Origin of the sequence: Mycolicibacterium austroafricanum (assembly GCF_000612725.1) — a bacterium.
GTDB classification, from domain to species: Bacteria; Actinomycetota; Actinomycetes; order Mycobacteriales; family Mycobacteriaceae; genus Mycobacterium; species Mycobacterium austroafricanum.
In genome coordinates this window covers 652,792-709,978 of the sequence record NZ_HG964453.1, presented here as the reverse complement: position 1 = coordinate 709,978, position 57,187 = coordinate 652,792, and the positions used below count along the sequence as shown (strand labels likewise).

51 protein-coding genes, 1 tRNA gene and 1 pseudogene (2 of these 53 running past the window's edge) are annotated in these 57,187 nt (G+C 68.5%); 24 read left to right on the top strand and 29 right to left on the bottom strand.

The genetic code is table 11. The features are described 5' to 3' along the window. Positions 1-416, bottom strand: partial view of a TetR/AcrR family transcriptional regulator gene (locus tag BN976_RS17040; protein ID WP_011780929.1) — the 5' portion only. 163 nt of this gene lie to the left of the window's left edge; 416 of the gene's 579 nt are visible here — the first part of the coding sequence; the start codon lies at positions 414-416; its stop codon lies off the left edge, out of view. A 20-nt stretch (positions 417-436) separates the two neighbouring features. On the opposite strand from BN976_RS17040, the gene BN976_RS17035 reads away from it, so the two are divergent. Further along, the gene (locus BN976_RS17035) at positions 437-2,017 is read left to right on the top strand and encodes an FAD-binding oxidoreductase (RefSeq protein WP_036372369.1); all 1,581 of its coding nucleotides are present in this window, start codon (positions 437-439) and stop codon (positions 2,015-2,017) included. Then, positions 2,014-2,916, top strand: coding sequence for a diacylglycerol kinase (locus BN976_RS17030; RefSeq protein ID WP_036372183.1), 903 nt, complete (start codon positions 2,014-2,016; stop codon positions 2,914-2,916). The genes BN976_RS17035 and BN976_RS17030 overlap by 4 nt, the downstream gene beginning before the upstream one ends. Before the next feature lie 7 nt (positions 2,917-2,923). Here BN976_RS17030 and BN976_RS17025 read toward each other — a convergent pair whose 3' ends face one another. The 4 genes from BN976_RS17025 to BN976_RS17010 form a co-directional block, all read right to left on the bottom strand. Then, complete coding sequence (locus BN976_RS17025; RefSeq protein ID WP_036372367.1) at positions 2,924-3,436, bottom strand: DUF3145 domain-containing protein; 513 nt, start codon at positions 3,434-3,436, stop codon at positions 2,924-2,926. Positions 3,437-3,569: 133 nt separating this feature from the next. Continuing rightward, complete coding sequence (locus BN976_RS17020; protein ID WP_011780933.1) at positions 3,570-4,394, bottom strand: serine hydrolase domain-containing protein; 825 nt, start codon at positions 4,392-4,394, stop codon at positions 3,570-3,572. Positions 4,395-4,428: 34 nt separating this feature from the next. Next, positions 4,429-5,511: a class I SAM-dependent methyltransferase gene (locus BN976_RS17015; RefSeq protein ID WP_036372181.1), complete on the bottom strand. Its 1,083-nt coding sequence runs from the start codon at positions 5,509-5,511 to the stop codon at positions 4,429-4,431. 87 nt (positions 5,512-5,598) lie between these two features. Continuing rightward, positions 5,599-7,218: a helix-turn-helix transcriptional regulator gene (locus tag BN976_RS17010; RefSeq protein WP_011780935.1), complete on the bottom strand. Its 1,620-nt coding sequence runs from the start codon at positions 7,216-7,218 to the stop codon at positions 5,599-5,601. A 146-nt stretch (positions 7,219-7,364) separates the two neighbouring features. Between BN976_RS17010 and BN976_RS17005 the strand changes: the two genes are divergently transcribed. Both BN976_RS17005 and BN976_RS17000 read left to right on the top strand, forming a co-directional pair. Continuing rightward, entirely contained in the window at positions 7,365-8,450 is a 1,086-nt protein-coding gene (locus BN976_RS17005) for an S-(hydroxymethyl)mycothiol dehydrogenase (RefSeq protein WP_036372179.1), read from the top strand. Beyond that, positions 8,447-9,070 (top strand): MBL fold metallo-hydrolase, encoded by a 624-nt coding sequence (locus BN976_RS17000; protein WP_036372176.1) that lies wholly within the window; start codon positions 8,447-8,449, stop codon positions 9,068-9,070. The genes BN976_RS17005 and BN976_RS17000 overlap by 4 nt, the downstream gene beginning before the upstream one ends. A 15-nt stretch (positions 9,071-9,085) precedes the next feature. Here the strand turns inward: BN976_RS17000 and BN976_RS16995 are convergent, their stop codons facing one another. Continuing rightward, the gene (locus BN976_RS16995; protein WP_011780938.1) at positions 9,086-9,823 is read right to left on the bottom strand and encodes an SHOCT domain-containing protein; all 738 of its coding nucleotides are present in this window, start codon (positions 9,821-9,823) and stop codon (positions 9,086-9,088) included. 66 nt (positions 9,824-9,889) lie between these two features. On the opposite strand from BN976_RS16995, the gene BN976_RS16990 reads away from it, so the two are divergent. Next, on the top strand, positions 9,890-10,975 hold the full coding sequence (locus tag BN976_RS16990; protein ID WP_036372173.1) for a class I SAM-dependent methyltransferase: 1,086 nt from the start codon (positions 9,890-9,892) through the stop codon (positions 10,973-10,975). Here the strand turns inward: BN976_RS16990 and BN976_RS16985 are convergent. Both BN976_RS16985 and BN976_RS16980 read right to left on the bottom strand, forming a co-directional pair. After that, complete coding sequence (locus BN976_RS16985; RefSeq protein ID WP_036372171.1) at positions 10,972-12,051, bottom strand: NAD(P)H-dependent amine dehydrogenase family protein; 1,080 nt, start codon at positions 12,049-12,051, stop codon at positions 10,972-10,974. The genes BN976_RS16990 and BN976_RS16985 overlap by 4 nt on opposite strands. A 1-nt stretch (position 12,052) precedes the next feature. After that, positions 12,053-12,571: a hypothetical protein gene (locus BN976_RS16980; RefSeq protein WP_011780941.1), complete on the bottom strand. Its 519-nt coding sequence runs from the start codon at positions 12,569-12,571 to the stop codon at positions 12,053-12,055. Positions 12,572-12,700: 129 nt separating this feature from the next. Between BN976_RS16980 and BN976_RS16975 the strand changes: the two genes are divergently transcribed. From BN976_RS16975 to BN976_RS16955, 5 genes are read left to right on the top strand one after another with little or no spacing between them, the layout of a single operon-like run. Further along, complete coding sequence (locus BN976_RS16975) at positions 12,701-14,248, top strand: ABC transporter substrate-binding protein (RefSeq protein ID WP_036372169.1); 1,548 nt, start codon at positions 12,701-12,703, stop codon at positions 14,246-14,248. A gap of 14 nt (positions 14,249-14,262) precedes the next feature. Next, positions 14,263-15,213, top strand: a complete 951-nt coding sequence (locus BN976_RS16970; protein ID WP_036372364.1) for an ABC transporter permease — start codon at positions 14,263-14,265, stop codon at positions 15,211-15,213. Then, positions 15,210-16,094 carry an ABC transporter permease gene (locus BN976_RS16965; RefSeq protein WP_011780944.1) on the top strand — a complete coding sequence of 295 codons (885 nt, stop codon included), beginning with the start codon at positions 15,210-15,212 and terminating at the stop codon, positions 16,092-16,094. The genes BN976_RS16970 and BN976_RS16965 overlap by 4 nt, the downstream gene beginning before the upstream one ends. Continuing rightward, positions 16,091-17,704 (top strand): dipeptide ABC transporter ATP-binding protein, encoded by a 1,614-nt coding sequence (locus BN976_RS16960; RefSeq protein ID WP_036372167.1) that lies wholly within the window; start codon positions 16,091-16,093, stop codon positions 17,702-17,704. The genes BN976_RS16965 and BN976_RS16960 overlap by 4 nt, the downstream gene beginning before the upstream one ends. A gap of 31 nt (positions 17,705-17,735) precedes the next feature. Then, entirely contained in the window at positions 17,736-18,476 is a 741-nt protein-coding gene (locus BN976_RS16955) for an SDR family NAD(P)-dependent oxidoreductase (RefSeq protein WP_036372166.1), read from the top strand. Positions 18,477-18,511: 35 nt separating this feature from the next. On the opposite strand, the gene BN976_RS16950 is transcribed toward BN976_RS16955, so the two are convergent. Further along, the gene (locus BN976_RS16950; protein ID WP_011780947.1) at positions 18,512-19,933 is read right to left on the bottom strand and encodes an HNH endonuclease signature motif containing protein; all 1,422 of its coding nucleotides are present in this window, start codon (positions 19,931-19,933) and stop codon (positions 18,512-18,514) included. Between the two features lie 143 nt (positions 19,934-20,076). Next, positions 20,077-20,613: a TetR/AcrR family transcriptional regulator gene (locus tag BN976_RS16945; RefSeq protein WP_011780949.1), complete on the bottom strand. Its 537-nt coding sequence runs from the start codon at positions 20,611-20,613 to the stop codon at positions 20,077-20,079. Positions 20,614-20,798: 185 nt separating this feature from the next. Between BN976_RS16945 and BN976_RS16940 the strand changes: the two genes are divergently transcribed. Further along, the gene (locus BN976_RS16940) at positions 20,799-22,019 is read left to right on the top strand and encodes a cytochrome P450 (protein ID WP_036372163.1); all 1,221 of its coding nucleotides are present in this window, start codon (positions 20,799-20,801) and stop codon (positions 22,017-22,019) included. A gap of 216 nt (positions 22,020-22,235) precedes the next feature. Next, on the top strand, positions 22,236-23,129 hold the full coding sequence (locus BN976_RS16935; RefSeq protein WP_051558452.1) for an ICP22 family protein: 894 nt from the start codon (positions 22,236-22,238) through the stop codon (positions 23,127-23,129). Between the two features lie 9 nt (positions 23,130-23,138). Here the strand turns inward: BN976_RS16935 and BN976_RS16930 are convergent, their stop codons facing one another. After that, positions 23,139-24,212, bottom strand: coding sequence for an NAD(P)H-dependent amine dehydrogenase family protein (locus tag BN976_RS16930; RefSeq protein WP_036372160.1), 1,074 nt, complete (start codon positions 24,210-24,212; stop codon positions 23,139-23,141). 16 nt (positions 24,213-24,228) lie between these two features. Next, positions 24,229-25,257 carry an aromatic ring-hydroxylating dioxygenase subunit alpha gene (locus tag BN976_RS16925; RefSeq protein WP_036372158.1) on the bottom strand — a complete coding sequence of 343 codons (1,029 nt, stop codon included), beginning with the start codon at positions 25,255-25,257 and terminating at the stop codon, positions 24,229-24,231. Positions 25,258-25,327: 70 nt separating this feature from the next. Between BN976_RS16925 and BN976_RS16920 the strand changes: the two genes are divergently transcribed. Then, complete coding sequence (locus BN976_RS16920) at positions 25,328-25,951, top strand: TetR/AcrR family transcriptional regulator (protein WP_036372155.1); 624 nt, start codon at positions 25,328-25,330, stop codon at positions 25,949-25,951. A gap of 1 nt (position 25,952) precedes the next feature. Here the strand turns inward: BN976_RS16920 and BN976_RS16915 are convergent, their stop codons facing one another. Together BN976_RS16915 and BN976_RS16910 are read right to left on the bottom strand one after the other, a co-directional pair. After that, a complete protein-coding gene (locus BN976_RS16915; protein ID WP_011780955.1) occupies positions 25,953-26,279 on the bottom strand; it encodes a branched-chain amino acid transport AzlD family protein in 327 nt (108 codons plus the stop codon). Further along, entirely contained in the window at positions 26,272-26,973 is a 702-nt protein-coding gene (locus tag BN976_RS16910) for an AzlC family ABC transporter permease (RefSeq protein ID WP_051558451.1), read from the bottom strand. The genes BN976_RS16915 and BN976_RS16910 overlap by 8 nt, the downstream gene beginning before the upstream one ends. A 44-nt stretch (positions 26,974-27,017) precedes the next feature. Here BN976_RS16910 and BN976_RS16905 point away from each other — a divergent pair, with 44 nt between their 5' ends. Continuing rightward, positions 27,018-28,010 carry an alpha/beta fold hydrolase gene (locus BN976_RS16905; protein WP_036372153.1) on the top strand — a complete coding sequence of 331 codons (993 nt, stop codon included), beginning with the start codon at positions 27,018-27,020 and terminating at the stop codon, positions 28,008-28,010. On the opposite strand, the gene BN976_RS16900 is transcribed toward BN976_RS16905, so the two are convergent. Beyond that, positions 27,990-30,722, bottom strand: a complete 2,733-nt coding sequence (locus BN976_RS16900) for a M4 family metallopeptidase (protein WP_235622059.1) — start codon at positions 30,720-30,722, stop codon at positions 27,990-27,992. The two genes, BN976_RS16905 and BN976_RS16900, sit on opposite strands and share 21 nt — an antisense overlap. 75 nt (positions 30,723-30,797) lie before the next feature. Then, entirely contained in the window at positions 30,798-32,999 is a 2,202-nt protein-coding gene (locus tag BN976_RS16895; protein ID WP_036372152.1) for a molybdopterin-dependent oxidoreductase, read from the bottom strand. 113 nt (positions 33,000-33,112) lie between these two features. Here BN976_RS16895 and BN976_RS16890 point away from each other — a divergent pair, with 113 nt between their 5' ends. Next, positions 33,113-34,735: an alkaline phosphatase D family protein gene (locus tag BN976_RS16890; RefSeq protein ID WP_036372150.1), complete on the top strand. Its 1,623-nt coding sequence runs from the start codon at positions 33,113-33,115 to the stop codon at positions 34,733-34,735. A 3-nt stretch (positions 34,736-34,738) separates the two neighbouring features. Here the strand turns inward: BN976_RS16890 and BN976_RS16885 are convergent. Further along, a pseudogene (locus BN976_RS16885) lies at positions 34,739-36,189 on the bottom strand (peptide MFS transporter). 72 nt (positions 36,190-36,261) lie between these two features. On the opposite strand from BN976_RS16885, the gene BN976_RS16880 reads away from it, so the two are divergent. Then, the gene (locus BN976_RS16880; RefSeq protein ID WP_036372148.1) at positions 36,262-36,753 is read left to right on the top strand and encodes a DUF427 domain-containing protein; all 492 of its coding nucleotides are present in this window, start codon (positions 36,262-36,264) and stop codon (positions 36,751-36,753) included. A gap of 105 nt (positions 36,754-36,858) precedes the next feature. Further along, positions 36,859-38,016, top strand: a complete 1,158-nt coding sequence (locus BN976_RS16875) for a hypothetical protein (RefSeq protein WP_036372145.1) — start codon at positions 36,859-36,861, stop codon at positions 38,014-38,016. 7 nt (positions 38,017-38,023) lie between these two features. Here BN976_RS16875 and BN976_RS16870 read toward each other — a convergent pair whose 3' ends face one another. Continuing rightward, a complete protein-coding gene (locus BN976_RS16870) occupies positions 38,024-38,965 on the bottom strand; it encodes a mechanosensitive ion channel family protein (protein WP_036372143.1) in 942 nt (313 codons plus the stop codon). Positions 38,966-39,018: 53 nt separating this feature from the next. Here BN976_RS16870 and BN976_RS16865 point away from each other — a divergent pair, with 53 nt between their 5' ends. Beyond that, positions 39,019-39,723, top strand: coding sequence for an Ntn hydrolase family protein (locus BN976_RS16865; RefSeq protein ID WP_036372141.1), 705 nt, complete (start codon positions 39,019-39,021; stop codon positions 39,721-39,723). On the opposite strand, the gene BN976_RS16860 is transcribed toward BN976_RS16865, so the two are convergent. Further along, complete coding sequence (locus BN976_RS16860; protein ID WP_036372139.1) at positions 39,699-40,046, bottom strand: STAS domain-containing protein; 348 nt, start codon at positions 40,044-40,046, stop codon at positions 39,699-39,701. The genes BN976_RS16865 and BN976_RS16860 overlap by 25 nt on opposite strands. After that, a complete protein-coding gene (locus BN976_RS16855) occupies positions 40,046-42,532 on the bottom strand; it encodes a SpoIIE family protein phosphatase (RefSeq protein ID WP_036372137.1) in 2,487 nt (828 codons plus the stop codon). The genes BN976_RS16860 and BN976_RS16855 overlap by 1 nt, the downstream gene beginning before the upstream one ends. Positions 42,533-43,133: 601 nt before the next feature. Here BN976_RS16855 and BN976_RS16850 point away from each other — a divergent pair. From BN976_RS16850 to BN976_RS34695, 4 genes are all read left to right on the top strand, one after another. Continuing rightward, entirely contained in the window at positions 43,134-43,433 is a 300-nt protein-coding gene (locus BN976_RS16850; protein WP_109489610.1) for an excalibur domain-containing protein, read from the top strand. A 188-nt stretch (positions 43,434-43,621) separates the two neighbouring features. Beyond that, on the top strand, positions 43,622-44,275 hold the full coding sequence (locus BN976_RS16845) for a type IV toxin-antitoxin system AbiEi family antitoxin domain-containing protein (protein WP_036372133.1): 654 nt from the start codon (positions 43,622-43,624) through the stop codon (positions 44,273-44,275). Then, positions 44,265-44,435, top strand: a complete 171-nt coding sequence (locus BN976_RS34700; RefSeq protein WP_310830450.1) for a nucleotidyl transferase AbiEii/AbiGii toxin family protein — start codon at positions 44,265-44,267, stop codon at positions 44,433-44,435. The genes BN976_RS16845 and BN976_RS34700 overlap by 11 nt, the downstream gene beginning before the upstream one ends. Positions 44,436-44,586: 151 nt before the next feature. Then, positions 44,587-45,042 (top strand): nucleotidyl transferase AbiEii/AbiGii toxin family protein, encoded by a 456-nt coding sequence (locus tag BN976_RS34695; RefSeq protein WP_310830452.1) that lies wholly within the window; start codon positions 44,587-44,589, stop codon positions 45,040-45,042. Positions 45,043-45,086: 44 nt separating this feature from the next. On the opposite strand, the gene BN976_RS16835 is transcribed toward BN976_RS34695, so the two are convergent. The 6 genes from BN976_RS16835 to BN976_RS16810 all read right to left on the bottom strand — a co-directional run bounded on the left by BN976_RS16835 (position 45,087) and on the right by BN976_RS16810 (position 51,851). Further along, positions 45,087-45,160 (bottom strand) — tRNA-Ile (locus BN976_RS16835). A 39-nt stretch (positions 45,161-45,199) separates the two neighbouring features. After that, positions 45,200-46,042 (bottom strand): carboxymuconolactone decarboxylase family protein, encoded by an 843-nt coding sequence (locus tag BN976_RS16830; RefSeq protein WP_036372131.1) that lies wholly within the window; start codon positions 46,040-46,042, stop codon positions 45,200-45,202. Positions 46,043-46,049: 7 nt separating this feature from the next. Further along, on the bottom strand, positions 46,050-47,423 hold the full coding sequence (locus BN976_RS16825) for a metallopeptidase TldD-related protein (RefSeq protein ID WP_036372129.1): 1,374 nt from the start codon (positions 47,421-47,423) through the stop codon (positions 46,050-46,052). A 3-nt stretch (positions 47,424-47,426) separates the two neighbouring features. Continuing rightward, positions 47,427-48,941, bottom strand: coding sequence for a TldD/PmbA family protein (locus BN976_RS16820; protein WP_036372126.1), 1,515 nt, complete (start codon positions 48,939-48,941; stop codon positions 47,427-47,429). A gap of 19 nt (positions 48,942-48,960) precedes the next feature. After that, a complete protein-coding gene (locus tag BN976_RS16815; RefSeq protein WP_036372123.1) occupies positions 48,961-49,809 on the bottom strand; it encodes an energy-coupling factor transporter transmembrane component T family protein in 849 nt (282 codons plus the stop codon). Then, positions 49,806-51,851, bottom strand: coding sequence for an ABC transporter ATP-binding protein (locus tag BN976_RS16810; protein ID WP_011780974.1), 2,046 nt, complete (start codon positions 51,849-51,851; stop codon positions 49,806-49,808). The genes BN976_RS16815 and BN976_RS16810 overlap by 4 nt, the downstream gene beginning before the upstream one ends. A 105-nt stretch (positions 51,852-51,956) precedes the next feature. Between BN976_RS16810 and BN976_RS16805 the strand changes: the two genes are divergently transcribed. Next, positions 51,957-52,388: a MarR family winged helix-turn-helix transcriptional regulator gene (locus BN976_RS16805; RefSeq protein ID WP_011780975.1), complete on the top strand. Its 432-nt coding sequence runs from the start codon at positions 51,957-51,959 to the stop codon at positions 52,386-52,388. On the opposite strand, the gene BN976_RS16800 is transcribed toward BN976_RS16805, so the two are convergent. Further along, positions 52,357-52,569: a hypothetical protein gene (locus BN976_RS16800; protein WP_036372120.1), complete on the bottom strand. Its 213-nt coding sequence runs from the start codon at positions 52,567-52,569 to the stop codon at positions 52,357-52,359. The two genes, BN976_RS16805 and BN976_RS16800, sit on opposite strands and share 32 nt — an antisense overlap. Positions 52,570-52,608: 39 nt before the next feature. On the opposite strand from BN976_RS16800, the gene BN976_RS16795 reads away from it, so the two are divergent. Further along, positions 52,609-54,570 (top strand): acyl-CoA dehydrogenase family protein, encoded by a 1,962-nt coding sequence (locus tag BN976_RS16795; RefSeq protein WP_036372117.1) that lies wholly within the window; start codon positions 52,609-52,611, stop codon positions 54,568-54,570. A 4-nt stretch (positions 54,571-54,574) separates the two neighbouring features. On the opposite strand, the gene BN976_RS16790 is transcribed toward BN976_RS16795, so the two are convergent. Next, positions 54,575-55,042, bottom strand: coding sequence for an LppP/LprE family lipoprotein (locus BN976_RS16790; protein ID WP_036372358.1), 468 nt, complete (start codon positions 55,040-55,042; stop codon positions 54,575-54,577). A 72-nt stretch (positions 55,043-55,114) separates the two neighbouring features. Further along, positions 55,115-57,187: the 3' portion of a cation-translocating P-type ATPase gene (locus BN976_RS16785; protein WP_036372114.1), read on the bottom strand. The gene runs 747 nt beyond the window's last position; only the last 2,073 of its 2,820 coding nucleotides appear in the window; its start codon lies off the right edge, out of view; its stop codon occupies positions 55,115-55,117.

The following is a 57,187-nucleotide window of genomic DNA, read 5'->3' as shown; positions in this document are numbered from 1 at the left end:
TCCTGCCCTGCCTTTATCGCCTCGGCCAGCGCGTCGATGAGGATCTGCTGGCTGGTGCCGAGCCGGTCGGTGATGTAGGTCATCGCAAGGCCCGGCGCGTTGCGGATGACCGATTGGACGATCTCGTCGGCACGCAGGTGATCGGCCACGGCGACGACGCGCCCCACCACCGACTCCCGGCCGGCGCCGCGGTCGGGAACCGCCTCCAGCACACCGGTGATCCGCACCGTGAGCAGCTCGGCGATCACCCAGCGGATGTCGGGCCACCGGCGGTAGATGGTCGGGCGGCTCACCCGCGCCCGGCGCGCGATCTCGGTCATGGTCGTCCGCTCGACGCCGTACGCGAGGATGCACGCCGCCGCGGCGTCGAGAATGCGCTGCTCGACGCTCCGCTCAGGATTACGGATTGACACCATCTGTAATACTGTAACGCATGATGCAGTGGAACGCGTGGGGCGACCCCGCCGCGGCCAAGCCGTTGTCGCCCGCGATCAGGGCCCTGCTGGGCCAGGCGCTCGGCATCGACGGCGCCGATATCGACGAACCCACCCTCGAACAGGTGCGGCTGCGTCCGTCCGCGCTGTCCCCGGCCGACCTCGACGGTCTGAGCGCGGTGGTGGGCGCGGCGAACGTGACCACCGACGACCAGGCCCGGCTGCTTCGGGCCGGCGGCAAGTCGACGCTGGACCTGTTGCGCCGCAGAGATTTCGGAGTCCAGGACGCTCCGGACGCGATCGTGCTGCCCGGTGGCGACCGGGACGTCGCCGAGGTTCTGCGGTTCTGCGGAGAACGCAGCATCGCCGTCGTCCCGTTCGGCGGCGGCACCAGCGTGGTCGGTGGGCTCGACCCCACCCGCGGCGACTTCAAGGCCGTGGTGTCGCTGGATCTGCGCCGGCTCGACGAACTGCACTCCCTGGACGAGGTGTCCTGGGAGGCCGAGCTGGGTGCCGGGCTGACCGGCCCGGACGCCGAGCGACTGCTGGGTGAGCGGGGCTTCTCGCTGGGCCATTTCCCGCAGAGCTTCTGCTTCGCGACCATCGGCGGGTTCGCCGCCACCCGCTCGTCGGGCCAGGATTCCGCAGGTTACGGCCGATTCGACGACATGGTCCGCGGACTTCGCGCCGTCACGCCGGCCGGTGTGCTGGACCTGGGACGGGCACCGGCCTCGGCGGCCGGCCCCGACCTGCGTCAGCTGCTGCTCGGCTCCGAGGGCACGTTCGGGATCATCACCCGGGTCCGGGTGCGCGTCCATCCCGTGCCGGAGGCCACCCGGTACGAGGCGTGGTCGTTTCCCGACTTCGCCACCGGCGCCGACGCATTGCGGGCGGTGGCGCAGACCGGCACCGGCCCCACCGTGATCCGGCTGTCCGACGAAGCCGAGACCGGGGTCAACCTGGCCACCACCGAGAGCATCGGCGAACAGCAGGTCACCGGCGGGTGCCTGGCCATCACCGCGTTCGAGGGCACCGAGGCCCACGTCGCGAGCCGGCACGCCGAGACCCGGGACCTGTTGGCCGCCAGCGGCGGAACCTCGCTGGGCGAAGGTCCCGCGCGGGCCTGGGAGCACGGCCGGTTCAACGCGCCCTACCTGCGCGACGCGCTGCTGTCGGCCGGGGCGCTGTGCGAGACGCTGGAGACGGCGACCAACTGGTCGAACGTGGCGGCGCTCAAGGCCGCCGTCACCGAGGCGCTGACGGGTTCACTGGCCGAATCGGGTACGCCCGCCCTGGTGTTGTGCCACATTTCGCATGTGTATCCCACCGGCGCATCGCTGTACTTCACCGTGGTCGCCGCCCAGCGCGGCAACCCGATCGAGCAGTGGCGCAACGCCAAGGCCGCCGCATCCGAGGCGATGCTGCGCAGCGGCGCCACCATCACCCACCATCACGCCGTCGGCGCCGATCACCGCCCGTGGATGCGCGACGAGATCGGCGACCTCGGCGTCACGGTGCTGCGGGCCGTCAAGGAGGCCCTCGACCCCGCCGGGATTCTCAACCCGGGCAAGCTGATTCCGTGAGCCCACCGGCGCGGGTCACGGTGCTGACCAACCCGACATCCGGGCACGGGAACGCACCGCACGCCGCCGAGCGAGCGATCACCCAACTGCACCACCGCGGGGTCGATGTCGTCGCCATCGCCGGCAGAGACTCGTCCCACGCCCGGCAGCTGGTGGAGGGCGCCCTGGAGCGCGGCATGGACGCACTCGTCGTCGTCGGCGGGGACGGCATCATCTCGCTGGCCCTGCAGGTGCTCGCACAGACCGACATTCCGCTCGGCCTCGTCCCGGCGGGCACCGGTAACGACCACGCCCGTGAGTTCGGCATCCCCACCAGGGACCCCGAAGCCGCGGCCGACGTGATCGTCGACGGCGTCGCCGACACCGTGGACCTCGGCCGCATCAAGGGGGCGGACGGCACCGACAGATGGTTCGGCACCGTGATGGCCGCCGGCTTCGACTCGCTGGTGACCGACCGCACCAACCGGATGCGCTGGCCGCACGGGCGGATGCGCTACAACCTCGCGATGGTGGCCGAGCTGTCCAAGCTGCGGCTGTTGCCGTTCCGGCTGTCCTTCGACGGCGACGCCGAGTTCGACACCGAGCTCACGCTCGCCGCGTTCGGCAACACCAAGAGCTACGGCGGCGGGATGAAGATCTGCCCGGACGCCGACCCGCGTGACGGCCTGCTCGACGCGACGATGGTCGCGTCGGCGTCACGGACGCGGCTGATCCGGTTGTTCCCCACGGTGTTCAAGGGCACGCACGTGAACCTCGACGAGGTACGTACGGCGCGGGCACGCACCATCACGGTGGACTCACCGGGCATCAATGCCTACGCCGACGGCGAGTACGTGTGCCCGCTGCCGGTCGAGGTGTCCGCCGTCCCGGGCGCACTGAAGATCCTGCGCCCGTCCTAGATCCGGCCTAGCCCACTCCCCTGCTCAGCCAGCTGACCTCGGCGCCCTCGCCGCCGTCACGGTAGGCCTCCAGGGCCTCGTCCCATGCGGTGCCCAGCACCGAGTCCAGCTCGGCGGCCAGCACGTCGGCTCCGGACGCCATCAGCGTGCGCAGCCTCATCTCGCCGACCATCACGTCGCCGTTGGCGCTCATCGCTCCGCTCCACAGACCGAGCTGCGGGGTGTGGCACCAGCGGTGTCCGTCGACGCCGTGGCTGGGGTCCTCGGTCACCTCGAAACGCAGCACCGACCAGGAGCGCAGCGCGTTCGCCAGCGCGGCGCCGGTGCCGACCGGGCCGACCCAGTTGGTGACGGCGCGCAGCTGACCGGGCATGGCCGGCTGCGGGGTCCACTTCAGATTCGCCCTCGCGTTGAGGGTCGACGACAACGCCCACTCGACATGCGGGCACACCGCCGCGGGCGACGCGTGGATGTAGACCACGCCCGTCGTCGCGTCGGCGAATTGGTTCGCTGCACGCATCTGTTGCTCCTTCGGTTCCACGAGGGACGTCTTCCCCAACGACCTGGTGGTTTCCGAACGGCGCAGATGATGCGATGAAGCTGATTAAGTTGTGGCTTGCGTGTCTATTGTGCCTCGTGAGACGGGTGTTGCGCTAGTCCGCCCCGAACTCTCTTAGGACTTCATCAGACAGGGCCGGCATGACGGTGTGCGCCCAGTCCCCGAACTTGCGGTCGGTCAGCACGACCAGCGCCAGGGCGGCGTCCGGATCGACCCACAGAAACGTCCCGGACTGCCCGAAATGGCCGAACGTCCGGGTCGAGTTCGCAGACCCGGTCCAGTGCGGAGATTTGCCACCCCGGATCTCGAAGCCCAGCCCCCAGTCGTTGGGGCGCTGCACGCCGAATCCGGGCAGCACGCCGTCGAGACCCGGGAACTGGACGCTGATCGCCTCGCGGTGCATCTGCTCCGACACCGTCACCGGCTCCAGCAGGTCACGGGCGAACGCCACGAGGTCCTCGACCGTCGAGGTCACGCCGTAGCCGGCCGCCTCGGCCCCGCCGTCGAGGGCGGTGCCGGACATCGCCAGCGGTTCGAACACCGACTCGGCCAGGTAGGTGGCGAACGGAATCGACGACTCCGCCTCGATCTTCTCGGCCAGAACGGTGAATCCGTAATTGGAGTAGATCCGCCTGGTGCCCGGTGCCGCCAACACCTTCGACGAGCTCATCTCGTAACCGGCGGCGTGGGCCAGCAGGTGACGCACCGTCGCACCGGGCGGCCCGGCCTCCGAATCCAGGTCGACGGCCCCCTCCTCGACGGCCACCTGTGCGGCGCGGGCGACCAACGGCTTGGTGACCGACGCCAGCGGGAACCGGCGCCCGGTGTCCCCGTGACGGGCCAGCACACCGGACGGCCCCACCACCGCGGCCGCGGCAGTGGGGACCGGCCAGTCGTTCAGGGCATCGAGTGCGCTCATCGGGCCCGAGCCTAGCGAGGGTCCGGGAGCGGACTCACTTCGTGGCGATGTAATACAGGTTGAGCGGGTCGGAGTCGATCTCCCGCACCTGCACGTCGCGGAATCCGGCGTCGGCCAGCATCGAGGTGGCCAGGTCGCGTCCCCAGCAGGTGCCGAGCCCGTCACCGCCGAGTCCCAGCGAGACACTCATGCAGTGCATGGTAGAGACCGTGTAGAGGTACGGGGCCAACGGCGCACCGACGTTGTCCTCGACCCGGCTGGAGGACTTGATGTCGACCATCAGGAAGGTTCCACCCGGCCGCAGCGCGCGCTGGATGTTGGCCAGCACCCGACCCGGGTGGGCCTGGTCGTGGATGGAGTCGAACGCCGTGATGAGGTCGAAGGCGTCGACCGCGTCGTAGTCGGCGACGTCGGTCGCCGCGAACGTCGCGTTCGTCAGTCCGAGATCGCGCGACTCGGCGACGCCGGCGGCCAACCCCTCCTCGGAGAAGTCCAGACCGACGAACCGGCTGGCGGGGAACGCACTCGCCATGACGTTGACGGCGTGGCCGCTGCCGCAACCGAAGTCGGCAACGTCGACACCGCTGCGCAGGCGCGCGGGCAGCCCGTCGACCATCGGCAGGATCACGTCGACGAGGGCGGCGTCGAAGACCTCGCCGCTCTCCTCCGCCATCAGCGTGTGGAAGCGCGGATATTCGGCGTAGGACAGCCCTCCCCCGTTGTGGAAGCAGCCGATCACCTTCTGCTCGACCTCGCCGAGCAGCGGGATGAACTGGGCGACCCGGGCGAAGTTGTCCGGGCCCGCGGCGCGGGTCAGCACGGCGGCGCGGTGCGGCGGAAGCGAGTACGCCTGCGCGGCCGCGTCGTAGTCGACGATCCGCCCGGCTACCATTCCGCCGAGCCACTCCCGCACATACCGCTCGTCGAGCCCGGCGGCGTCGGCGATCTGCGTGCTCGTCGCCGGCGGCAGCTGGGCCAGCGTGTCGAACAGTCCGGTCTGGTGGCCGATGGACAGGAGTATCGCGATGCTCGCTCCGTCGATGGTGCCGACGATGCGTTCGGCGAACTCCTCGGTGGTCTCGGGGGCGACCGCCGTATTCCCGATCAGTGTTGTCATGCCGGAAACGCTAGACCGCCCGGCGCCCACCGTCATCGGGCAATTCATGCGTTTTCGGCGCTGCGTCCATGGTGCAGATGATGTAGTTCAGCGTTCGTCGGTCAGCACACCCTGCTGGAACGCCCAGTTGGCCGCCGCGGTCCGGGTGGACACTCCGAGCTTGGCGTAGATGTTGGCCAAATGCCTGCTCACCGTCTTGTCGGACAGGTGCAGTTGCTCGGCCACCTGCCGGTTGGTGGCGCCGCGGGCGATGCGGGTCAGCACGTCGAGTTCCCGACGGGTCAGGCCTCCGGGTGTCGGCGCCCCGCAGATCCCGGCGGGCTCCACGCCCAATTGGACGTAGATGGCGTCGGCGGTGGCCGCGTCGGCGACGGCACCTTCGCGGTCGCCGAGTCCCCGCTTCGCCAACGCCATCCACTCGTAGACTTCCGCCGTCTCGTACCGAGACTGCTGAACCCGGTACTCGCGCAACGCGCTCTGCAGCGATTCCAGCGCGACCCCGAAATCCCCGCGTCGCACCGCCACGGCTCCGCGGGCGTGGGCCGCCCAGGCCCGGAAGCCCGGCGTGCCGAACGCCTTGGCGTCGGCTTCCAGCTCCCGGCAATAGTTTTCGGCTTCCGACAGCGCGTCACGGCCCAGCGCGATCTCGACAGCGGCACGCAGCAGCCGCACCCGGGCCAGCCGGTCGCCACCGGCGAGCGCAAGCCGGATCGACGTCCACGCCGCCGCGTTGTCGCCCCGCCGACACGCCAGTAGCGCCTCACCGGGTTGCGGATCCAGACCGAGCGCCCGCGCCTGCTCGAAAGCTGTTGCGGCTCCGTCCAAGTCACCCTTGAGCCGGCGCACCTCGCCGAGCTGGTAGTAGCCCTCGGCGGCCGCCCAGGCGTTCACCTCGACCAGCGCCCGGCTGGCTGTGCCGAGCCTGTCCTCCAGACCCCGGAGGTCGGTTGAGGCGACCTGCACCTGAAGGCGGTGCACGTCGCACACCCCGCCGTAGGGCACCGACCCGGAGAGCCCGCACCACTGCTCCATCGACTGCGTCCACGACCGCATCCGCGGCAGGTCGGCGAGTTTGTGGCAGTGATGCAGGACCATGCAGTAGATGTCACCGGCCCACTCGATCGGCACCTGGTCGGCCATCAGCGGCAGGATGGCCTCGTCGATCAACGCGTATCCCTCGGCCGTGCGGGCGTGCAGGATCGCTTCGATGCCGGCGGCGATCAGCCCGAGCGCGGTCACCGCGGGCACATCGAGACGCTCGCTGGTCTCGCGCAGCGACCGCACGTGGCCGGCGAGCGCGTCGAGGTCCTGCGAGATGGCGGCCACGACGGCGTCGAGGTAGATCAGGTAGCCGTGGGCCTGGCTCTCCTCGGCGGCGGCGAGCAGCCTGCGGGCCCGGCTCATCCACCCCTGTCCGATGTTGATGTCGCCGCGCACGAGCCACGCCAGGGCCAGCTCGTTGGCTTTCATCGCTGCGGCGTTCGGGTCGGTCCGGGTCAGCTCGGCGAACACCCGCTCCGCGGCGCGGCTGGACTCCTTGATGTGGCCGAGCCGCCAGGACGCGAACGCGAACGCCTCCAGATCGTCGGTGCGCAGCGGCGCGTACCGGCTCGCGAGTTCGAACGCCTCGTAGCTGGCAGCCCAGTCACGCCGCTGATGCGCTGTGCGGGCGGCGGAGAGGAGGTCGATCTGGGTGTCGGTGAGCATCGCAGCATCCACGGTATCCCCGATCAGACCATTTCGACCGAGCGTTTCGCCAGGCCCATCCAATATCCGTCGAGCGCCACGAACAGCGGGGCGAATGCTCGATGGTCGGACACGTCTCGAGTCTGCCCGCCCATTAGGGTTACGGCATGACTCAGACGGTGCGAGGTGTGGTCTCCAGGGCAAAAGGTCAACCGGTCGAGGTGGTGGAGATCGTGATCCCCGACCCAGGGCCGGGCGAGGTCGTTGTCGACATCCAGGCCTGCGGCGTCTGCCACACCGATCTGCACTACCGCGAGGGCGGGATCAACGACGAGTTCCCGTTCCTGTTGGGGCATGAGGCCGCGGGCACCGTGGAGTCGGTCGGTGCCGGCGTCACCAACGTGGCACCCGGTGATTTCGTGGTTCTGAACTGGCGTGCGGTGTGCGGCCAGTGCCGCGCGTGCAAGCGCGGCCGCCCGCATCTGTGCTTCGACACCTTCAACGCCGAACAGAAGATGACGTTGACCGACGGCACCGAGCTGACCCCGGCGCTGGGCATCGGCGCGTTCGCCGACAAGACGCTGGTGCACGAAGGTCAGTGCACGAAGGTCGATCCCGCGGCCGACCCGGCCGCGGCGGGTCTGCTGGGCTGCGGTGTGATGGCCGGCCTGGGCGCGGCGATCAACACCGGTGCGGTCAACCGCGATGACACCGTCGCGGTGATCGGTTGCGGCGGGGTGGGTGACGCGGCGATCGCGGGTGCCCGGCTGGTCGGGGCGAAGCGGATCATCGCCGTCGACATGGACAACCGCAAGCTGGACTGGGCCCGCGAGTTCGGTGCGACGCACACGATCAACGCCGGCGAGCTGGATGCGGTGAAGACCATCCAGGACCTCACCGACGGCTTCGGCGCCGACGTCGTGATCGACGCGGTGGGCCGGCCCGAGACGTGGAAGCAGGCGTTCTACGCGCGTGACCTGGCGGGCACCGTGGTCCTGGTCGGGGTGCCGACTCCGGACATGACGCTGGAGATGCCGCTGATCGACTTCTTCTCTCGCGGTGGGTCGTTGAAGTCCTCGTGGTACGGCGACTGTCTGCCCGAGCGGGACTTCCCGACCCTGATCTCGCTCTACCTGCAGGGCCGGTTCCCGCTGGACAAGTTCGTCTCCGAGCGCATCGGTCTGGACCAGATCGAGGACGCATTCCACAAGATGCACGCCGGAGAGGTGCTGCGGTCGGTGGTGGTGCTGTGAGCACGATTCAGCGGCTGGTGACCAGTGGCACATTCGAGCTCGACGGCGGCAGCTGGGACGTCGACAACAACATCTGGATCGTCGGCGACGACAACGAGGTGGTGGTGTTCGACGCCGCCCACACCGCCGACCCGATCATCGACGCCGTCGGCGGCCGGCACGTGGTGGCGGTGGTGTGCACCCACGGCCACAACGACCACGTGACCGTCGCGCCACAGCTCGGGCAGGCGCTCGACGCACCAGTGCTGCTGCACCCGGCCGACGAGGTGCTGTGGCGAATGACCCACCCCGACAGCGACTTCCGCTCGGTATCCGACGGCGAGACGCTGCGCGTCGCCGGCACCGAGCTGCGGGCACTGCACACCCCCGGGCACTCTCCCGGCTCGGTGTGCTGGCACGCCCCGGAGTTGAACGCGGTGTTCAGCGGCGACACCCTGTTTCAGGGTGGCCCCGGCGCCACAGGCCGGTCGTTCTCGGACTTCCCGACCATCCTGGAGTCGATCTCGGGCCGGCTCGGCAAGCTGCCCGGTGCGACGGTGGTCTACACCGGTCACGGCGACTCCACGACGGTGGGCGACGAGATCGTGCACTACGACGAATGGGTGGCCAGGGGGCACTGATCCGCCCCGCGGGCATCAACCGTCGAGGATGCGGCGCTTCTCGGCTTCGAACTCGGCGGCGGTGAGCGCTCCGGAATCGCGCAGCGCCGCCAGCGTCTTCAACTGCTCCAGCCGCACCCCCTGATCGGTGGGCTGATAGGAGGCCACCGGCGGCGGCAACGGCCCCGGCCAACTCGGCTCGTCGAGGCTGACCGGCCCCCGCAGGGGTTGCGGTCGCCTGCCCGCGCGTGACGACCACACCAACGCCGGCGCGAGCCCGGCAAGACCGGCGACGAACAGTCCACCGAGCGCCCACGGCAGCCAGCCGGACGACGTGTCGCGGCCGAAGGCCAGCCGCGGGTCGATGTAGCCGCGGACGTTGCCCCCGGTTTCGATGTCGTAGGTGCCGTCCGCGGGGATCTGCGCGACCCAGATGCGCACCCGGACGTCGTTGTTGACCGAAGTGGTCGACCCCATGGTCTCGGTGACGACGGGGTCGGGCCCACCCGCGGACGGTGAGATGGCCAACTGCAGCGCAGGCACCGGAAAGCCGCCGCCGGTGCCCCCGGTCACCGCGGTGTGGAAGCTGATGGTCACCTCCCCGGCGGGCAGGTGCAGCCGGCCGGACCCGGGGACGGGCACCTCGCCGTAGGCGTCGAACTCGTCGAACACGAACGCGTTCAGCATCAACGTGACGAAGAACCCGGCCGCCCCGACCACCATCGTGAGGATCGCGGCGATGACGGCGATCCGCGGGCCGACCCGTCCCTTCATGGGCAGAGCATGTCATGACCCGGCTTCCTACGACGTGACGTCGGCGCGAGGACTACCGTTCGGGGCATGGCGGAGTCCAGCATCGTGGTGCGCCCCGAGCCGAAGGACAGCGGTTCCTACAGTGCCGCTTCGCGGTTGCAGGCCGCCGGCCTGGTACCCGCGATCGCCGTCTTCGAGCGCGCGGCGGCCGCGGTGCCCCTGCCGCAGCCACCCCAGCCGATCGTGATCGCCGATTACGGCGCGGGCAACGGGCTCAATTCGCTGCTGCCGATCGGTGCGGCGATCGCGGTGCTGCGCAAGCGAACCCGGCCCGAGCATTCGGTGCTGGTGGCGCACACCGACCGGCCGGACAATGACTTCACCGCACTGTTCCACACCGTCGAGAACGACCCGGACACTTACCTGCACAAGGACAAAGCCACGTTCGTCTCGGCGATCGGCCGGTCGTTCTACTCCCAGATCCTGCCGTCGAACAGCGTCCACCTGGGCTGGAGTGCGTGGGCGATCCACTGGTTGACCCGGGTCCCGTGTGGCATCGAGGGCCACATCCAGGTCGACTTCTGCTCAGACGAGGGGGTGCGCGCCGCCTACGCCAGGCAGGCGGCCCACGACTGGCACGAGTTCATCGCGTTCCGTGGCCGCGAGTTGTGCCCGGGTGGGCGGCTGGTGGTGATGACGACGGCGGTCGGCGACGACGGCGATTCCGGATTCCGGCCGCTGATGTCGGTGCTGCTCGACACGCTCGACGAACTGGCCGGCGCCGGACTGCTGACCGCCGACGAAGTGGCGCGGATGTGCCTTCCCACGATGGCCCGCCGTGCCGCCGACTTCGTGGCCCCGTTCGCGCCGTCCGGCCGCTTCGAACGGCTTGAGATCGAGCACCTGGAGATCTTCGACGCCACCGACCGGTTCTGGGAGCGCTACCGGGTCGACAGCGACGCAAGCACTTTCGGAGCGCGCTGGGCCGGGTTCGCACGCGCGTCGCTGTTTCCGGCGCTTGCGCGGGCGCTCGACGACGGTGGCGCCGATCAACGCACCGCGGAGTTCTTCGACCGGCTGGAGAAGGGCATCGCCGAGCGGCTGGCCGCCTCGCCCGAGCCGACCCGGATCCCGCTCGCCCACGTGGTCCTGGTCAAGAGGCCCAGGCCCTAGCGGATCGTTCCCAGACCTGGGATCAGCGGCAGGTCCAGCGCGGTCACCCAGCCCGGTGAGAGATCGTTGACGGCGGGCACCGCGTTGAGTGCGCGCAGCCCGGTGGCCAGGCAGCCGGCCGCCGCGGCGTCGCGCCCGGAGCCATCGGTGAACCGGAACGCGGTCTCCTGGAAGATGCTCGGCGTGCCCTCGATGTCGACGCGGTAGACGTCGTTCTCGTTGCCCGACGGCCAGTCGGGTGCGGCGTCGCTGCCGATCCGGTTGACATGCTCGAGCTGGATGCGGGTCTCACCGCGGTACACCCCGTTGACGGTGAAACGGACGGCTGCGACGTGACCGGGCGCGATGACGCCCTTGGCGGTCTTGCGTTCCGTGGGTGTCACCCACTTGTCCCAGGTGGTGGTGATTTCGTCGAGCATGATCCCCGCGGCATGCGCGATCATCGGAACCGTTGCACCCCAAGCGAATACCAGGATGTCGGGATTCTCCAGCATCGGCCGGTATTCCGGTGGCCGTCCGATGCCCATCTCGCGGTCGTAGTCACCCTCGTAATTGGTGTAGTCCAGCAGTTCGGAGGCGCGCACCCGGCGGACCTCCGAGCACAGTCCCATCAACGTCATCGGGAACAGGTCGTTGGCGAACCCGGGATCGATTCCGGTGGTGAAGCACGACGACTCCCCGAGTTCGCACGCCACCGTGATCGGTTCGATCCAGTTGGGCGGGTTGAGGTGCATCGTCGGCCAGATCCACGGCGTCATCGCCGTCGAACACACGTCGATCCCCGCGCGCAGGAAGCGGGTGATCAGCTCGATGTTGGCCTCGGCGTGCGCGGCCGTCGGGCCGTAGTGCACCAGCGCGTCGGGCTTCAGGTCGATCAGGGCGTCGACGTCATCGGTGGCGATCAGGCCGATGTCGCGGCCCATCCCGCAGATCTCGCCGACGTCGCGGCCGGCCTTGTCCGGGTTGCTGACCCCGACCCCGACGAGCTCGAATTGGGGATGGCGGACGACCTCGGGGATCACCATCCTGCCGACGAAACCGGTCCCCCAGATCACCACGCGTTTCACGTCGGTCATCTCAGAAGCAGCGCCGCAGGCCACCGGGCTCGCAGATCAGCGGGTACTGGTCCACGGGAATCGGCAGCGGCTCCTTGAAGGACAGCGTGAACGGGATCTCGATGATGCCCGGCGCGGTGCCGCAGTTGCCGTTGTGGGTGATCTTGCGGGTCCCCGACATCGTCACGTCGTCGAACCTGATGACCTCCACGGTCGGCTCCCAGCTGCCGTCCGGGCACTGCATGCCCTCCGTCTTGGGTACGGAGAAGCCCCACACCCCGCCGACCAGCGCGGCGTCGCCTCCGGTCAGCCCGCGCGACGGGTTGACGTGCAGCCTGCATCCCACCGGTAGGTACAGGGGTTCGCGCAGGTCACCGACGACGGGCACGCACGTCGGATAGATGGTCCAGGTGCCGGTCTGCCCCTCCGACGTGTAGTTGTAGACACCCTGCATGACGTTGGCCGCCTGGGCCGGCGCCGAGAATCCCACAGCGGCACCGGCAAGAACGACGATCGCGGCCAGACCGCGCAGCAACTTCATGCCCGCAGTATTTCAGCCGCCGGTGGACAAAGTCACGGGTTTGTCGGGTGCCGGGTTTTGCCCGCCGGACCTTCGGGTAGAGCACTCTGCGCAGACTCAAGTGCAGGGTGGTTCCCTTTGGCCTTCCATATGGTGACGACGGCGGTGCGGACCGTTGTTCTCGCCACATGCGTCTTTCTGGCCGCTCTCACCGGCTGCTCGCCCGGCGATCGGGTCGATCTGGGTGCGGGCGCCGCCGACGCCCTGATCGCGGCCATCGCGGGAGAACCCGACCAACTCGATCCGCACAAGACCACGTCGTACTTCTCGTTCGAGGTACTGGAGAACGTGTTCGACACCCTGGTCGAGCCCGACGGGAATCTGCAGATACAGCCGGCGCTGGCCCGGGCCTGGGAGGTCAGCCCCGACCAGCTGACCTGGACGTTTCATCTGCGGCCCGGCGTGACGTTCCACGACGGCACCCCGCTGACGGCCGACGACGTCGTGTTCTCCTACCGCCGCATCATCGACGAGCAGCTGGCCAACTCCGACAAGTTCAGCTCCGTGGCCGCGGTCGACGCGCCCGATCCGAACACCGTGGTCATCCGCGTCGACCGCCCCACCCCGAACATGCTGACCAATCTCGGTGGGTTCAAGGGCATGGCGATCGTGTCGCGCGCCAACGTCGAGAGCGGACGGATCGCCACCCAACCGGTCGGCACCGGGCCGTTTCGCTTCCTCGGCCAGAAGAGCGGTGACTCGATCTCGTTGGCGGCGAATCCGAACTACTGGGACGGGCCGCCCGGCGTGTCGGGCGTGACGTACCGGTTCATCTCCGAACCGTCGACGGCGTTGTCGGCACTGCAGGCCGGCGAGATCGACTGGACGGATTCTGTTCCGCCACAACGGGTGACGCAGTTGCGCGACGACGAATCGCTGGAACTGGCGGTCACCCCGAGCAACGACTACTGGTACCTGGCGCTCAACGAGGCGCGCGAGCCGTGGAATGACGTGCGGGTGCGGCAGGCCGTCGCCTACGCCGTCGACCGGGACGCGATCGTGCAGGCCACCAGTTACGGCACGGCGGCCGTCAATCAATTGGCGATACCACAGGGCAATCCGTGGTTCACGCCCTACGACAGATACCGCGACGACGGCGAGCAGGGCCTGGAGACGGCGCGGACGCTGCTGCGGGAAGCGGGCGCCCAGCCACGAGAGCTGGACATGCTCGTCACCACCGAGTATCCCGAGACCGTCACCGCGGCCCAGATCATCGCCGACAACCTTGCGCCCCTGGGTATCTCGGTGAAGATCCGCACCGTCGACTTCGCCACCTGGCTCGACGAACAGAATTCCGGCAACTTCGACATGTTGATGATGGGCTGGCTGGGCAACATCGATCCGGACGACTTCTACTACGCCCAGCATCACACCGACGGCACCAGCAACGCGCAGAAGTTCTCCGATCCCGAGGTGGACCGGCTGCTCGACGCCAGCCGGGTCGAGACCGACGAAGCCGCCCGCAAGGAGCAGTATGCCGGCGCCGCGACGCTGATCGCCGACAAGGTCAGCTACATCTACCTGTACAACCCGTCGGTGATCCAGGCCTGGAACCCGGCTCTGTCCGGATACGAGGCGCGCCGCGACGGTGCGGTCCGTTTTCGGAGCGCGACGTTCGGCGCGGACGGGGGTGCGTAGTCATGTCCACGGCCATGCCGGTCCTCCGGTTCGTCGCGCGCAGGCTGCTGTTCTCGGCGGTCGTGATGATCGGTGTGCTGGTCGTGGTGTTCGCGTTGGTGCACCTTGTGCCCGGCGACCCGGTGCGCATCGCGCTGGGCACCCGCTACACCCCCGAGGCCTACGAGGCCCTGCGCGCCGCGAGCGGTCTGGACCGTCCGATCGTCTCGCAGTTCTTCGGCTACCTCGGGTCGGCGCTGACCGGTGATCTCGGGGTCAGCTTCCGTAACGGCGACCCGGTGACGCTGACGTTGCTGGAGCGTCTGCCCGCCACGCTCTCGCTCGGACTCGTCGGCATCGTCATCGCGTTGGCGATCGCACTGCCTGCCGGCATCTACGCCGCGCTGAGGGAGGGCCGGCTCAGTGACGCGCTGGTCCGTATCAGCAGCCAGTTCGGGGTGTCGATCCCGGATTTCTGGATGGGCATCCTGTTGATCGCGCTTTTCTCGACGGTGCTGGGGTGGCTGCCGACCTCCGGGTACCGGCCGTTGACCGAGGACCCCGCCGGGTGGCTCCGGCATGTCGTCCTGCCCGGGCTCACCGTCGGGGTGGTGGCCGCGGCGATCATGACCCGCTATGTGCGGTCGGCGGTGTTGGAGGTCGCCGCCATGGGTTACGTGCGCACGGCCCGGTCCAAAGGGCTCTCGCCGCGGATCGTCACGTTCCGGCACACGGTGCGCAACGCGCTGGTGCCGATCCTGACCATCACCGGCATTCAGCTGGCCACGCTGCTCGGCGGGGTGATCGTGGTCGAGGTGGTGTTCGCGTGGCCCGGACTGGGGCGGTTGGTGTTCAACGCGGTGGCGGCCCGCGACTATCCGCTGATCCAGGGCGCGGTACTCCTGATCGCCGCGCTGTTCCTGGTGATCAACCTGCTCGTCGACGTGTTGTACGCCGTCGTGGACCCGAGGATCCGGTTGGGATGACGACGACCGACCCGAACGACACGCGCCTCTCGTCGTGGCGGCTGCTGGCGGGCAACCCGGTCACGCTGGTGAGCGCGCTGGTGCTCGTCGCCGTGACCGTCGTTGCGGTGACGGCGAATTGGCTGGCACCGTACGGCGTCAACGACGTCGACGTGCCGAATGCGCTTGCGCCGCCCAGCGCTTCGCACTGGTTCGGTACCGACGAACTGGGCCGCGACGTGTTGTCCCGGGTGTTGGTGGCGGTTCAGGCGTCCATGCGGATCGCCGCGGTGAGCGTGGCACTCGCCATGGTCGTCGGTGTCGCGGTGGGGGTGGTCGCCGGCTATCGCGGTGGCTGGCTGGACACGGTGCTGATGCGGGTGGTGGACGTGATGTTCGCGTTCCCGGTGCTTCTGCTCGCGCTCGCCGTCGTCGCCATCCTCGGCCCCGGGGTGACGACCACCATCCTGGCGATCGCCATCGTCTACACGCCGATCTTCGCGCGCGTGGCGCGTGCGAGCACGCTCGGGGTGCGCACAGAACCGTACGTGTCGGCGTCACGCGCCATGGGCACCGGCGACCTGTACATCCTGCGGCGACACATCCTCCCGAACATCGCGGGCCCGCTGATCGTGCAGACGTCGCTGTCGCTTGCGTTCGCCATCCTGTCCGAGGCCGCATTGTCGTTCCTGGGCTTGGGAATTCAGCCGCCGCAGCCATCGCTGGGCCGGATGATCTTCGACTCGCAGGGGTTCGTGACGATGGCGTGGTGGATGGCGGTGTTCCCCGGCGCCGCGATCTTCGTGATCGTGCTGGCGTTCAACCTGCTCGGCGACGGGCTGCGCGACGTGCTGGATCCCAAGCAGCGCACCACGGTCGAGGCCCGCAGGAGGGAACGATGACGGTCCTGAGTGTGGACAACCTCCGGGTCCGCATCGGCGCCCGCACCATCGTCGACGGAGTGTCGTTCGACGTCGCCCGCGAGAAGACGGTCGGCATCGTCGGCGAATCGGGTTCCGGCAAGACGATGACGGTGCTCGCGGCCACCGGTCTGCTGGACGCGCCCGGCGCCCGCGTGTCGGGGTCGAGCACGCTGACCGGCGCCGACGAGCCCGTGCAGCTGGTGGGCGCGTCACCCCGGGTGCTGCGCGTTGTGCACGGCGCGCGGATCGGATTCGTGTTCCAGGACCCCGGCACGTCGCTGAACCCGCTGCTGACGTTGGAACGTCAGATCACCGAATCGCTTGAGAAACACCGACACCTGACCCGACGCGCGGCGAAGGACCGGGCGCTGGAGCTGCTGGAGGCGGTGGGATTACCCGAGCCGCAGATGCGGCTGCACGCCTATCCGCACCAACTCTCGGGTGGGCAACGCCAACGGGTGATGATCGCGATCGCGCTGGCCTGCGACCCGGAGCTGCTGGTCGCCGACGAGCCCACCACCGCGCTCGACGTCACGACCCAGTCCCAGATCATCGAGCTGGTGCGCGAACTGCAGCGCGACTTCGGCACCGCGGTCGTGTGGATCAGCCACGACCTCGGGGTGATCGGCCAGGTGGCCGACGAGGTGACGGTGATGCGCAACGGGGTGACCGTCGAGCAGGCGCCGATCATGGAGGTGTTCGACCGGCCCCGCGAGGAGTACACCCGCGACCTGCTGGCGGCCCGGCCCGTGCTCGACCGGGCGGGCCCGCCGGCCGTCGCCGACGCCGACGCGGAGAGGCTGCTTGAGGTCGACGGCCTCGACGTCCGGTTCGCGGTGACGACCCCGGTCGGCCGCTCGACGGTGCATGCGGTCAGGGGCGTGTCGTTCACGGTACGCCGCGGCACCACCTTGGGGCTGGTCGGAGAGTCGGGCTCGGGCAAGTCCACGGTCGCGGCCTGCCTGACCGGCCTGGTGAAACCGGATGCCGGCACCGCAAATCTGGCCGGCGTCGATGTGGTGCACGTGAAAGGTGCTGCCGCCAAGGGGATCAGACGACGGATCGGGCTCATCCTCCAGGACCCGTTCTCTTCACTGAACCCCCGTGGCCGCATCGGCGATTCGATCGCCGAGCCGCTTGTGGTGCATAAGCTGGTCGACGGCCGGGAGACACGGCGTCGGCGCGTCGAGGAACTGCTCGACCTCGTCGGTCTGCCCACCGAGTTCGCCGACCGGTATCCCCACGAGCTGTCCGGAGGACAACGGCAGCGGGTGAGCATCGCCCGCGCGCTGGCGGCCGAACCGGATCTGCTGATCCTCGACGAGGCGACGGCGTCGCTCGATGTGTCGGCGCAGGCCCGCGTGCTGGACCTGCTGTCCCGCTTGCAGCGCGAGCTTGGGTTGACCTATCTGCTGATCGGACACGACCTCGCGGTGATCCGCCAGGTCAGTCACGAGATTCTGGTGATGCGCGGCGGCCAGGTGGTGGAGAACCGTCCCGCCGACAAACTGTTCACCTCGCCGCAGCAGGAGTACACGCGGGCGCTGCTGGCGGCGGTCCCGCCGGTGAAACCGCGTTCCGCCGTGTGACGTTCGCCGCGGCCGTGAGAAGGTCGTGGGCATGAGTCAACTCAGCGGCAAGGTCGCGTTGGTCACCGGTGCGTCGGCGGGTCTGGGAGCGGCGACGGCGAAGCTGTTCGCCGAGCGCGGCGCGACGGTGTTCGGGGTGGCCCGAGACGGCTTGCGGATGGCCGAGGTGTTCGCCGACATTCCCGGCGGCAGCTTCTCGTCGGTGGACATCACTTCCCCCGCAGCGTGCGCGCAGGCGGTCAGCGAGTGTGTGGCCCGCTTCGGGCGGCTCGACGTGCTGGCCAACATCGCCGGCTTCCACAAGATGCGCCACACCGTGTCCATGACCGACGCCGACTGGGAGGCCGACCTCTCGGTGAATCTGAACGGGCCGTTCTACCTGTGCCGTGCCGCGCTGCCCCATCTGCTGGAGTCCGGCGGCAACATCGTCAACGTCGCGTCGATCGCCGGCGTCGAGGGCGAGGTGTATTCGGCCGGTTACTGCGCAGCCAAGCACGGGCTGATCGGCTTGACCCGCGCTCTGGCCGTGGAGTTCACCAAGGAGCGGCTGCGGGTCAACGCGATCTGCCCGGGTGGCATGCCGACCGCGCAGACCACCGAGTTCGAGGCGCCGGAGAACGCCGACTGGGATCTGATCATGCGGATCGCCTCCCCGCGTGGCTTCATGGCGACCGACGATGTGGCGAAGACGATCGCGTTCCTGGCCAGCGACGACGCCGCCGCGATCCACGGCGCGGTGTACCGGGTCGACAACGGCAAGGGCGCCGGCTGACTGGCGCGCCGGTAAGCAGCTGAGTCCACGACCCGTCAGAACGGCGGTGGTTCATACGTTGCGGCGAGCCAGGCCTGGTGTTGCCGTTCGCGTTCGGCGTTGATCTCGATGCGTTGTCGGCGTTCGCGCGCGATCCGAGCCCGCCGTTCCTGCTCACGGGTACGCCGCCGCGGCATCATCGCCGCCTTGTCCGGGTCATCTTCGGGCACTTCGACGTCGGGCAGTGGCGCGGTCGGTGTCGCCAGTGTCGGGAATAGCAGTCCGCCAAGCGGTTCGGTGGTGTACACGTGCCCGGTCGGCGCGGTCAGCACGACCGTGCCGTCGCGACGCTGCTCGTCGCGCCAGCCGTACACCCCCGTGAGGAACGTCTTGATCACATGATGGGTACGGCAGTAATGCTTGAGCCCCGAGGCATGCGTGACCCCGAATGGCCACCGCGTCGTATGGTCGACATCGCAGCGCTCCACCGGGGCGTCGCAGCCCGGGAAGCGGCAGGTCAGATCACGCCACTGCAGAAAATCCTTCAATCCGGCCGACGGGCGGTAGCCCTTCTCCGGTTCGGCGCCGGGCAATCGCACCGGCTTGAGCTTCGCCGTCTTGGCCGCGGCACGGACCTCCTCGGCCGGCAGCACCCCGAACCCCGGCAGGTATCCCGCCTTGTCACCGTCTCCGTCCACCGTGGCCTGCTCGGCCAGGATGTGAATCACCACCTGCGCCGCGGACTCCCGTAGCACCGCGGCCGGGCAATCCTCGGCGCCGCACTCACAGGTCAGGGTCGACTCCCCCCGCCCGAGCGCCCCCGCCGCGTCGGCCCGCAGATTATTGTGCGAGCGTGGATCGTTGCTGCACACCGTCGCCGCGATCGCCTCCAGACGCTGATCCAACGCCGCGGCATCACGGGCGTTGAGCAGTCCTCCGGCGAAGGCCATCCCCGGTACATCGGGTGTCACATCGAAGTAGCGGTTGTCCTTCGCTTCCGGCGGCACCCGCACCGCGGCCGGATCGAAATCCGCCACCCACAGATCCACCCGATCCCGAAGATCGTTCTTGGACAACCGCATCCACCGCGACAATTTGGGCGCGATGGCCTTGTCCAGGCCGCCGATCACGTCATCCTCAACGTTCTTGGTGCGGGCCAGAACTATCTGCACCATCCGCAAATCGATATCGCCCCGCGCGAACGCTTCGGCCACTTTCGGTAACCGGGTGTACAGCGACACTGCCATCTCCACCTGGTAACCGGCCCGCGACCGGCTGATGTTCTGCGCGGCCGACACCTCAGCCGCCACCGCCTCATACACATCAGTGTGCAAGAACCCTGCCTCGGCGTAATCGCACTTACGGGAACGAAACAACGCCGCGACCGCTTCCAGCCGCCGCGCGATCGCCGCCGACTCCGCACGCGCCGCCGAACTCATCGCGTCGATGAGTTCCGCAGGCTCCGCGTATGCGAACATACGTTCGATTCTAGCGGGTCCCACCGACGCGGACGACCACGAAATCGCCGGCTGTGGACAACCCGCGCTGCCAGGTTCGGGTCAGCGATCCCAGCGAGCCTTACGTCGGCGAATCCGCTGCCGTGTGCGCCCCGCCGACTTCGTCAAGGTCGCTGAATCAAGAATCGCTGCAGCATCTCTCGTTCGGCTGCCGGATCCTCCACCGGCCAGAACAACAGCGCCAGCACCACACGCACGATCCACTGCGCGGCCTGCGGATCGTCGTCGTCGATACCGGTCAACTCGGCTGCCAGCGCAGGCGGGACCGCGGACCGGCCGATCCACGTCAACTCATCCTTGCGCATTGCGCTGAGCAGCGTCTGTCCTATCGGGTCGGCCCGGATCCGTTCCAGCGCAACCACAACCGCGGTCACGGTGCGCTCGGCGCCGCTCAACCCGACCACGGCGGAGCGAACCGTCGCGATGATCCTCTCCGCCTGGCGCAACAGGACGGCCTCGCGGATCTGGGCCTTACCCCCGACATGCCGGTAGATGGTGGCCCGCGAGCAGTGCACTGCGGCCTGCAACGCGGCCATGTCGAAGCCGTCCAGACCGTCGCGCACGATGAGGTCCGTCGCCGCCGAAAAGATGCGGTCGGCCGCTTCGGCACGCCGATCCCCGACGAGCCAGTCGTCTCGCACCGCTCTCCCTCCGTGAGATCCTTGCAGTTCAGTTTCGCAGCATGAGACATCACATGGTCGAAATCTCAGCATTTCGGCAGGTCGGTGGTGCCCGCTGAGACTTCCTGGCCCATATCCCCTCACCTGGAATTTCAACTTTCGCACGAGCATTGACGTGCCTGTCGGCCACCGCATTTCCTGGATCGGTGACCGTAGGACACACCGATCTGGGCCTGGCCCTGTTCCACGACGAGTTCCTTCAGGATCCGCATCCGCTCTACGCCCGGATGCACGCCGAGGCTCCGGTGCACCGGGTGGGCGATTCGGACTTCTACGCGGTCTGCGGATGGGACGCCATCACCGAGGCCGTCGCACGCCCAGGCGACTTCTCGTCGAATCTGACTGGCGCGATGCGGTATCAGGCCGACGGCACTGTGAGCCTTCTGCCCCTGGACACCCTGGGCAGTCCCACGCAGGCGCTCGCCACAGCCGACGATCCCGCGCACGCCGCCCACCGGAAATTGCTGGTGCCTTATCTGGCCGCAAAACGCGTCCGCGCCCTGGAGACCTTCGCCGAGAACACCATGCACGCGTTGTGGCAACAGATGCCTGCCGGCGCACCTGTGGAATGGATGGCTGTGGTAGCCGATCGCCTGCCGATGACGGTCGTCTGCAAGCTGATCGGTGTTCCCGCCGAGGACGTCGATCGGATCGCGGCATGGGCCTATGCCAGTACCCAGATCCTTGAAGGGCGTGTGGACGAGCACACGCTGACCGCCGCAGGCACCGCAGCTCTGGAGTTGGCCGGCTACATCTCTGACAAGCTGGGCCGGGCATCGCTCGATCCCGGCGATAACCTACTGGGCTGTATCGCCACCGCCTGCGCGGCAGGAGAATTGAACAACTTGACGGCGCAGGTGATGCTCGTGACGCTGTTCAGTGCGGGTGGCGAGTCGACCGCCGCGCTCATCGGATCGGCCACGCAGATCATCGCAACCCGTCCCGACGTCCAACGGCGCCTGCGCGCGGACCCGGGCTTGATTCCCGCCTTTCTGGAAGAGGTGTTGCGCTTTGAGCCGCCGTTCCGCGGGCACTACCGCCATGTAGTCAGGGATTGCGCGCTCGCCGGCAAAGAGCTCACCGCGGGCTCTCGCCTACTTCTGTTGTGGGGTGCCGCCAATCGGGACCCGGCGCGTTTTGACGCGCCGAATGAGTTTCAGATCGAACGCCCGAACAGCAAGGCACACATCGCGTTTGGCAAAGGCGCCCACTTCTGCATCGGCGCCGCCCTGGCGCGGTTCGAGGCCAGGATCGTCATCGACCACCTGCTGCGGCACACGTCGTGGGTCGATGCGACTGGACCGGGGTGGTGGTTGCCGAGCCTGCTCGTCCGCCGACTCGACGAGCTACCGTTGACGATGACGTAACTTTCCCCTTCCGCCAGCAACCTCGGCCGGGACGGCTCGGCACACCCAGCAGGAGACCGCCAGCAAACCACTACCCCCTTCCCACGGGCTGTTGACGGTGTTACGTTGCCTGCACAACGTTTACTCAAATGGGGGGTCATCATGAGTTTTGTTGTTCGGACCAGTGCGGCCATGGCAGTCGCAGCGGTCACAGGGGCCGCAGTTATGGCTACGCCCATGGAGCGGCCTGTGCCGCCCACCGGCGACCCGGGATCGTCGAAGCTGGTTAATCTGGCCGCTTCGTCGCGCCCGCTCTACCCGTGGCCGCTGGCGCCGGCGCGCGACACAGAGCCGCGGCGGACCACGGCAGCGCCGACGGCGACGCTCGAGGAAGACCCGGCCACCGCGGATCAGATCGACGAGGACTTCATCGCGTTCCGCCAGGCGCTGCGCACCGACTTCACGCCGTTCGCCAACGACCTCGGCTATCTCGGAAAGCAGCTCTACATCGGTTTCAACTTCGGCGAAAGCCTCGTGGCGAGCCTCGTCTTCAACGGGACGGACATGCTCCGCGGCGAGGGTGTGCTGAAGAATCTCGGCGAAATTGCTTGGGATGTCGTGCTTTCCGCCGTCTACATCGCCGTCGACGAGCTCTACCTGCATGTCCCAGGACTGCCGCCGATCGTCGTCCTGCCCGACCGCGCACCCGCGGACGCTCCGATCGGGTGGCGACGGCCGCTGTCGCCCCAGCCGGGCCGGGACCTCGTCGTCCCGGTTCCCTATGTGCCGTCGGAAGCGTCGCAGACCGCCACCGTCGACGAAGGCGACAATGCAGCCACCGTCGACGAAGGCGACCAGGTCGAAACGGGCGACATCGCGGAAAGCGATGCCGCGGAGGCGCCGCCCGCCGAGCAGCAGGGCGATGTCGACGACGGCACCGACGAAGACCTGGATGCCCAAGAGGATGTCGAGGAACTGGAGGGACCGGCCGCGGAGGAACCCGCCTCTACCGATGATGCGGACGCCGATGATGAGGGCGCCGATGAGCCCGAGGCCGGCGAACCGGCGGCGACAACCGCACCGGATTCCGAGTCCGGCGCGGAGGGATCTACCGACACGTCCGGAGAGTGAGCCCGCCGGTCAGAGCTTGAACCGCCCGGCGAAGCCGCGCAGCGGCAGATCGGCACTGGTCATCAGGCCCGGCCGTGCCGCGACAACCGATTTGATCGCGTGCAGGGCCGGCATCCCGGTCACCGTCATCCCGATCGACGCGAAGTTCGCGGGGTCGGACAGGTCGACGCCGGGCTTGGGGAAGATCATGTGCTTGTTGTAGATGTTCGGGTCGCCCTTGATCTGGGTGATGTAGCAGCCCTTGATATCCCAGCTCGGGTCGGTGTGCGGGGTCATTTGCCACTCCAGGTGCGTCTCGACTCGGGGCACACCGTCGACCATGCCCTGGTACTTGATGTAGTTGCCGCCCAGCGAGCCCTTGGGCAGCTGGTACCAGCCGAGGTCGACGTCCTTGGTGCACGCGCCGAGCTCGTAGCTGAACTTCACCTCGTCCAGGGTCAGGTCGAAGCAGTCGGCCATCATGTAGACGCTGTCGGCGAAGACGCGGGTGTACTTTTCCAGCTTGCCGGGGATCTCCGGGTCGTCGACGGGCTGGCCGTAGCCGACCTCGATCCAGGTGTCTCTGGAGTGGTGGCATGACACGTCGACGGACTCGATGGTGGTGACGTTCTCGATCTCGGCGACGTCGGCCGAGCAGACCACGCCGAGGATCTGGTTCAGGCCCGGGTTCATCCCGGTGCCGTAGAACGTGGATCCGCCCTTCTCGCAGGCTTCTTGGAGTAGCTGGGTGACCGGCTTGCCGGAAGGGTGCGGATGGTTACGGTCGCGGTGCCAGCCGGTGATCCAGTCGGCCGTGGTGACGATGTTGATGCCGGCCTCGAGCACCTTGACGTAAAGGTCCTCATCCGGAAAGACACCGTGGAACGTCAGTACATCTGGCTTCGCCGCGATGATCGCTTCGACGGAGCCGGTGGCGATCACACCGTTGGGCGCCAGCCCCGCGAGTTCACCGGCGTCGCGGCCCACCTTGTCCGGCGAATAGCAGTGCACGCCAATCAGTTCGAGATCCGGCTGGTCGGCGATCCGCTTGATCATCTCGGAGCCGACGTTGCCGGTGGCCACCTGGAAAACCTTGATCGTCATGGGAACCTTTCGGGAGTCAGTGAGCAGAACGCGCGGCGAGCTCGGCGGCACTGCCGCCTTTGCCGTCCGGATAGAACTTCTTGGCCCACTCGCGGATCGCGGTGAACCCTGCCAGCTCGGAACTCGCCAGCGCCGGCGGATCCGAGTAACGCTGATGCGCCCAGATGTGGATGTCCTGGCGGAATTGGCGGATCACCTCGGCGCCGAACTCCTCGGCCTTGACCCGGGCGCGCTCGGGATCGCGCACCTGCCCCCTCGGCTTGCCGATGTACACCATGAACCGTACGTCGGAGGTGGATTCGTCGACGGGCGTGATCGCCGAGATCGTGCGGTTGTCGATCATCCCCCAGCTCTTGGTCACCGCGATGCCCAGGCCGCCGTTGATGGCCTCGACGCCGCTGTTGACCTCCTCGATGCGCTGGCCGTCGTCACCCTCGAACGTGATCGTGAAGTCGACATAGGAGATCGGCTCGTCGAAGTCGTGGCGGGTGAAGATCGGGTTGATGGGCGTGCCGTGCACATACTTGAAATGGGCGAAGTCGACCCCGTTTTCGAGCACGTACTGCGGGTGCATCTCCAGGCCCTGCTCGAACAGACGCTGCTGCGGGTAGTAATCGTCGGCGCTCGAGCCGTCCCCGAAGCTGGCGAAGATGTCGGGGGCGTCGAAGAAGGGTTCGCGGTTCTCGATGTCGTGCCAGATGTAGATCGACGCGTTGCGTTCGACCACCGGGTAGGTCTTGATGCGCCGCCCACGGTTCGGCCGGTCCTCGTAGGGGATACAGACGTTGCGGCCCTGCTGGTTCCACTGCCACCCGTGGAACGGGCACTGCAGCACCTCGCCGTGCACGGTGCCGCCGAAGCCCAGATGCGCCCCGAGGTGTTCGCAGTAGGCGTTCATCACGGTGAGCTGTCCCGACTCGGCGCGCCACGCGACCATCTCCTGGTCGAAGTACTTCATGGTGTGGACGTCGCCGACCCCGATCTCGTTGGACCAGGCGACCTGGAACCATCCGGTCGGTTTCATCGACAGGGGCGGTTTGGCCATGCGCTGAAGAATAGAACAGCCGATGAAAGAAACATAGTAGGTTCTACGAAACTTTCGGTAGGCTCGCCCCATGACCCAGGCAGCTGCATCCGCGCGGCGCCCCAACCGACGCGGTCAGGCCACCCGCGCGAACATGCTCGAAGCCGCGTTGAAGTCGCTGGCCTCGGGCGACCCCGGGTCGGTTTCGGCCAACCGCATCGCCAAGGACATCGGTGCGACCTGGGGCGCCGTGCAGTACCAGTTCGGTGACGCCGACGGCTTCTGGGCCGCGGTCCTGCACCGCACCGCCGAACGCCGGGCCGACGTGTTCGCCTCGGTCGACCCCGACGCCTCGCTGCGCGACCGCGTCGCGAGCATCATCGACACACTGTATGACGGCCTGGCAGAACCTGATTCACGCGCCATCGAGAACCTGCGGGCCGCTCTCCCCCGCGACCCCGCCGAGCTGGAGCGGCTGTACCCGCAGACCGCGGCCGAGCTGTTCTCCTGGGGGCAGTCCTGGCTGCAGATCTGCCACAACGCCTTCGCCGGTCTCGGTGTCGACCCCGACCGCGTCCGGGAGATCGCCACGCTGATTCCGGGCGCGATGCGCGGGCTGGTCTCCGAACGCCAGCTCGGCTCCTACGCCGACCTCGACGTCGCCCGTCGCGGCCTGACCAACGCGCTCGTGGCGTACCTGCAGGCCGCGGACTGACTCAGCCCCACACCGACATCAGCGTCACGTAGCAGGTGGTGCCGGCCAGGATGCTCAGCAGGGCCTGCCCGCGCCACAGGTGCAGTCCCGCGGTCACCGCGACGGCGGCCGTCAACCACAGCAACTCGACGGCCGTGTCACCGGCCACCGTCCGCACGGTGTAGATCGCCAGAATCAGCATCACCCCGACCGGCATGTGCACGCTGAGGTACTTGACGACGCGGCTGTGTCGCATCGGCGCCAGCGCCGCGAACGGCAGGGCGCGCAGCGCCCAGGTGACCGCCGCACTGACCAGCACCAGCACCGCGATGTAGGCGTTGTCAGGCACGGTCGCCCCTGCGCTGCAACGACATCCGAACCAGCAGAACACCCGCGAACGCGGCGAACGCGCACACCAGCATCTGCCCCGGGACCACCAGCCACGCGACGACGGCGCACACGGCCGCCGTGGCCGCGGTGATCCGGTCGGGCCGCTGCCGATACGCGTCGATGCCGAGCACGATGAACAACGCGGTGAGCGCGAAGTCAAGACCGGTGAGGCGCTCGATCGGCAGCGCCTCGCCGACCAGGCCGCCGATCGTGGCACCGGTGACCCACAGTAGGTGAAAACACAGTTGCATCAACAGGATCGGACGGGTGCCCCACGACCTCGCCTCCGGGCTGACGCCGACCGCGTAGGCCTCGTCGGACAGTGTGTAGGTGCTGTACAGCTTGGCCGGCACGCCGCGGACCCGGTGCAGCGGGAATGACAGCGCATAGAACACGTGCCGGGAGTTGACCACGACGGTCGTCAGCGCCACCACCGCGATGGGCGCCGCCGTCGCGGCCAGGTGCACCATCAGGAATTCGAGAGAACCCGCATAGATGACGGCCGCGAACACCGGCGCCCACCACCACGCGAGCCCGGCGTGCACCACCAGGAATCCCAGCGCCATACCGAGAGGGATGAACGCCAGGCCGATGGGCGCAGCAAGGCTCAGCACACGGCGCAGCGAGTCGCCGGACTCGGGACGGGGCGGCACTGAAATACCTCCTTGACGGGGACCCAGCGGCTAGCTTTCCACGAGTGGACATCTTCACTGACTGGCAGCGCGACGGCACCCACTTCACCTGGGCCTCCACCACAGCGGCGAACGCCGGAACCGAGGTCGAGGTGTTCAGCCGCCGCTGCGGAACTCCGGGGGCGCCGGCGCTGGTCTGCGTCCACGGCTTCCCGACCTCCGGGATCGACTACTCCGCGTTGGCACGCGAGTTGGCAGCCGAGTTCGACATCTATGTGCTGGACTTTCCCGGCTACGGATTGTCCGGCAAGCCGCCGTCGCCCTACGTGTACTCGTTGTACGACGATGCCCGGCTGTTGGTGCACGCGATCACCGAGCGGTGGCGGCTGACCGACTACCGGATGATCACCCACGATCGCGGCAGCAGTGTCGGCATGATCGCGCTGAGCATGCTGGCCGAATCCGGCTCAACGCCAGTCGACGTGTTCATCACCAATGGCAACGTCTACCTGCCGCTGGCCAACCTGACAGCGTTCCAGGTGGCGCTGCTCGACGAGGCCACCGGCCGCGCCACCGCCGCAGCGACGACACCGGCGATGTTGGCGGCGGGGCTGGGTGCGTCGACGTTCATGCCTCGCCGCTCACTGCAGGACGACGAGATCGCAGCGCTGGCACAATGTTTCGCGCACAACGACGGAATCAGCGTGCTGCCCGACACCGTCAGGTATCTGCACGAGCGCGCCACCGACGAAACCGGCTGGCTGGAGCGGTTGTCCACCATCGACGTGGACACCACGCTGATCTGGGGCCTGCACGACACCGTGGCCCCGCTGCGGGTGGCAAATCACGTCTGGGAGCACTATCTGAAGTCCAGCCCCGGCAGGAACCGCTACTGGGTGGTTCCCGGCGCCGACCACTACGTGCAGTGTGACGCGCCGGGGCAGCTGGCGGGGATCATCCGGCTCACCGCGGAGGGAGTCCCGCCCGGCCTGCCCACGCTCGGCGACCGCCCCGACGGCGCGGTGCTCGTCGACCGCTCAGACGGCGATGACGGATGACGGTGCCGCACCGTAGATCTCGACGGTGTCGAACGCCCGCGCGATTGCGGCGAGCTGGGCCGCCGTCAGCCCCTGCTCGCCGGCGCTGCTGAGCACAGCGGCCCGGCCGTCGACGAACTTGGCACTGGTGCCGAGCCGCCCCAGCGAGTGGTAGAACACCTTGGCCCACGTCTGGTCCGAGACGCCGGCGGTGGCGGCGTCGGTCATCATCAGGTACGCCGCATGGCTGAACACGGTGCTGTTGACGTGCTCACCGCGGTCGTCGCCCTCGCCGGAGTACATGTCGCTCACCCGTTCCCGGTACGGCCCGTAGGCCGTTCTGATGGACCCCGGGTCGGCGAGGTTGCGGACCACACCGTGGTCGGAGTCCTCGCCGATCAGCCATCGCCCATCGCCGGTCTTTCCCTCGACCAGCGCGCCGAGAATGTCGCCGTAGGCCTCGTTGAGGGCTCCGGACTCGCCGTAGTCGAGCACCGAACCGCCGTCACCCACGACGTAGGACACCACCGCGTGGACGAACTCATGCGCGACGACGTCGACGCTCGCCTGAAGGTAGCCGGCGTCGCCGAAGGCGAAGAGTTGCCTGTTGGGATCCCAGAATGCGTTCAAGTAGCCGCCGGTCGAGATGCGCGGGTTGTACCGGATGCTGACCGAGACCAGGGCGCCGTCGTCGTCGAAGGATGTCCGCCCCAGCACGTCCTGGAAGTAGTCGTAGACCACGGCCATGTTGGCGTGCGCCGACACCGCGGCCGCATCCCAACCGAAGAAGCCGCGCTTGACGACGGTGCCGGGCAAGGTCGGACTGCCCAGCCCGAAAAGCGAGTAGGACGTCTTGTAGGTCTTGATGTTCCTGGGCGCGTCGATCAGTTGGTAGGTCCTGAACCACAACACCGTTCGGGTGTCGATGGTCATGACTCGCGACTCGCCGAGCCAGTCCTTGGCGATGCTGATGGACGTCGCGGCCTGCGCGTTGGAGGTGCCCAGGATGACGTCGCCCGCCGACGCGCCGTCGGCGTCGATGAGGTACGTCGCCCCTGACGGCGACATCTCGCCGGTGTCGGGGACCACGACGGTCACCCGCCACGCAAGGTCGGACGTCGCGTCGTCGTGCGTGTACACCACCAGTTCCCTGGTGAATGTGCTTGTGGAGAGGAAGCTTTCGAGCATACGAGAGTCGACGTCGGGGCCGAGATAGGCGGTACCGGCGATCAGCCGCACCTCGGCGTCCTCGTCGACCGCGGCACCCGGGGTTATGTCGAACCCCTCGCCCAGCCCGCGGTAGTAGTTGAACACGCTGGTGACCTCGCCGGCAGCGTTCGTCACCAGGATCACCTCGCTGCCGAGAACCGGTACCCCACCGATCTTTTCGGTGTAGCGGTAGAAGTGCTCGGCGTCCGCCCCCTCGCCCACGCTGGAGGCGGTGATCGCCGACGGATCGGCGAATCCCGCGGCGGCGCCCAAGGCGAACGCCAGCGAGTTCAGCACCGCGGCGGCATCGTCAGGGTTGACGACCAGTTGGTCGGTGAATCGACCGTCGATGACGCCGACCGCGCCGTTGCGGCCGGGCGTGACCTCAACACCATCCCGCGACGTCAGTTCACCCATCGCCAGACCCGACGGAACACTTTTCCGGACAGGCGAACTCGCGGCGATGACCACCGTCACCTCGGTGGGACGGGTGATTCCCAGCAGGCCGAGTAGCCCGTGCACGTGGAACGGGTTGCCCGAGGTGTCGTCGATCCGGACGGTGAACTTGTCGGCGCGCCCGGCGGCCGCGGCGCCCGGCGTGTAGGTGAAGCCGCCCGAAGCGTCGATGGCGACCCGGCCGTAGGCCGGCCCGCCGGTGAGGGTGTACGTGAGCGCGGCGTCGTCGTAGTCGACGGCGTTGAGGTTGCCGGTCACGACGCCGTCGAGTCCGGGGCCCGATGTCGTGGCATCCGCGGTGGGCCGCTGGTTGTTCCAGGTGTACTGGGTCTGCCGCACCGCCAGCCACAGTGACTGCACCAGCGCCGAGACCGGCGTCGGCGGGGTGGGCCCATCATCACCCTGTGGCCGCAGGCCGACCCAGGTAAGAACGTCGGTGACCATGCTCTGCACAGTGACGGGTCGCGCGCTGACCAGGGTGCGCAGCGCAGCCGCGGGCGCGGTGGCCACGTCGGGTAGCGCCGGGTCTGGGACGGCCGCCACGACGGGATCGGCCGGCTCCGGGGTGTCGGCGACCGAGGTGGCGAGGGCGGGTTCCGCGGGTTCGCCGTCATCGGCGGCCGCGTCGGCGGCGACGGCGTCGGCGGCGTCGGAGGGCGCCTCCTCGGTGCGCGTGCGCGACTGACGGGTCGGATCCTCGTCGGTTGACGCAGCCACTTCGATGTCGTCGGCTTCTTCGGCTTCGTCTGCCACGTCCGCGAGGTCCGGCTCTGCGTCGGGCTCGGGATCCGGCTCTGCGTCAGCCTTGGGCTCGGGATCGGCGTCCGCGGCGGTCGACGCCTGAGACGCCGTCGAGGGCCCGGCGTCGGCCGTCTCACCGGACTGCGAGCTACTCGATGGTTCCGATGTCTCCGACGGGCTCGCTACCGCGACACCCTGCCCGACGACCATGCCCACCCCGATGCCGGCGAGCACCACCCCGGAGTAGAGACCACGCCAGGAACCGTTCGGCGTGCGCGATCTCGGGCACCGGTCCACCTTGACCCCCAGCATTGACGTAGCCAGCAACCTACCACCTTCCAGCAAACTGCCGAAGCAATCCGGCCCTGACGAGGACCGCAACCGCCGGCACTGGTTGCGTCATCAAGTTCCGGGATGCGGGAGCGCAGCAACGTCGACCGGTTCGATACGCACCGCCACGCCGTTGAGCACCGACATTCCGGCGAGACGTTCCAGGTCGGCGGCGTCGTTGGACATCAGTTCGTTGACGTTGGCCCCGCCCGACCGATTGGCCAGCTGCCAGCCGCCCTTGTGACCCCAGCCGTGCGGAATCGCCACGGTTCCAGGTGCCACCTCGTCGGTGATGCGGACTTCGGTCTCGATGGCTCCGTACTCCGAGGTGACGCGGACGGTCGCGCCCTCGGCGAGACCGGCCGCAGCGGCGTCGGAGGGATGGATCCGGGCGCGGTGGCGCCGGTCGCCCTTCATCAGCGTCGGGCTGTTGTGCATCCACGAGTTCTGCGAACGGACCTCCCGCATCCCGATCGCCATCAGCGGGAGATCGGGGTTGTCGGGGTGACGTTCCCCGAGCCGCTCCACCTCGGCGAGGATCTCGGCGGGCGCCAGACTCACCTTGCCGTCCGGCAGTTTGACCGCTTCGTCGCGGATGCCGGTCGGGGCGTGTTCGGACAGTACGATGCCGTGCGGATTGGCGCGCAGCTTGCGGGGGTTGATGCCGTTGCGGCGCAACCCGAACCGGTCACCGTAGGGACCGATCCGCATCAGCACCTCGACGAGGCGGCGCGGCGTCATGCGACCGAATCCCCGCCGGTCCAGCCAGCTCAGCACCCCGTTGAAGCGTTCCAGCGGCCCGGTGGCGAACAACGACAGGCCCATCCGGCGCGCCAGTTCGTCGAACACCTCCCATTCGTTGCGCGCCTGTCCGTACGGCGCCAGCACCGCCTCGGTCGCCTGGACGAACACCGTCGGCGAACAGTTCGCGAAGCTGTAGGGCACGTCGTAGCGTTCGAGGAAGGTGGTGGCCGGCAGGATGAAGTCGGCATGGCTGTTGGTCTCGTTGACGTAGAGATCCAGTGACACCAACAGATCGAGCTCGCCGAGCGCCTTCTCGAGCATGGGCCCGTTCGGCACGGTCAGCACGGGGTTGCCTGCGGTCACGAACAGGGCCCGCAGTTGTCCCTCGCCGGGCGTGAGGATCTCCTCGGCGATCAGCGCGGCCGGGTAGGTGCTGATCACCTCCGGCAGACCGCCGACGCGCGAGCGCGCCGTGTCGTAGGTCATCTTGCCGGTCTTCTCCCCCACGTCCTCGAGGGGAACGACCGCACGGGCGAACAACATCCCGCCGGCGCGGTCCAGGTTTCCGGTGACGATGCTCAGCGCGTCAAGCAGGTGGCACACCAGCGTGCCGTGCCTGCCGAGGCACGCACCGGTGCGGCCGTACGCCACGGCGGCCGGGGCGGAGGCGAAATCCCTTGCCAGAGTGCGCAGGATGTCCGGGGCCACACCGGTGCGCACCTGGGTCTGCTCGGGCGGGAAGGCCCGCGTGAGGTCCCGCAGAGCTCGCCAACCGGTGGTCTGGCGGTCCAGAGCAGCGGTGTCGGCGAGGTCCTCCTCGAAGATCACGTGCAGCATCGACAGCAGCAGCCAGGCATCCGAATCCGGCCGCACCGGCACGTGCTCGTAGGCGCGGGCGGTCTCGGTGCGTCGCGGGTCGACCACGACGACGCGGCCGCCGCGCCGGGTGATGGCCGACAGGTCGTCCTTGACCCGTGGGGTACGCACACCGCTGCCGTGCGACACCAGCGGATTGGCGCCGAGCATGAACAGGAAGTCGGTACGCGGCAGGTCGGGGAACGGGACCTGGCTGGCCGCACCGTACAGCAGCTTGCTCGCGACGAAACGGGAGTTGATGTCCTGGGATCCCGACGAGTACTGGTGGTGCCCGCCGAGACGGGTCAGGAAAAGCCCGGACCAGATGCCGGTCGCGTATCCGAACGCGATCGGGTTACCGAAGTACTGGCCGACCGCGCCGCCGCCGTGCGTTGCGACGATCCGGGTGAGCCGGCCGGCGATGTCACCGAGCGCCTCGTCCCAGCTGACTTCGTCGAAGGTGCCGTCCGGACGGCGGCGCAGCGGTGAGAGCACCCGGTCGGGATCGTTCTGGATGTCGGTGAACGCGATGCCCTTCGGGCACGCCCGCCCGCGCGACAGCGGATTGTCGGGATCCGGCCGCAACGAGTGCAGCCGACCGTCCTCCACGGTGGCGATCAGCCCGCACAGCGCTTCACAGATCCGGCAGTAGGTGACGCGTTGCTCGACCGCCATCGGCCCACATTAGGCAGCCGACAAAATGCGGTCAAGGATCTGCCCAGGTCACCCGGCATGACGGCGCCACCCATTCGCCGGAAGCACCGGCGAAACATCCCTAAGCTGGTTCGGTGACCCTCGTTCTCGGCCCGGTGCTGCGGCACGTCGGCGACACGACCGCCCTGGTGTGGGTGCAGACCGACGCCGCGGCCGAGGTGGAGGTGCTCGGGTGCGCGGCGCGGACGTTCGAGGTCCAGGGCTTCCACTACGCACTGGTGCCCGTGCAGGGCCTGGCGCCCGATTCCGCGATCGAATACCAGGTACACGTCGACGGAGTGAAGGTCTGGCCGGAGCCCGGTTCGGACTTCCCGCCCAGCGTGATCCGGACCCGGGGACCGAACTCGGCAGACCGGTTGCGGGTGGTCTTCGGATCCTGCCGCTACCCCAAGACGGGCGACCCCAAGCTCGACGACAAGCTCGGCCTCGACGCGCTGGACTGCTACGCGGCCCGGCTCACCGCGCTGCCGGTCGACGAGCGGCCGGACGCACTTCTGCTCCTCGGCGATCAGGTATACGCCGACGAACTCACCCCCGACGCGCGCCGCCACCTGGCAGGCCATCGCAAGCCCGGCCGCCGTCCACCGGATGAGGTCGTCACCTTCGGCGAATACGAGGGCCTCTACCGGCACACCTGGGGAGACCCGGAGATCCGCTGGATCCTGTCCACCCTGCCGACGGCGATGATCTTCGACGACCACGACATCCGCGACGACTGGAACACCTCGGGGGCGTGGCGTCGCGAGGTCAACCAGAAGCCGTGGTGGCGTGACCGCATCCGCGCCGGCCTCGGGTCCTACTGGGTGTACCAGCATCTGGGGAACCTGAGTCCCGGCGAACTCGCGGCCGACGCCGACTACCAGAAGTTCACAGCCAACGACGGTGACTGCTGGCCGCTGCTGGTCGAGCTGGCGGACCGGGCCGACAGCGAAGTCGACGGCGACAAGGGGCTACGCTTCAGTTTCCGTTGGGACCTGGGCCGCAGCCGACTGATCATGGTGGACTCGCGCAACGCCCGCATCCTCGACAGTGGCGACCGGAAGATGCTGGGCGACAGGGAGTTCCGGTGGCTGGAGGAACAGGTCGACGACCGTCTGGACACCCTCGAGCACCTGCTCATCGGAACATCGCTGCCCTGGCTTCTCCCGCCGGCGCTCGGTGACCTGCAGACCATCAACGAGTTCGCGGCCAACCGCAGCGGTGTGCGCGGTGCGTTGGCCGAAAAGATCAGGCAGACAGCCGACCTCGAGCATTGGCCGGCGTTCCTGACCTCGTTCCTGCGGCTCTCCGCGCTGATCCGGGCAGCGGCGTCCCGACCGTCGCACGGTCCCGCAACCGTGTCCGTGCTGTCCGGCGACGTCCACCACAGCTACGCGGCGCGGGCCGACTTCCCCGGCGCCACCACCGCACGGGTCCATCAACTCGTGTGCTCACCGGTGCACAACTACGTTCCGGCGCCGGTGAAGCCGGCGTTCAGGCTCGCCTGGTCGCAGCGGGCGGCCCGCCTGACCCGCCGATGGGCGCGGCACGCGGGATCCCCTGCCCTGCCGATGTCGTGGCGCAACCTCAGCGGCCCACTGTTCGGCAACACCATCGCCACCTTCGAGAGCCGAAAACGCAGTGCCCATGTGGTTTTCGAGCAACCCGGCGATGACGGCGAGCTGGCCACCGTCGCCGAGGTCGCACTCACCGACTGACGGTCAGTGCACCCCTTCCATCTGCCGGCTGATCCACGGCGCGATGGCGAACACGATCACCCCGGCGGCGACCGCCACGCCACCGAGGATGCCGAAGTAGGCGACCTCCCGGGACGGGTCGTAATACCGGGCGAGCACCCCCGACATGGAGGTTCCGAGACCGACCGAGAAGAAGTACAGCGCCATCATCTGCGCCCGGAACGCCTCCGGGGCCAGCTTGGTGGTGACCGAGAGCCCGATCGGGGAGAGCAGCAGTTCCGACACCGCGAACACGCCCAGCACCGCCATGACCAGTAGGGCGGGCACCGCAGTGATGCCGGCCAGCGGCACGAAGCACAGGAACGCCAGACCCATTCCGATGACGCCGTAGGCGAACTTGCGCGGCGTGGTCGGCGCCCGTGTGCCCAGCCGTGTCCACATCAGCGCGAACAGCGGCGACAGCACGATGATCCAGATCGGTTCGATCGAACCGATCCAGTTCGACGGCGCGCGGTCCACCCGAAGATCGACCAGTTCATCCGTTCGTCGGAGTACACCGCCAGCACGGTGAAGATCTGTTGGAACAGGGACCAGAAGACGGCGTTGGCGACGAACAGCGGGATGAAGGCGCGCAACCGAACCCGCTCGGGACCGCTGACCTTGTCGCTGCCCAGCATGATCAGGAAGTAGCCGATCGACGCGACGATGATGACGCCGGTGGTGACCTGCGACAGGTTGGCCAGGGTCACCAGTTTCAGCGCCACCGCCGCCGCGATCACGACGATCACGGCGACGAACACGCCGGCGGTCTTACCGATCGCGCTGCGCGGCAACGGGTTCGGCACCTGCCGACCGTGATCGCCCAGGTTGCGGCGGAACACGACGTACTGGATCAGTCCCAGCGCCATGCCGATCGCGGCGGCGCCGAACCCGTAGTGGAAGCCGATGCGGGTCTGAAGCAGGCCGGTGATCAACGGCCCGATGAACGCCCCGAGGTTGATCCCGAGATAGAACAGGGTGAACCCGCCGTCGGCGCGCGCATCGCCCTTGTCGTAGAGCGTGCCGAGCAGCGATGACGCGTTGGCCTTCAACGCACCCGAACCCAGCGCCACCAGCACCAGGCCCACCCCCACACCGGTCAGTCCCGGCAGGATCGCCAGCGCGATGTGGCCGAGCATCACCACGACGCCGCCGTAGAACACCGTGCGCTCCATGCCGAGCAGGCGGTCGGCGATCCAGCCGCCGAGCACGGTCGACAGGTACACCAGGCCGCCGTACGCGCCGACGATGCCGGTCGCGGTGCTCTGCGGCAGCCCGAGTCCCCCGTCGGTCACCGAGTAGTAGAGGTAGTAGCCGAGGATGGTGAGCATGCCGTAGAAGGAGAAGCGCTCCCAGAGTTCGACGCCGAAAAGATTGGTCAGCCCGACCGGATGGCCGAAAATGGTGCGCCGGTCGCCCTGCTCGCGGATCGTCATGCAACCACCGTGCACCTTGGGCGCTTCCCGTCACAACATTGCGGCCGGAATGTCGTCCCTACACTCGGCGGCATGCCCGTTCCCGACAAGCCACGTCCCGGCCAGGAGTCCGTGTGGGATTACCCGCGTCCCCCGCGACTGGAGGAGTTCGCCGGTGCGATCACCGTCGAGTTGGGCGGTCAGACGATCGCCGTCACCGACCGGGCCTGGCGCGTCCTCGAGACCAGCCACCCCCCGACGTATTACCTTCCGCGGTCGTGTTTCGCCGACGGCGTCCTGCGGGAGGCGACCGGGGCGTCGTGGTGTGAGTGGAAGGGACAGGCGAGGTACTTCGATTTGGTGACGCCGTCCGCCGTGGCGCCGCGCGCCGCGTGGACATACCCGAACCCGACCCCTGCCTTCACCGCGATCGCCGGTGCGATCGCCGTCATGCCCGCGCTGGTGGACCGGTGCACAGTTGACGGCGAGCAGGTGGTGCCGCAACCGGGCGGCTTCTACGGCGGGTGGATCACCAGTTGGATCGCCGGGCCGTTCAAGGGGGTGCCGGGCTCGAGCGGTTGGTGACCGTACACTCGGGACACACCCTGTCAACGCGGCCGTAAACGCTGTGAACACGCTGGCAAGCGCGTATTTTGATCGTGGGGGTAGTCGATCGAGGTGGGGATCCGAATGAACGTTTCAGCACGCGCCGCGTTGGCCGCCGGTGTCACAGCGCTGACCGGCGGCGCGCTGATGTTCACCCCGTCCGTACTTCCGGCGACGATGAGCACCGTCGAAGTTGTCCGCCCCGTGGCCTTCGCCGCCGACGGCACGCCGATCAAGCCCGTCTCCGACGACGACGTGCGGGCCGCGCTCGAGTTGATCGGGAATCTCGGTTCCGTCGCCGGCCCCCGGAAGGTGACCGTCAGGCTCGGCGGCCACGACCACCCGGAGGCCGCGCGGGCGATCCTGCCCACCGCGCACGTCGTCGATTCCGGCGGCGCCGACCCGGCGTCCGTCGACGCTCCCGCCGCTGCCGCGGACGGCCAGGCGTTGGACGAGCCGGTCGTTCAGAACGCCGCGTCGGACCTCATCGACACCGTGTATTCGATCAGCCGGTACTGGGCCAATTACGTCTCGCTCGACCTCGGCCCCTGGTTGATCAACTGGATTCCGTTCGGGTATCTGATCTCCGACCAGATCTACATCTGGTACCCGGATTTCGTGCTGCCGGTGGTCGACAGCTTCGTCTACGACTTCCTCGATCCGGTGGTCAACGACCCGCTGAACCTCAACGTCTGGCTCGACGGCATCGGCGACATCATCAACACCGCGCTCACCGGTGTCTACAACGGAGTCGTCGGCGAGATCCAGTACGCGCTGTCCTTCGACTGGTTCCCGATTCCGTTGCCGCCGCTGCCGCCCTTCCCGCCGTTGCCGATATTCGACGCCGCGGGCGCGACATCGACTGAGGTGACGCTGGCCTCGTCCGAAACCGATGAGGCCGCCGTCGAGACCACCGACACCGACGGCACGGACGCGGCGACCGGCAACCCGGTGGATGACGCGACCGGGGAGGCCGTCGAGACGCCCGCTGCAGAGGACATCGCCGGCGAGGACGCCGCACCGGCTCCCGCCGACACCGCGGCCGAAGTCGAGCCCGAGACTCCCGTCGAGGAATCGGTCGAGGACGCCGCCGAACAGGATGCCGCCGAAGAGGATGCCGCGGCGGCGGAGGAGACGGGTGACGAGACACCGGCCGAGGACACCGACGCCGACGAGTCCGGGGCCGACGAGCCCGCCAGCGACGGGAAGGACAGCGCCGCCGCGAGCGCGTCCGGCGACTGACCAGCGGCTACTCGCCCGCGGCCACCTGCACGCGGCCGCCGGGATAGGGCAGGTCGATTCCGTGTTCGTCGTACGCGCGCAGGATCGCCCGGCGCAATTTACGCTGCACAGCCCACTGGGCGTTCGGGCGTACTTTCACCGTCATCCGTAGCTTGATCAGGTCCGGTGACAGCTCCTGCACCCCGAGCATCTCCGGTTCACCGATCACCTTGCCCGCAAGGGCGGGGTCGGCGACGGCAACTTGCGCAGCCTCGTGGGCCACCTGCTCGGCGCGGTCCACGTCGGCCGTCAGCGCGACCGGCACCTCGATGCGGGCCACGGCGTACTCCTGGCTCATGTTGCCGACGCGGGCGATCTCGCCGTTGCGGACGTACCAGAGCGTGCCGTCGATGTCGCGGACCGTGGTGATCCGCAATCCGACGCTCTCCACTTCACCGACCGCTTCGCCGAGGTCGACGGTGTCGCCGACGCCGTACTGGTCCTCCAGCAGCATGAACACGCCGGTCACGAAATCGCGCACCAGGTTCTGGGCGCCGAAGCCGATGGCGAGCCCGACCACGCCTGCCGAGGCGATGAAGGGCGCGATGTTGACGCCGAGCACGTTGAGCACCGTCAGCACGACCCACACGAGCAGCACGATCGACACCGTCGACTTCAACACCGAGCCGATCGTCTGCGCGCGCTGCTGGCGCCGGGCGGTGACCTGTTCGCTGCTTGCCGAGGACGGGACACGGTCGCGCAGCTTGCGCACCAGGGGCGGCGTTCTGGTCCCTTCCACCGGACTCCGGTCCTTGCGGGTCCTGGCGGTGGTGGCGCGGTCGATCATGCGGTGCACGACGAACCGGATGACGAGGGCGACGGCGAGGTAGGCGACGATCCGGATCGGAACCTCGATGAGCCAGTGCCTACTGGTGTCCGTCCATTCGAAAGCCAAAAGAGAGACATCCATGTGTCCCCACCATACGGCCGCCGGGCCCTCGCACCGAATGAGACGATCGACGAGTGACCGTTGTTCTCGCGCTGCGGTGCGCAAACGGGCTGGTGCTGGCGTCGGACTCGCAGATCACCGATCCGGGCCGCGGGCTCACCTACCCGGCACAGAAACTGCACCCGCTCGGCACGCATGCCGCGTGGGGCGGCAGCGGTTCACGAGCGGTGCTCTACGACGTCGAGCAGGTGTTCACTGCCGAACCGGACGCGATCCTGCAAGCCGACAACATCGGCCATGCCCTGCAGGCGCGGATCCTGCCGATCCTCGAACATCACTACACGAGCTTCATCGCCGACGTGCCGGGACAGGAGAAGAACGGCACCCCCGCGACGTATGTGCTCGCCGCCGGCTACGTCGGCGACGAACCGTTCATCATCGACGTGGATCCGCACGGACTGATCGGGCATCACGAGGAAACCGGATTCCAGGCCGTCGGCAGCGGCGCCCCGATGGCCCAGCAGGCCCATGCCCTGCTCGCCCATTTCCGGATGGCCGAACGCGACGTGGACTACGGAGTGGTCGTGGCCCTTCGTGTGCTCGACGCACTTGACGCCACCTCGCCCAGCGTCGGCGGCCCGATGGACATCTGCCGCATCACGCCGGAAGGTGCCGAGCACCTGAGCCCGGAGAAGGTGAAAGATGTTCGGGTACAGGTGGACCGGTGGGTCCAGCTGGAGCACCGGGCACTCGATCAGCTCTTCGACGGGCCCCCCTGAGCCGGCTCCGCCTGGGCGGGTTCGACGGTGATCAGTTCACTCAGGCCGCTGATGGCGAAGATCGTCGTCAGCAACGGGTGGACGACGAGTGTGCCGATCTGGTCGGCCCGGGCCGACAGCACGTTGATCGCGGCGCTGTCCACGTATTCCACCGAGGCGAGGTCGGCGACAAGGCCGGCACCGCCGTCGGCGGCCTCCGCCGTCGCGGCGGAGAGTGCTCGCCTGAATGCGTCGACGTTGCTGAGGTCGATCTCCCCGTCCGCGACCAGAACGACGGTCCCGTCCTGCCGGTGGGTGATGTCGAGGGAGAGCGCGGTGGGCATCAGTCGATCCTCGTGTCGAGACGAACGCTGGTTCCTGAACTGCCGATGTCGATGTCGACGTCGCGCATGAGAGCGCGCATCAACGCGATACCCCGACCGCGATGCGAATCACGGTCAGGTCGAGGAACTTTCCACGACCCGGTGTCCGCGATGGTCAACTGCACCCGGTCGACCAGTGCGGTCGCGTGCAGGCTTACCGTGCCCTCCGGGGTGTGGCGGTGACCGTGTTCGATGGCGTTGGCCAGAGCTTCCCCGGCCGCGACGAGGACGTCCATGACCCGCGCCGGTTCGACCCGGGCGCTGGCCAGCCAGCTGCGCAGGGCGGCGCGGGCCGGTGCGAGATGGCTGGCGTCCGCGGGAAAGTTCATCTGCAGCGGGGCGGGGTGTCGGTAGAGCAGAAGGGCCACATCGTCCTGATAGCCGTCGCTCGGCGCCAGACGGGACATGATCTGGTCCGCCAGATCCTCCAGGGCAGACGTGCGATGGCCCTCCAGGAGTGCGGCGGCGCGGGAGATGCCGTCCTCCAACAGGACTCGGCGGCGTTCGACGAGGCCGTCGGTGTAGAGCATGAGCGTGGCGCCCGCCGGCATGGTGAACCGGGCTTCGGGCCGCGACCAGCCGACTCGTAGACCCAGGGCGATGGTGTGGGCACCCTCGAGCAACCGCGTGCGGCCGTCGGCGTGCACCAGGATCGGCGGCGGGTGTCCGGCACTGGAATACACGAGTTCACCGGTGACGGGGTCGAGCACCACGCACACCGCGGTGGCGCATTGCGCGCCGGGAAGCCGTGCCGCGAACCGGTCCATTCCCGCCAGTGCCGCAGCGGGACTTGGGTTGTCGAACAGCAGCGCGCGGCATGCGCTGCGCACCTGACCCATCACCGTCGCTGCGGCCAGGCCGTGTCCGACGCAGTCGCCGACGATCATCGCGATGCGCCCGTCGTCCAGATCGACGACGTCATACCAGTCGCCACCGACCTGCAACGGCCTGCTGGCTGCCTGATAGCGCACCGCGAACCCGTGCGGCAGATCGGCGGGGCCGAGGATGGCGTGTTGCAGCGCCAACGCGGTTTCGCGCTGCTGGTCCACCCGGTGCACGCGTTGCAGAACCTGGCTGAGGCGACCTGCGAGCACCGTCAACAGCGTCTGGTCTTCGAGGGTGAACGAGCGCTGATCGGTCAGATCGATCCACACGACGAGGACGCCTTCGGGATGCTGTATCGCGATTCCCGCCGTCCCGGGCTGCACGGTGCTCGGTGTGAGCAGATCTCCGTCGCGTAATGCGTTGAGCGCCAGGCGGGTCTGCGCGGGAAGGTCGGCCCACCGCGTGTCCTCGCCGACCGCCACGACATTCGGCGCCGGCTCCACCGAGTCGCTGTGGGTGGGGAAGGTGACCGCGAGGACCCGGCGTGCACGCCACAGCCGGCGCAGTTGCTCGGCCGCGGCGCGCATGGCGGCGTCGACGGAATCCGCCTGGGCGAGTTCCTGATTGAGTGCATGCTCGCGACCGGCTGCCAGGGCCAACGCGATCGCGGCGTGGCGGGCGAAGTCACTCACAAGTTCCAGGTAGTCGTTGTCGAAGGCGGGCTGGTGCGGGTGGCGCGCGACGGCGATCACCCCGAGGACCGCCTCGTCGGCGATCAACGGCATCACGATGGCCGAGCGCTTCCCCACATCGGTGAATCCCTCGATCGGGTACTGGAACGAGTCGGTGATCAGCGGTAGACCACGCCGGGCGACGCCGCCGGTGGTGGAACCGTCCATGGGCACCTGGCGTCCGATCACCTCCGAGGCGTACCGGCCCGCCGTCGCGGCCACCACCAGGGTGTCGACCTCGTGGGCGGGCAGGTCGGGTTCTCCCGGCACCAACAGGATCGCCTGCTCGGCGTCGGCCAGCTCCAGCGCCAGGTTCACGATCAGCTGCAGCGGTCCTGTCTGCGGGTCACCGGACAGCAGCGCGGTGGTGATCTCGCGGCTGGCTTTCGTCCATTTCGCGGACTCGCGTTCCCGCTCGAACAGCCGCGCGTTGTCGATGGCGGCGGCCGCCGCCGTCGCCAGGGCCCGCACCGCCCCCTCCTGGGAGTCGGAGAACACCCGGTCCAGCCGGTCGTCGGCCAGGTAGAGGGCGCCGAAGTCGGCTCCCCGGACGGTGATCGGGACGCCCAGTAGGGCCCGCATCGGCGGCTTCTGCGCCCGCAGCCCCGCGACGCCGGGATATCCGGTCAGGTCGTCGATCCGGATGCCCTCACCGACCGTGAGCCCGCCGAGCGTGCGGGCGACGTCCTCGTCGATCCCGTCGCAGACGAACGACGCCCACGTACCGTCGGCACCTTTGATTCCCAGCGCCCCGTAGCGGGCGCCGCTGAGCTCCCTGGCCCCGGTGACGATGCGGTGCAGGGTCACGTCGAGATCCAGGTCGGAGCCGATCGCGACGATGACCCGAACCAGCCGTTCCATCTGGTCGCGGGCCGCCACCAATTCGTCCATCTGGCTCACCAGTTCGCGCCGGCCCCGTCCGGTGAACGCAGACGTCCCGTTCCGTGCATGGACTCAACCTAAACCCTCGTTCTCGGTCTTCGGTCGACCACCGAAACCGTCGCGCCCCGACGCGGACAGCCCTGGCGCCGGCGTCGTCGGAGGTCTCAACGGGCCGTCGACACACCGTCGCCGGCGGCCGGTCGGACGCAGGCGGCTTCGTCGCCGGTGGAGAGTTCGGGCCGGTCCCACTCGCGGATGCCGGCACTCTTGCGGGCTGACCAGCAGTTAACGTGCGGCTGGGTGACACCAGGTCACCGGCTCCACGACCGGGTGCGCCGCCGGCTCGTTGTTGCCCAGTCGACCAGACCTCCACTCGGTCGCCGCCCACGCACCCCCGAAGTTGGGTGCGTATTCAGCCGCCGTGGCGCGGCGAAGTCGTTGAGGTCCTTCGTTTTCCGGATCGAGATTTGTCGCTTTCAGCATGGAGGTCCGGGCGGTACGCGTCCGATTCCGGAACCCGCCCCGGCAGGCGGCCATAACCGCAGCGGCCCCACAAGTTCCAGGCTGGAAGTGACAACACGGCGGCGCGGGTCGGGTACTGTCCGCACGCGTGGGCAAATTAGCTGTACTGACAATTGGTGTTGCGACCGCACTCGCGCTCGCTCCGGCCGCACACGGCGAACCGGGCGGCACGCCCCTGGTGCAGTCCTACGGCTTGCCCGCCATACCTCAACAGCAGGGCCCGTCGTGCGACGCCAATTACTCGGGAGCCTGCGTTCCCGTCGCCAGCGACGTGGACTGTGCCGGCGGCAGCGGCAACGGTCCGGAGTACGTCTCGGGTCCCGTCACCGTCGTCGGCGACGACATCTACGGCCTCGACCGAGACGGTAACGGAACGGGTTGCGAATAGCCGTCCACGTCCATCGTCGGCCGATCGCGGCGGTTCGGAACTCAGGGGTGCGGATACCTGTGGCGGGTACGTCAGAGTTGATCGCTCTGTTGATGAGCGAGGGCAAGCCTTATCCGGAATGAGCCTTGCACTGCCGACTATGCATTTCGTACCCTACAGAGGTACGTTTTGCATATCCAAGGAGTGAAGTGGCACTCAATCGCAGCACTCCGATCCCCGCCACCCTGGCTCAGGCCCCGCTGAAGACAATCCGGCCGCGCGACGCAGCGGCTGTGTACGCCCATCCCCGGCCCCAGCTGGTCCGGCTCGCCGAACAGGGACTCCTTCACCGTCTCGCCAACGGGTATTACGCCGTTGTCCCGCAAGAGATGTTGGGTCGCAAATGGATACCAAACCTAGAGTCCGCCGCGGCGGGAATCGCGACAGCCATCTACGGCTTCGACAACGTTGCGCTCATGGGCGTCAGCGCCGCACGTCTGCATGGCGTAATGCCGCGCGCGTTAGCAACGGCGGTCGTGGCCGTGCCGCGCCAGCACCGCCCCATCGAGCTATCTGACCGAACCGCGATCGTGCGACTCGTCCAGCGCGAGACCGGTAGCCTTGACGCCGAACGCATACGCACCGAGCTGGGACCGGCATTGGTGACCACACCCGAACAGACGGTCCTGGACCTGGCCCACCGCCCAACCCTTGGCGACAACGAAGCCGACGTTCCTGACGCCGTCGCCGCGCTTTACTCGCGCAGCGACAAGAAACGCCTTCAACGACTTGCCACCGAGCAGCGCCGACAGGCTTCCCTGCGCCGGGCCGAAGACTGGTCCGGGGTCGGCCATGGATTCTGACGAACGCGACTTGGTCGCAACACAGTTCGGCGTCTCCACCGAACAAGTCGAGCGCGACCACCTCATCTCCCACGTCCTTGCCTTCCTCAGCCGTGAGTTCGGTGACCGAATCCACTTCATCGGCGGCACCGCGCTGGCCCGCACCCACCTCCCCGACTGACGGCTGAGTGAGGACATCGATCTCATCGCCATCGGCAGCCGCAAAGAGGTGGCCAACGAGCTCGACGCCGCACTCCCCCGCGCCGTCGCGCGCACCCACGGCAGGCTGACTGTCGAACCCGCCCTCCGCGCTACCGCAGACACCCCTGCCGGTGCTGTTGCGCCCGTCGGACGGAAGGCCAGTTCGGCTGCAATTGCTATCGGCACGCGACCGGGTCGTCTGGCCGACGGAGCGCCGCGAACTCGTTCAACGCTATACGGATGCTCCTGCCGCTGAAATGCTCGTGCCCACCCTCCCTGCGTTCGCGGCGTCGAAGACGGCGACATGGACGGACCGGCACGCACCCCGCGATCTCTGGGACCTTCGGGCCCTGAGCCGAGTCGGCGCCATCGACGCAGACGCCGCCGCGCTGTTTCGGCGGTATGGACCTACCAACAAGGCGCCGACGCTGCGCATGTTCGACCGGGCTCCGACGGACGCCGAGTGGCAGGCGCAGCTGGCCGAGCAAACCCGCCTGACCGTTACGGGCAGCCGAAGCGCTCGCCGCCGTACGCGAGGCTTGGCGGCAGGCCGCACGACTGCTCAGACCGTCATAAACGGTGAATAAACGATGAGTTCAAGATTTCTGATCTTGACAAACACCGTCTGAAGTGGGGCGGGCGGGGCTCGAACCCGCGACCAAGGGATTATGAGTCCCCGGCTCTGACCAACTGAGCTACCGCCCCCGGCGCACGTGCGCGGCCCCTATGGTCGCACACCGCCGCTCAGGCGAATATCGTCTGGCCCTGCTCGTCGACCTCGTAGCGCTCCGTGCCCTCGGCCACCCGGGGCGCGTCCGCGGCCAGGGACACCGCGATCTTGTTGGCGGCGTTGCGCATCACGTCGAGGGTGAGCTCCAGCATCTGGCTCTCGGAGAAGTGCCTACGCACCCCGTCGGCGACGGCGGCATCGATGCGCGACGGTGACCAGATCAGCGCGTCGACATAGCGCAGCGCAGCCTTGTGCGCCTCGGACAGTCCGTCGGCGGACTCGAAGTCCGCGATCTGGCGGTACAGGTCCTCCGACCCGCCGGCATCCAGGGCGTGGCCTTCCCGCAGCGATTTGCACAGCCGGCAGTTGTGCGCCTCGGCCCCACGCAACCGGACCACCTCCGTGGTGACCGGGTCGAGTTCGTGCAACCGCGCTACTGCGGGCACGAACCCGCCGAGCAGTGTGCCGACCGGATCGGTGTCGCGGTCGATCGTCACGTCGGCCGACCAGCCCGGCCTGCCCAGGCCGAGCGACTCGCACCCGGCCCACACCCGGGGCAGGAAGTCGGCGATGAAGATCGCCACCACCACCCGGAAAGCGTTGTCCCCGAAGACATTCATCAGACGCTCGCGCTGAAACTCGCCGATGCCGGTGACGTCCACGGCGAACTGCTCGGCGAACGCCACGAGGACGGCGTCCTCGTCGGTGTGCTCGTCCGGCAGGTCGGTGGTGGTGGGCAACGGAGGCAGCGACAGCGCCCGCCCGCACGTCAACCGGATCAGGGTGTCGGCGCGCTCCTCACCCGAGGACAACGCGACCAGTCCAGCCAGCCGCTCGGGCAGCGCGCGTTCGGTCACCCCCGCATTATTGCGCCTGGCTGACCGACGACATGTGGAAGTCGGGGATCCGCAGCGACGGCATTTGGGCGCGGGTGGCCCAATCACCCCATTCGCGCGGCAGGGTCACCTCGCTGACACCGGCTTCGGTGGCGCGGCGCAGCAGATCCAGCGGGCTCTCGTTGAACCGGAAGTTGTTCACCGCGGCGGTGACGCGACCGTCCTCGACCAGGTAGACGCCGTCGCGGGTGAGCCCGGTCAGCAGCAGCACCGACGGGTCGACCTCGCGGATGTACCACAGCGTCGAGAGCAGCAGCCCCCGCTCGGTGCCCGCGATCATCTCCTGCAGGCTCGCCGTGCCGCCGGTCATCAACAGGTTGTCGGCGGCCAGCGCCACCGGCGCGTCGAACTCCCGGGCCGCTGCCCGCGGATACGACAACGCGTTGATGACGCCGTCGCGGATCCAGTCCACCCGGTCGATGCGCAGGCCGTTGTCGAACACCGACGAGTTCTCCGAGGACGTCGGCGCCGCCACGAACGGCGCGCACTCCAGCCCCGGCGCACCGGGATCCGAGTACAGCGTCAACGGCAGCGACGTCAGCTTCTCGCCCACCCGGGTGCCACCGCCGGGCGCCGCCAGCGCGGTGCGGCCCTCCTGCGCCCCGCGGCCGCCCATCGACCACATGAGGTAGATCATCATGTCGGCCACCGTGGACGGCGGCATGATCGTCTCGTAGCGACCGGCAGGCAGTTCGACGGTGCGGTTCGCCCAGGACAGCCGCGTCGCGAGCTCCTCGAGCATCGAATCCGTCGGCACATCAGTGAAATCAGCTGTGCTGACCCCGCTCCAGGCGCTGGCACCATCGCGCTTGGCGTTGATCTCCACCGAGCCGGTCGGTTGGGTGAACCGTCTGCGCAACCCGGCGGAAGTCGCGATGAACGTCGTCTCGAGCTCGTGCCGCGCGAATCCGAACAGGGTGTCGCGTCCGCGGAAGCCGCGCGCCAATTCCCTTGCCACACCGCCGAACACCTCGGCCCCGGTCCCGGGGATCTCGGCGTCCCAGTCGGCCGGGGTGTCGCCGCCGGGTAACGCGGGGGCGCTGTCGCTCGCCGCCGGCGCCGCCGCGGCCGCCGCCTGCGAGGCGGCCACCAGACCGGCGATGACGGCCGGGTCGGCCGCGCTGGACCGCACCGACCCCACGTGGGCGTCCTCGCCGTCACGCACGATCGAGATGACGGTCGTCGTACGGCTGGTCGATTCGCCGTTGGTGGTCATCGTGTTGTTGGCCCATCGCAGCGACGTGTCGACCCGGTCGGTCACCACCACGATGGTCTCGTCTGCCCTGCCCAGTCGGCGCGCCTCGCTCAGCGCGACGTCGACCACCGTCTGTGCCCCGATCATGGTCTACCGCCCGCCCTCTTCGCGCGTGTTGAGAACGTTGATGCCGCGGAACAGCGCCGACGGGCAGCCGTGGCTGACCGCGGCGACCTGCCCGGGCTGCGCCTTGCCGCAGTTGAAGGCGCCGCCCAGCCGCCAGGTCGATTGTCCCCCAACGGCTTCCAGTGCACTCCAGAAGTCGGTGGTGGTCGCCTGGTAGGCGACGTCGCGCACCTGGCCGTCGAGTCTGCCGTCCCGGATGCGGTAGAAGCGTTGTCCGGTGAACTGGAAGTTGTAGCGCTGCATGTCGATCGACCAGCTTTTGTCGCCGACGACGTAGATGCCGTCGGACACCTGCGCGATCAGATCCGCTGTGCTGAGGTCCTCGGGTCCGGGCTGCAGTGACACGTTGGCCATCCGCTGGATCGGCACGTGGTGCGGCGAGTCGGCGTACGAGCAGCCGTTGGACCGGCCCACGCCGAGCCGCGGAGCGAACACCCTGTCGAGCTGATATCCGACGAACACGCCGTCGCGCACCAGATCCCAGCTCTGCGCGCGCACCCCTTCGTCGTCGAAACCGACGCTGGCGAGGCCGTGCGCGACGGTGCGATCGGCCGTCACGTTCATCACCGGCGACCCGTACTGCATGCGGCCCAGCTTGTCCGGGGTGGCGAACGACGTTCCGGCGTAGGCGGCTTCGTAGCCGATCGCCCGGTCGTATTCGGTGGCGTGGCCGATCGACTCGTGGATGGTCAGCCACAGATTGGTCGGGTCGATCACCAGATCGGTCGGCCCGGCGACCACGCTGGGCGCCTTGACCTTCTCGGCCAGCAATGACGGCAGCTCCGCCAACTCGCCGGCCCAGTCCCAGACCTCGTCGCCGACCACCGCCTCCCAACCCCTGGCTGTCGGCGGAGCCAAGGTGCTCATCGTCTCGAAGGATCCGGCCGCCGCGTCGACGGCGACGGCTTCGACGTTGGGCAGCACGCGCACCCGCTGCTGGGTGATCGACGAACCGAACGTGTCGGCGTAGAAAGTCTGCTCCTTGGCGGTGTGCAGCGAGGCCGAGACGTGGTCCACGCCGTCGGACGCCAGCAGCCGGCCGGAGTAGTCCTCGAGCACCGCGATCTTGTCCTGCGCGGCGATGCCGAACGGATCGATCCGGTAGTCGGACACCCAGGACACGTCGCGGTAGACCGGCTCGGGTGCCAGCTCGATCCGTTCGGCGTTCAACGGTGCCAGCGTGGTCGCCACCCGGACGGCGCGGCGGGCGGTGTCCGCCGCGGCCGCGGTGTCCAGTTCGGCGTGGGAGGCGAACCCCCAAGTGCCGTCGACGATCACCCGCACCGCCAGCCCGATCTCGTACCCGGTGACCGAGGTTTCCAGCGCGCCGTCACGCAGGTGCACGGTCTCGGTGGTGATGGCGTGGATGCGAAGGTCGGCGTAGCCGGCGCCGGCCTGGACGGCCGCGGTCAGCGCCGCATCGGCGAGCGCGTGGCGCGGCAGCGCGAGAAAATCCGGGTCGACGGTTCGGGCTGTCACGCCTTCACACCGTAGTGGGTCAGCGCCGGATCCCGCTGGTGCCCAGGACGGTCAGCTCCAGCGCCAGCGCGGCGCCGCACACCAGGACGACGACGGAGAAGGCCACCCAGTCCCGCCGCCGCGGTCCCGAAGGGGCCGCCGAGATCTGTCCGGCGCCGCCGCGCGCGGTGATCGCGTCTCCCATCTCGTCTGCGCGGCGCAGCGACACGGTGATCGCGGCGGCCAGCAGGTCGATCACCTCGGCCGCCCATCGCCGCAGCTTCGTCCTGCGGTTTCCGTCCACCTCGCGTGGCCGCAGCCTGCGCGCCGCGTACAGCACGCTGAACTCGTCGATCAACATCGGAAAAGCCCTCAACGCCAACGCAAGCGTGACGGCCCAGTCGTCGACCGGGATCCGCAGCGACCGCAGCGGACGGCCCAGTCTGGCCACCGCGGGCGCCACCTCGGCGACGTTCGTGGTCCACGACACCATGGCTCCCAGACCCAGCAGCACCGTAGCCAACGCGGTGATGCGCAGGAAGTTGAGCAGCCCGCCCAGTCCGACCTCCACCGAGCCGACACCGATGACCGGGTCGCCGCCGGCGAAGGCGGCGGTCACCGCGCCGAGCAGCAGCAGAAACCACAGCCAGGCCGGGATCGTGGGCAGCACCCCGCGCGGGATGCGGGCCATCCTGGCCGTGACGACGACCAACAGCGCCACCGCACCGATCGGCACCCAGCCCGGGTAGAAGGTCAGCAGCACACCGATTCCGGCGACGATGAGCAGCTTGGATCCGGCCCAGAGGCGGTGGATCACCGTGTCCCCCGGCACCGGCCGCAGCACCACCACCTGCCTGCGCGGCTTGCGCGGTGCCGCCGCGGCCGTCATGACCGACCCCCTGCCGCGGTGGGTGCGGTCGCGAGCACCCCGTTCTCCAGGTGCAGGGTGCGCGGGCACAACCGCTCCAGACCCCCGAAATCATGCGAGATGACGACGACGGTCAGACGGGTCCGGCGGCGAAGGTCTTCCAGCAGATGCACCAGTCCGCGCTGTGAGGCGGCATCCAGCCCGGCCAGCGGCTCGTCGAGGATCAGCACGCGCGGCGAACGCGCCAGCAGGCCCGCCAGCACGACGCGTCTCATCTGCCCGCCGCTGAGCTGATCGATCCTGCGGGTGGCCAGGCCGGGGTCCAGGCCGACGGACGCCAGCGCTGCGACGACCCGGTCGCGGTCACGCACCGAGAAGCCTGCCGCAGAGGCGATTTCGTGCGCGACGTGGCTGCGCATCAGCTGCAGCCGAGCCGCCTGGAACGAGATGGCCACGGCGCCGACCTGTTCCGACACCGGCTCCCCGTCGAGCAGGCAGGCGCCGACAGTGGGCACCGTCAGTCCGGCCATGATCCAGGCCAGCGTGGACTTGCCGGACCCGTTGAGGCCGTGGATCAGCACGCCGTCGCCCTCGTGGACGGTGAAGTCGATGCCGCTCAACGCCCGCTTGGCCCAGGGGGTTCCGCTTCCGTATTCGTGGCCGACGCCGCGCAGTTCCAGGACCGGAGCACCGCGCGGCGTCTCGTCGGGTGTACCCGACGGCACCTCGGCAGTCTCCACCATCTGCGAGTTGTCGGACGCCGCGTCGTTACCCACGAGTGTCACGGTGCGGTCGGCCGCCTCGGCCTCGTCGTTGTAGTGCGTGATGTGCACCAGCGCGGTGCGGTGCCGCGTGGTCAGACCGGCCAGCACCGACATCAACGCCTCCCGGCCGTCCTGGTCGACCATGCTGGTGACCTCGTCGGCGATCAGCAGAGAGGGTTCGCGGGCGAGCGCCGCGGCCACGGCCAGCCGCTGCAGTTCGCCGCCGGACAGTCCGCCGGTGTCCCGTTCGGCGAGGCCGTCGAGCCCCACTTCGGCGAGCAGCCGATCCACGTCGATGGAGGCACCGGGCGGTAGCCCCCACACCACGTCGTCGGCGACACGCGTTCCCAGGACCTGACTTTCCGGATGTTGCATGACGACCGCGGTCCCACCGATCTTGCCGAGACCCACCGCACCGGGCCGCTCCACGGTTCCGGCGGTGGCCTCGCGACCGGAGAGCACCAGCATCAGCGTGGTCTTGCCCGAGCCGTTGGCGCCGGTGACCGCCAGGTGTTCACCCGGTTGCACGGCCAGCGAGACCGGTCCGAGCGCGTCCTGACCGGCGTTCGGATAGCGGAAGCGCACGTCGCGCAGCTGCAGCGGGACGGGTGCGATCGATCCGACGTCGTTCGATGCCTCCAGTTTGTGCACGTCGGGAACGCCGAGCAGGCGGCCCAGCACCCGCGACAGCGCCCACCAACCGACCAGGCTGACGAATGTGATGCTGAGGACCCCCACGGCGAAGAACAGGTACGGCCAGTAATGCAGGGCCGTCGCGAAGTCACGCGTGAGCCGCTCGGCGACAGGCTCCAGGCCCGGCACCCGTTCCAGGATCGCGGCCAGCCCGGTGATGTTGGCGGTCATCGAATCGAAGATCAGGTGACGCAGCCGGCTCAGCAGGGCGAGGGCGGCCACCACCGCGACACCGAACAGGGCGCCCGCGACGAGGGCGCAGGCGACGACCGTGGGCGTGCCCCGTCCGCGACGCTTGACGATGCCGGTCAGGCCGCCGATGTAGGCGCAGTTGACGACGGTCATGAAGCCGCCCATGCCGGCGATGAGGAAGGCCACCAGACCGCCGGCCACGGTGGCGGCGAGCAGCACCCGCAGCCGGTACCGGTAGGCCAACAGCCCCATCGGCACGGTCCCCAGCAGCGACAGGCTGCCCGCGAACGGGACCACGACCGCGATGATCGCGATGGCCGCGCACAACGCGGCCATGACGGCGGCCTGCGCGAGCTCGACCGGTTGCAGGGGTCCAGTCCGTCGAGGGGCGCTCTCCGGGCCGGCCGAGGTCATTTCACGATTCTGCCAGTCGGCGCGCGGGGCTCCGGCGTGCCCGCTTGTGACCGGCACCACCTTCGGACTTGATTTACATAGCCGAGCCTATGTAACTATGTGGGCATGTCGTCGACGCTTGGCTCCGACCTGCTCGCCGTGGTGGCCCGCATCAACCGGCTCGCCAACCAGCGGGTCCGGATGCCGGTCCCGTTCGCGCAGGCACGACTGCTGTCCACGATCGAGGACAAGGGCGAGGCCCGGATCTCGGATCTGGCCGCGCTCGACCACTGCTCGCAGCCGACGATGACGACGCAGGTCCGCCGACTCGAGGACGCCGGCATGGTCACCCGCACCACCGACCCCAAGGACGCCCGCGCCGTGCTGATCCGCATCACCCCGGACGGTGTCGCAGCGCTGCGCCAGGCCCGTGCCGATCGCGGCGCGGCCATCGACCCGCATCTGGAACGGCTGAGCGACGCCGACCGCGCCTGCCTCGCCCAGGCCGTCGGTGTGATGCGCCGCCTCATCGAGGGCGCGACGACGCCGTCGAGTTGAGCTGACCGACGGCTGGCCAGCCGGTGACCGCGACGCCGACCAGAAGGCCGACCAGGTAGGTCGCGGCGATCGCCACGCCGCCGAGTGGCAGCTGCCGCTCCTCGAATGCCTGCGTCATGAGCTTGATCGAACACCGGCAGCTCAGCGGCTCCCAGCCGAGGTCGACCTGGGTTTGCGACATCACGGTTTGCGGATCCCCCGAGACGGCTACCGTCCAGACATGACCACCACCGCGGAGCATTTGCGCAACTCGCTCGACGGCCGCTTCCGGGATGTGAAGAACCGGGTGCGCCGCGAACTCAGCGACGAGGTCTTCCGGCCTCACTACACCCCGAACACCGTCATCGCCCGCACCAAAGTGGCTGAGCAGCTGAAGATCATGGCCGCCCAGGGCGCCGCCGAGGACGGCTTCAAGAAGGAACACGGCGGCAACGGCGACGTCGGCGCCGCCGTGACACAGATCGAGATGCTGGCGATGAGCGACCTGTCGCTGATGGTCAAGGCCGGCGTGCAGTGGGGGCTGTTCGGCGGCGCCATCGAGAATCTCGGCACCGAGCGCCACCACAAGGCCTACGTCAAGAAGCTCATCGACCTCGAATTGCTGGGCTGCTTCGCGATGACCGAGACCGGACACGGCAGCGACGTGCAGTCGCTGGAGACGACGGCCACCTACGACCCGGCCACCGAGGAGTTCGTGATCGACTCCCCGACCCGCACGTCACGCAAGGACTACATCGGCGGCGCGGCCGAAACAGCTCGGGTGGCAGCCGTTTTCGCGCAGCTCATCACCCCGGACGGGGAGACGCACGGGGTGCACTGTTTCGTGGTGCCGATCCGCGACGACGACGGCAACGACCTCCCCGGCGTGACGACGTCGGACTGCCACTACAAGGGCGGTCTGCCCGGCGTCGACAACGGCCGCATCCAGTTCGACCAGGTGCGGGTCCCCCGCGAGAACCTGCTCAACAGGTACGCCGACGTCGCTGCCGACGGGACGTACACCTCGCCGATCGAGAACCCGAACCGCCGCTTCTTCACGATGCTGGGCACCCTGATCCGCGGCCGTGTCACCGTCGGCGGCAGCGCGGGCGCCGCGGCGCGGGTGGCGCTCGACATCGCGACCCGGTACGCGTTGCAGCGCAGGCAGTTCTCCGACCCCGACGGCGGCGAGGTGCTGCTGATGGACTACCTGGTGCATCAGCGCCGTCTGTTCCCGCTGATCGCCCGCTCGTACGCGCTGCAGTTCGCGCAGAACGAGCTGGTGGCCAAGTGCCACGAACTGCAGACGGCCGACGACCCCGATCCCGAGGAGCAGCGCGAGTTGGAGTCGCGCGCGGCCGGGCTGAAAGCCGCCAACACCTGGCATGCCACCCGCGCCATCCAGGAGGCCCGTGAGGCCTGCGGCGGAGCGGGCTACATGGCCGAGAACCGGTTGATCGCGCTGAAGGCCGACACCGACGTGTTCACCACCTTCGAGGGCGACAACCATGTGTTGTACCAACTCGTGGCCAAGGAACTGCTGACCGCCTACGCCGACGACATCAAAGGCATGAGCCCCGTCGAGTGGGTGCGCTTCGCGGCCAGCTTCGCGGGCGAGCGGGTGCTGAAACGCACTGCGGCGCAGACGATCATGCAGACCGTCCTGGACACCCGCCAGGACAACGAGGAGGAGGGCAGCCTCTTCAACCGTGGCACGCAGGTCAAGATGTTCGAGGACCGCGAGGAGTACATGGTGGCCTCGGTGGCGCGCCGGCTGCAGGGAAAAGCCAAGGAGATGAGCGCTTTCGACGCGTTCAACTCGGTGCAGGACCACGTGCTGCACGTCGCACAGGCCCACATCGAGCGGGTCGTCCTTGAGGCGTTCGTCGCCGGTATCGACGCCTGTGAAGACCGGCTGGCCCGCGAAATCCTCGGGATGGTGTGCGATCTGTACGCGCTGTCGGTGATCGAAGAGGACAAGGCGTGGTTCGTCGAACACCGTTTCCTGTCCACCGAGCGCGCCAAGGCGGTGACGCGCGGCATCAACGACCGCTGCCGACGGTTGCGGCCGTACGCCGAACTGCTCGTCGACGGGTTCGGCATCCCCGAGCAGCTGCGCTACGCCGAGATGTTGCATCCCGAGCACATCCCCGACGCCGACGAGCACACCCGCCAGGACGCGACCAGCGCCGGGACGATCTGACCTGTCAGGGCCCGGGTATCGGGTCCAGGATCGTGAGCCTGCCCTCTTCGAGGGTCACCCGCGCCGTGCCGATCCCCGTCGGGCAGCACGGTTCGTCCTGACCCTGCCGCCACTGGTACTGCACGACGGCGTCGCTGCGGCCCTGCGGGATCACCGTGATGAAGCGGCGCGGCTCCGGGGTGGGTGAGCCCACGGGTTCAGTTCCGTCGAAGAACAGCACTTGCTGCGGAGCGTCGAAGTGCCCCGAGCTGACCACCACCCAGTTCAGCCGGCAGTCGGCGGAGTGACCGCGCTCCGTCTCCTCCCACTCGGCCGGCGGCAGCATCGCGATCTCGGCGGCGACGACATCGGCTGCCGGTCCCGGCCCGCAATCGGCGGCCGTGCTCGTGGGCGCCGGCGCAGGCGGGCTCCACCCGCATCCTGAGATCGCGGCCACCATGACCACAGCAACCACTGGGCGCGGAATCGGCATGCTCACAGGATAGGTGTCCGGCCCGTGCGCACCGGCTTGGCCGGGGCGGAATCGCTGTGTCGTCGGCGCGGATCACCGATTGGCATGTGCGGCAACACGTCTGCGGCGGTCAAGGACGCGGAGAAGGAGTTTTCGGATCTCGCTCACCCACAACACCGTGCTGGCCATCGCGATACACACCGCCCACTGAGCCGGAGACAGTGGTTCGGTGCTGAATGCATGCTGAAGGAAGGGCAGGTGCACGACGGCCACCTGTAGCAGCGCCGAGACCGCGATCGCGACCCACAACCACGGGTTGGCGAACAGTCGGCGGAAGGCGGTTCCGGTTTCGGAGCGGGCGTTCAACGAATTGAACAACTGGGCCAGCACCAGCACCGTGAAACCGGCCGTGCGGGCGGTGTCCAGCGACTCGTCGCCGGCAAGCAGGCCACCAGGAAGATACAGGTCGATCGTGAGCAGCGTGGCGAGCGCCATGACCACGCCCGTCACCACGATGCCACCCCACATGCGGGCGTCGATGATCCGATCCGACAGCGACCGTGGCGGCCGGCTCATCACGTCCTCGGTCTCGCGATCCACACCCATCGCCAGCGCCGGGCCACTGTCGGTGAGCAGGTTGATCCACAGGATCTGGGTGGCGAGCAACGGCAGCGCGATGCCGCTGTGCCCGTCGGTCAGGCCGTTCGCCCGCGCCAGAACCACGCCGAGGAAGACGGTCAGAACTTCGCCCATGTTCGAGGACAGCAGGTAGCGCAGGAACTTTCGGATGTTCGAGAAGATCCCGCGGCCTTCCCGGATCGCGTTGACGATCGTGGCGAAGTTGTCGTCGGCCAGGATCATCTTGGCCGCTTCCTTGGCGACCTCCGTGCCGCTGCGCCCCATGGCGACGCCGATGTCGGCCGCTTTCAGGGCGGGGGCGTCGTTGACACCGTCACCGGTCATCGCGACGACGTGGTGGTCGGCGTGGAGTGCGTCGACGATGCGCTGTTTGTCGGCCGGGCTGACCCGCGCATACACCGAGCGGCGGCGCACCGTCTCACGGAACTGGTCCTCGGTGAATTCGCCGAGATCGACCCCGGAAACCGCCGACCCCTCCATGGTCAACCCGAGGTCGCGGGCGATCCGCGCCGCCGTGCGTGGGTGGTCCCCGGTGATCATCACGACGCGGATGCCTGCGCCGCGGGCCTCGGCGATGGCGGCCGCCGCCTCGGGGCGCGGTGGGTCGATGATGCCGACCATCCCGACGTAGACGAGGTTGCGCTCGAGCGATTCGTCGATCTCGGGCGGGTCGGCCCGCTGCAGCCGCAGGTAGGCCACCGCCAGCGTGCGGTAGGCGTCGCCGGAGAGACGTTCGACGTCGTCGATGACCCGCGTTCTCCACACCTCGTCGAGTGGTTCGGTGCGCTCTCCGACCTGCACGTACGAACAGCGGCCGAGCAGGACCTCCGGGGCGCCCTTCGTCAGGACCACGATCCTGCCGCCGTGCCGGGTGTCCGATTCGACACTCGTCATCAGCTTGCGCTCCGAGGTGAACGGAATCTCGCCGACCCGGCTGAACCGCCCGTCCTGGCGGTAGCCGGAGCCGACCTTCCCCTCGGCGACCAGGAAGGCGGCTTCCGTCGGATCACCCTGGACGGTCCACTCACCGTCCTGTTCCTGCACGGTGGCGTCGTTGGCGAGGCTTCCGATCCCGAGCACCAGTGCGCACTGCCGCCCGAGTTCACCGTCGTCGGCGAGCGGGTCGCCGTCCAGCTCGATGCGCCCGTCGGGACGGTATCCGGCCCCGGTGACCGTCACCTCACCCACCGGTGTGACGATCCGCCCGATCGTCATCTCCCCGGTGGTGAGCGTGCCGGTCTTGTCCGAACAGACCACCGAGGCCGACCCCAACGTCTCCACCGACGAGAGGTCCTTGACGATCGCGTTGCGGGCGGCCATCCGCCGAACCCCGAGCGCGAGCACCACCGACATGATCGCCGGCAGCCCCTCCGGCACCGCCGCCACCGCCAGCGAGACGCCCAGCAGCAGTGCGGTGACCACGTTCCCGATGTTGTCGACACCGAACACCAGCAGGACGGCGGCGATCACCACGACGGCGATCGAGAGCACCGCGATGCCCAGCACCCGGCCCAGGCGGGCGATCTC

Coding starts and splice junctions, on each gene's coding strand:
- BN976_RS17035 (WP_036372369.1), top strand. CDS start 437: ATGCAGTGGAACGCGTGGGGCGACCCCGCCGCGGCCAAGCCGTTGTCG.
- BN976_RS17025 (WP_036372367.1), bottom strand. CDS start 3,436: ATGCGTGCAGCGAACCAATTCGCCGACGCGACGACGGGCGTGGTCTAC.
- BN976_RS17020 (WP_011780933.1), bottom strand. CDS start 4,394: ATGAGCGCACTCGATGCCCTGAACGACTGGCCGGTCCCCACTGCCGCG.
- BN976_RS17015 (WP_036372181.1), bottom strand. CDS start 5,511: ATGACAACACTGATCGGGAATACGGCGGTCGCCCCCGAGACCACCGAG.
- BN976_RS17010 (WP_011780935.1), bottom strand. CDS start 7,218: ATGCTCACCGACACCCAGATCGACCTCCTCTCCGCCGCCCGCACAGCG.
- BN976_RS17005 (WP_036372179.1), top strand. CDS start 7,365: ATGACTCAGACGGTGCGAGGTGTGGTCTCCAGGGCAAAAGGTCAACCG.
- BN976_RS16995 (WP_011780938.1), bottom strand. CDS start 9,823: ATGAAGGGACGGGTCGGCCCGCGGATCGCCGTCATCGCCGCGATCCTC.
- BN976_RS16990 (WP_036372173.1), top strand. CDS start 9,890: ATGGCGGAGTCCAGCATCGTGGTGCGCCCCGAGCCGAAGGACAGCGGT.
- BN976_RS16985 (WP_036372171.1), bottom strand. CDS start 12,051: ATGACCGACGTGAAACGCGTGGTGATCTGGGGGACCGGTTTCGTCGGC.
- BN976_RS16980 (WP_011780941.1), bottom strand. CDS start 12,571: ATGAAGTTGCTGCGCGGTCTGGCCGCGATCGTCGTTCTTGCCGGTGCC.
- BN976_RS16975 (WP_036372169.1), top strand. CDS start 12,701: ATGGTGACGACGGCGGTGCGGACCGTTGTTCTCGCCACATGCGTCTTT.
- BN976_RS16970 (WP_036372364.1), top strand. CDS start 14,263: ATGCCGGTCCTCCGGTTCGTCGCGCGCAGGCTGCTGTTCTCGGCGGTC.
- BN976_RS16965 (WP_011780944.1), top strand. CDS start 15,210: ATGACGACGACCGACCCGAACGACACGCGCCTCTCGTCGTGGCGGCTG.
- BN976_RS16960 (WP_036372167.1), top strand. CDS start 16,091: ATGACGGTCCTGAGTGTGGACAACCTCCGGGTCCGCATCGGCGCCCGC.
- BN976_RS16955 (WP_036372166.1), top strand. CDS start 17,736: ATGAGTCAACTCAGCGGCAAGGTCGCGTTGGTCACCGGTGCGTCGGCG.
- BN976_RS16950 (WP_011780947.1), bottom strand. CDS start 19,933: ATGTTCGCATACGCGGAGCCTGCGGAACTCATCGACGCGATGAGTTCG.
- BN976_RS16935 (WP_051558452.1), top strand. CDS start 22,236: ATGGAGCGGCCTGTGCCGCCCACCGGCGACCCGGGATCGTCGAAGCTG.
- BN976_RS16930 (WP_036372160.1), bottom strand. CDS start 24,212: ATGACGATCAAGGTTTTCCAGGTGGCCACCGGCAACGTCGGCTCCGAG.
- BN976_RS16925 (WP_036372158.1), bottom strand. CDS start 25,257: ATGGCCAAACCGCCCCTGTCGATGAAACCGACCGGATGGTTCCAGGTC.
- BN976_RS16920 (WP_036372155.1), top strand. CDS start 25,328: ATGACCCAGGCAGCTGCATCCGCGCGGCGCCCCAACCGACGCGGTCAG.
- BN976_RS16895 (WP_036372152.1), bottom strand. CDS start 32,999: ATGGCGGTCGAGCAACGCGTCACCTACTGCCGGATCTGTGAAGCGCTG.
- BN976_RS16880 (WP_036372148.1), top strand. CDS start 36,262: ATGCCCGTTCCCGACAAGCCACGTCCCGGCCAGGAGTCCGTGTGGGAT.
- BN976_RS16875 (WP_036372145.1), top strand. CDS start 36,859: ATGAACGTTTCAGCACGCGCCGCGTTGGCCGCCGGTGTCACAGCGCTG.
- BN976_RS16870 (WP_036372143.1), bottom strand. CDS start 38,965: ATGGATGTCTCTCTTTTGGCTTTCGAATGGACGGACACCAGTAGGCAC.
- BN976_RS16860 (WP_036372139.1), bottom strand. CDS start 40,046: ATGCCCACCGCGCTCTCCCTCGACATCACCCACCGGCAGGACGGGACC.
- BN976_RS16855 (WP_036372137.1), bottom strand. CDS start 42,532: ATGGACGAATTGGTGGCGGCCCGCGACCAGATGGAACGGCTGGTTCGG.
- BN976_RS34700 (WP_310830450.1), top strand. CDS start 44,265: ATGGATTCTGACGAACGCGACTTGGTCGCAACACAGTTCGGCGTCTCC.
- BN976_RS16825 (WP_036372129.1), bottom strand. CDS start 47,423: ATGATCGGGGCACAGACGGTGGTCGACGTCGCGCTGAGCGAGGCGCGC.
- BN976_RS16815 (WP_036372123.1), bottom strand. CDS start 49,809: ATGACGGCCGCGGCGGCACCGCGCAAGCCGCGCAGGCAGGTGGTGGTG.
- BN976_RS16810 (WP_011780974.1), bottom strand. CDS start 51,851: ATGACCTCGGCCGGCCCGGAGAGCGCCCCTCGACGGACTGGACCCCTG.
- BN976_RS16805 (WP_011780975.1), top strand. CDS start 51,957: ATGTCGTCGACGCTTGGCTCCGACCTGCTCGCCGTGGTGGCCCGCATC.
- BN976_RS16800 (WP_036372120.1), bottom strand. CDS start 52,569: ATGTCGCAAACCCAGGTCGACCTCGGCTGGGAGCCGCTGAGCTGCCGG.
- BN976_RS16795 (WP_036372117.1), top strand. CDS start 52,609: ATGACCACCACCGCGGAGCATTTGCGCAACTCGCTCGACGGCCGCTTC.
- BN976_RS16790 (WP_036372358.1), bottom strand. CDS start 55,042: ATGCCGATTCCGCGCCCAGTGGTTGCTGTGGTCATGGTGGCCGCGATC.